Origin of the sequence: Pseudomonas sp. SR18 (assembly GCF_023701505.1) — a bacterium.
Classification (GTDB): domain Bacteria; phylum Pseudomonadota; class Gammaproteobacteria; order Pseudomonadales; family Pseudomonadaceae; genus Aquipseudomonas; species Aquipseudomonas cyclaminis.
This window is the reverse complement of the sequence record NZ_JAMQAU010000012.1, coordinates 1-56,556: the sequence shown is the minus strand read 5'-3', so window position 1 is coordinate 56,556 and position 56,556 is coordinate 1. Positions and strand designations below refer to the sequence as shown.

The 56,556-nt window shown below is 61.8% G+C and carries 50 protein-coding genes and 1 riboswitch (1 of these 51 only partly in view); of the genes, 39 read left to right on the top strand and 11 right to left on the bottom strand.

Features of this window, described 5'->3' with window-relative positions:
• From waaF to NDJ82_RS18005, 18 genes are all read left to right on the top strand, one after another.
• Positions 1-666, top strand: partial view of a lipopolysaccharide heptosyltransferase II gene (gene waaF, locus NDJ82_RS18090; RefSeq protein WP_158879081.1) — the 3' portion only. 369 nt of this gene lie to the left of the window's left edge; only the last 666 of its 1,035 coding nucleotides appear in the window; its start codon lies off the left edge, out of view; it ends in the stop codon at positions 664-666.
• Position 667: 1 nt separating this feature from the next.
• The gene (gene waaC / locus NDJ82_RS18085; protein WP_099583729.1) at positions 668-1,729 is read left to right on the top strand and encodes a lipopolysaccharide heptosyltransferase I; all 1,062 of its coding nucleotides are present in this window, start codon (positions 668-670) and stop codon (positions 1,727-1,729) included.
• On the top strand, positions 1,729-2,853 hold the full coding sequence (locus NDJ82_RS18080) for a glycosyltransferase family 4 protein (protein WP_158879082.1): 1,125 nt from the start codon (positions 1,729-1,731) through the stop codon (positions 2,851-2,853). Before waaC ends, NDJ82_RS18080 begins: the two co-directional genes overlap by 1 nt.
• Positions 2,850-3,656, top strand: a complete 807-nt coding sequence (gene rfaP, locus NDJ82_RS18075; protein ID WP_250926008.1) for a lipopolysaccharide core heptose(I) kinase RfaP — start codon at positions 2,850-2,852, stop codon at positions 3,654-3,656. The genes NDJ82_RS18080 and rfaP overlap by 4 nt, the downstream gene beginning before the upstream one ends.
• Entirely contained in the window at positions 3,656-4,390 is a 735-nt protein-coding gene (locus NDJ82_RS18070; protein WP_099583726.1) for a lipopolysaccharide kinase InaA family protein, read from the top strand. The genes rfaP and NDJ82_RS18070 overlap by 1 nt, the downstream gene beginning before the upstream one ends.
• Positions 4,387-5,139 (top strand): lipopolysaccharide kinase InaA family protein, encoded by a 753-nt coding sequence (locus NDJ82_RS18065; protein WP_158879085.1) that lies wholly within the window; start codon positions 4,387-4,389, stop codon positions 5,137-5,139. The genes NDJ82_RS18070 and NDJ82_RS18065 overlap by 4 nt, the downstream gene beginning before the upstream one ends.
• The gene (locus NDJ82_RS18060; RefSeq protein WP_250926007.1) at positions 5,139-6,596 is read left to right on the top strand and encodes a lipopolysaccharide kinase InaA family protein; all 1,458 of its coding nucleotides are present in this window, start codon (positions 5,139-5,141) and stop codon (positions 6,594-6,596) included. Before NDJ82_RS18065 ends, NDJ82_RS18060 begins: the two co-directional genes overlap by 1 nt.
• Before the next feature lie 72 nt (positions 6,597-6,668).
• A complete protein-coding gene (locus NDJ82_RS18055) occupies positions 6,669-7,547 on the top strand; it encodes a DUF3800 domain-containing protein (RefSeq protein ID WP_250926006.1) in 879 nt (292 codons plus the stop codon).
• A 310-nt stretch (positions 7,548-7,857) separates the two neighbouring features.
• Positions 7,858-8,844, top strand: a complete 987-nt coding sequence (locus NDJ82_RS18050) for a sugar ABC transporter substrate-binding protein (protein WP_250926005.1) — start codon at positions 7,858-7,860, stop codon at positions 8,842-8,844.
• Entirely contained in the window at positions 8,844-10,367 is a 1,524-nt protein-coding gene (locus NDJ82_RS18045) for a sugar ABC transporter ATP-binding protein (protein WP_250926004.1), read from the top strand. The genes NDJ82_RS18050 and NDJ82_RS18045 overlap by 1 nt, the downstream gene beginning before the upstream one ends.
• Positions 10,360-11,310, top strand: coding sequence for an ABC transporter permease (locus tag NDJ82_RS18040; protein WP_250926003.1), 951 nt, complete (start codon positions 10,360-10,362; stop codon positions 11,308-11,310). Before NDJ82_RS18045 ends, NDJ82_RS18040 begins: the two co-directional genes overlap by 8 nt.
• Positions 11,307-12,233, top strand: a complete 927-nt coding sequence (locus tag NDJ82_RS18035) for an ABC transporter permease (protein ID WP_158879091.1) — start codon at positions 11,307-11,309, stop codon at positions 12,231-12,233. The genes NDJ82_RS18040 and NDJ82_RS18035 overlap by 4 nt, the downstream gene beginning before the upstream one ends.
• Before the next feature lie 166 nt (positions 12,234-12,399).
• A complete protein-coding gene (locus tag NDJ82_RS18030; protein WP_099583718.1) occupies positions 12,400-14,157 on the top strand; it encodes a carbamoyltransferase family protein in 1,758 nt (585 codons plus the stop codon).
• Positions 14,141-15,271 carry a glycosyltransferase gene (locus NDJ82_RS18025; protein WP_158879092.1) on the top strand — a complete coding sequence of 377 codons (1,131 nt, stop codon included), beginning with the start codon at positions 14,141-14,143 and terminating at the stop codon, positions 15,269-15,271. Before NDJ82_RS18030 ends, NDJ82_RS18025 begins: the two co-directional genes overlap by 17 nt.
• A complete protein-coding gene (locus NDJ82_RS18020; RefSeq protein ID WP_112193095.1) occupies positions 15,271-16,167 on the top strand; it encodes an antimicrobial resistance protein Mig-14 in 897 nt (298 codons plus the stop codon). Before NDJ82_RS18025 ends, NDJ82_RS18020 begins: the two co-directional genes overlap by 1 nt.
• Positions 16,164-17,561 carry a PIG-L deacetylase family protein gene (locus NDJ82_RS18015; protein WP_250926002.1) on the top strand — a complete coding sequence of 466 codons (1,398 nt, stop codon included), beginning with the start codon at positions 16,164-16,166 and terminating at the stop codon, positions 17,559-17,561. Before NDJ82_RS18020 ends, NDJ82_RS18015 begins: the two co-directional genes overlap by 4 nt.
• Positions 17,562-17,572: 11 nt before the next feature.
• Positions 17,573-18,529 carry a glycosyltransferase family protein gene (locus tag NDJ82_RS18010; protein WP_158879095.1) on the top strand — a complete coding sequence of 319 codons (957 nt, stop codon included), beginning with the start codon at positions 17,573-17,575 and terminating at the stop codon, positions 18,527-18,529.
• A gap of 47 nt (positions 18,530-18,576) precedes the next feature.
• Positions 18,577-19,674 (top strand): glycosyltransferase, encoded by a 1,098-nt coding sequence (locus NDJ82_RS18005; RefSeq protein WP_250926001.1) that lies wholly within the window; start codon positions 18,577-18,579, stop codon positions 19,672-19,674.
• On the opposite strand, the gene NDJ82_RS18000 is transcribed toward NDJ82_RS18005, so the two are convergent.
• On the bottom strand, positions 19,663-20,229 hold the full coding sequence (locus tag NDJ82_RS18000; RefSeq protein ID WP_177411505.1) for a BUD32 family EKC/KEOPS complex subunit: 567 nt from the start codon (positions 20,227-20,229) through the stop codon (positions 19,663-19,665). The genes NDJ82_RS18005 and NDJ82_RS18000 overlap by 12 nt on opposite strands.
• A 148-nt stretch (positions 20,230-20,377) precedes the next feature.
• Here NDJ82_RS18000 and NDJ82_RS17995 point away from each other — a divergent pair, with 148 nt between their 5' ends.
• The 6 genes from NDJ82_RS17995 (at position 20,378) to pgnE (ending at position 27,289) form a co-directional block, all read left to right on the top strand.
• Positions 20,378-21,556: an O-antigen ligase family protein gene (locus tag NDJ82_RS17995; protein WP_099583711.1), complete on the top strand. Its 1,179-nt coding sequence runs from the start codon at positions 20,378-20,380 to the stop codon at positions 21,554-21,556.
• 9 nt (positions 21,557-21,565) lie between these two features.
• A complete protein-coding gene (msbA, locus tag NDJ82_RS17990; RefSeq protein WP_099583710.1) occupies positions 21,566-23,374 on the top strand; it encodes a lipid A export permease/ATP-binding protein MsbA in 1,809 nt (602 codons plus the stop codon).
• Positions 23,375-23,527: 153 nt separating this feature from the next.
• Positions 23,528-24,232 (top strand): sulfotransferase family 2 domain-containing protein, encoded by a 705-nt coding sequence (locus tag NDJ82_RS17985; RefSeq protein WP_250926000.1) that lies wholly within the window; start codon positions 23,528-23,530, stop codon positions 24,230-24,232.
• A complete protein-coding gene (gene cysC, locus NDJ82_RS17980; protein ID WP_250925999.1) occupies positions 24,225-24,833 on the top strand; it encodes an adenylyl-sulfate kinase in 609 nt (202 codons plus the stop codon). Before NDJ82_RS17985 ends, cysC begins: the two co-directional genes overlap by 8 nt.
• A 103-nt stretch (positions 24,834-24,936) precedes the next feature.
• On the top strand, positions 24,937-26,361 hold the full coding sequence (hldE, locus tag NDJ82_RS17975; RefSeq protein WP_112193101.1) for a bifunctional D-glycero-beta-D-manno-heptose-7-phosphate kinase/D-glycero-beta-D-manno-heptose 1-phosphate adenylyltransferase HldE: 1,425 nt from the start codon (positions 24,937-24,939) through the stop codon (positions 26,359-26,361).
• The gene (pgnE, locus tag NDJ82_RS17970; protein WP_099583706.1) at positions 26,354-27,289 is read left to right on the top strand and encodes a UDP-N-acetylglucosamine epimerase PgnE; all 936 of its coding nucleotides are present in this window, start codon (positions 26,354-26,356) and stop codon (positions 27,287-27,289) included. Before hldE ends, pgnE begins: the two co-directional genes overlap by 8 nt.
• Before the next feature lie 56 nt (positions 27,290-27,345).
• Here the strand turns inward: pgnE and NDJ82_RS17965 are convergent, their stop codons facing one another.
• The 4 genes from NDJ82_RS17965 to NDJ82_RS17950 all read right to left on the bottom strand — a co-directional run bounded on the left by NDJ82_RS17965 (position 27,346) and on the right by NDJ82_RS17950 (position 30,766).
• A complete protein-coding gene (locus NDJ82_RS17965) occupies positions 27,346-28,305 on the bottom strand; it encodes a metal ABC transporter ATPase (protein WP_099583705.1) in 960 nt (319 codons plus the stop codon).
• 41 nt (positions 28,306-28,346) lie between these two features.
• Positions 28,347-29,159 (bottom strand): aldo/keto reductase, encoded by an 813-nt coding sequence (locus tag NDJ82_RS17960; RefSeq protein ID WP_250925998.1) that lies wholly within the window; start codon positions 29,157-29,159, stop codon positions 28,347-28,349.
• The gene (locus tag NDJ82_RS17955; RefSeq protein ID WP_250925997.1) at positions 29,156-30,331 is read right to left on the bottom strand and encodes an NAD(P)/FAD-dependent oxidoreductase; all 1,176 of its coding nucleotides are present in this window, start codon (positions 30,329-30,331) and stop codon (positions 29,156-29,158) included. Before NDJ82_RS17955 ends, NDJ82_RS17960 begins: the two co-directional genes overlap by 4 nt.
• Before the next feature lie 99 nt (positions 30,332-30,430).
• A complete protein-coding gene (locus NDJ82_RS17950) occupies positions 30,431-30,766 on the bottom strand; it encodes a DMT family transporter (protein ID WP_003236297.1) in 336 nt (111 codons plus the stop codon).
• A gap of 97 nt (positions 30,767-30,863) precedes the next feature.
• Here NDJ82_RS17950 and NDJ82_RS17945 point away from each other — a divergent pair, with 97 nt between their 5' ends.
• Together NDJ82_RS17945 and waaA are read left to right on the top strand one after the other, a co-directional pair.
• The gene (locus NDJ82_RS17945) at positions 30,864-31,754 is read left to right on the top strand and encodes a LysR family transcriptional regulator (protein WP_112193106.1); all 891 of its coding nucleotides are present in this window, start codon (positions 30,864-30,866) and stop codon (positions 31,752-31,754) included.
• A 23-nt stretch (positions 31,755-31,777) separates the two neighbouring features.
• On the top strand, positions 31,778-33,055 hold the full coding sequence (waaA, locus tag NDJ82_RS17940; protein ID WP_250925996.1) for a lipid IV(A) 3-deoxy-D-manno-octulosonic acid transferase: 1,278 nt from the start codon (positions 31,778-31,780) through the stop codon (positions 33,053-33,055).
• Positions 33,056-33,077: 22 nt separating this feature from the next.
• Here the strand turns inward: waaA and NDJ82_RS17935 are convergent, their stop codons facing one another.
• Positions 33,078-34,517 carry a TolC family outer membrane protein gene (locus tag NDJ82_RS17935; protein ID WP_099583700.1) on the bottom strand — a complete coding sequence of 480 codons (1,440 nt, stop codon included), beginning with the start codon at positions 34,515-34,517 and terminating at the stop codon, positions 33,078-33,080.
• Positions 34,518-34,713: 196 nt separating this feature from the next.
• Positions 34,714-34,819: riboswitch (TPP riboswitch) on the top strand.
• Positions 34,820-34,966: 147 nt separating this feature from the next.
• Between NDJ82_RS17935 and thiC the strand changes: the two genes are divergently transcribed.
• Together thiC and cytX are read left to right on the top strand one after the other, a co-directional pair.
• Entirely contained in the window at positions 34,967-36,856 is a 1,890-nt protein-coding gene (thiC, locus tag NDJ82_RS17930) for a phosphomethylpyrimidine synthase ThiC (RefSeq protein ID WP_099583699.1), read from the top strand.
• A gap of 145 nt (positions 36,857-37,001) precedes the next feature.
• Positions 37,002-38,291, top strand: coding sequence for a putative hydroxymethylpyrimidine transporter CytX (cytX, locus tag NDJ82_RS17925; RefSeq protein ID WP_250925995.1), 1,290 nt, complete (start codon positions 37,002-37,004; stop codon positions 38,289-38,291).
• On the opposite strand, the gene NDJ82_RS17920 is transcribed toward cytX, so the two are convergent.
• Positions 38,260-38,997, bottom strand: a complete 738-nt coding sequence (locus tag NDJ82_RS17920; protein ID WP_250925994.1) for an RsiV family protein — start codon at positions 38,995-38,997, stop codon at positions 38,260-38,262. The genes cytX and NDJ82_RS17920 overlap by 32 nt on opposite strands.
• Positions 38,998-39,189: 192 nt before the next feature.
• Here NDJ82_RS17920 and NDJ82_RS17915 point away from each other — a divergent pair, with 192 nt between their 5' ends.
• The 8 genes from NDJ82_RS17915 (at position 39,190) to NDJ82_RS17880 (ending at position 47,998) form a co-directional block, all read left to right on the top strand.
• Positions 39,190-39,807 (top strand): NUDIX domain-containing protein, encoded by a 618-nt coding sequence (locus NDJ82_RS17915; RefSeq protein ID WP_250925993.1) that lies wholly within the window; start codon positions 39,190-39,192, stop codon positions 39,805-39,807.
• Positions 39,798-40,247 (top strand): DUF1249 domain-containing protein, encoded by a 450-nt coding sequence (locus NDJ82_RS17910; RefSeq protein ID WP_003171323.1) that lies wholly within the window; start codon positions 39,798-39,800, stop codon positions 40,245-40,247. The genes NDJ82_RS17915 and NDJ82_RS17910 overlap by 10 nt, the downstream gene beginning before the upstream one ends.
• A gap of 98 nt (positions 40,248-40,345) precedes the next feature.
• Positions 40,346-41,161, top strand: coding sequence for a 3',5'-cyclic-AMP phosphodiesterase (gene cpdA / locus NDJ82_RS17905; protein ID WP_191946928.1), 816 nt, complete (start codon positions 40,346-40,348; stop codon positions 41,159-41,161).
• A gap of 49 nt (positions 41,162-41,210) precedes the next feature.
• Entirely contained in the window at positions 41,211-41,819 is a 609-nt protein-coding gene (locus tag NDJ82_RS17900) for a YqiA/YcfP family alpha/beta fold hydrolase (protein ID WP_099583694.1), read from the top strand.
• A 54-nt stretch (positions 41,820-41,873) separates the two neighbouring features.
• Entirely contained in the window at positions 41,874-43,778 is a 1,905-nt protein-coding gene (gene parE / locus NDJ82_RS17895; protein ID WP_099583693.1) for a DNA topoisomerase IV subunit B, read from the top strand.
• Entirely contained in the window at positions 43,778-44,773 is a 996-nt protein-coding gene (locus tag NDJ82_RS17890; protein WP_250925992.1) for an esterase-like activity of phytase family protein, read from the top strand. The genes parE and NDJ82_RS17890 overlap by 1 nt, the downstream gene beginning before the upstream one ends.
• 73 nt (positions 44,774-44,846) lie before the next feature.
• On the top strand, positions 44,847-47,111 hold the full coding sequence (parC, locus tag NDJ82_RS17885; RefSeq protein WP_112193112.1) for a DNA topoisomerase IV subunit A: 2,265 nt from the start codon (positions 44,847-44,849) through the stop codon (positions 47,109-47,111).
• Between the two features lie 176 nt (positions 47,112-47,287).
• Positions 47,288-47,998, top strand: coding sequence for a PqiC family protein (locus NDJ82_RS17880; RefSeq protein ID WP_177411506.1), 711 nt, complete (start codon positions 47,288-47,290; stop codon positions 47,996-47,998).
• 170 nt (positions 47,999-48,168) lie between these two features.
• Here the strand turns inward: NDJ82_RS17880 and NDJ82_RS17875 are convergent, their stop codons facing one another.
• On the bottom strand, positions 48,169-49,695 hold the full coding sequence (locus NDJ82_RS17875; protein WP_099583689.1) for an AhpA/YtjB family protein: 1,527 nt from the start codon (positions 49,693-49,695) through the stop codon (positions 48,169-48,171).
• A 133-nt stretch (positions 49,696-49,828) separates the two neighbouring features.
• Between NDJ82_RS17875 and serB the strand changes: the two genes are divergently transcribed.
• Complete coding sequence (gene serB, locus NDJ82_RS17870) at positions 49,829-51,043, top strand: phosphoserine phosphatase SerB (protein ID WP_099583688.1); 1,215 nt, start codon at positions 49,829-49,831, stop codon at positions 51,041-51,043.
• 55 nt (positions 51,044-51,098) lie between these two features.
• Here serB and asd read toward each other — a convergent pair whose 3' ends face one another.
• Genes asd through NDJ82_RS17855 form a run of 3 tightly spaced genes read right to left on the bottom strand, consistent with a single transcriptional unit; the run spans position 51,099 to position 54,383 of the window.
• Positions 51,099-51,959, bottom strand: a complete 861-nt coding sequence (gene asd, locus NDJ82_RS17865; protein WP_099583687.1) for an archaetidylserine decarboxylase — start codon at positions 51,957-51,959, stop codon at positions 51,099-51,101.
• Between the two features lie 15 nt (positions 51,960-51,974).
• Positions 51,975-52,790: a rhodanese-like domain-containing protein gene (locus NDJ82_RS17860; RefSeq protein ID WP_250925991.1), complete on the bottom strand. Its 816-nt coding sequence runs from the start codon at positions 52,788-52,790 to the stop codon at positions 51,975-51,977.
• A 57-nt stretch (positions 52,791-52,847) separates the two neighbouring features.
• Positions 52,848-54,383, bottom strand: coding sequence for an HDOD domain-containing protein (locus NDJ82_RS17855; RefSeq protein WP_099583888.1), 1,536 nt, complete (start codon positions 54,381-54,383; stop codon positions 52,848-52,850).
• Between the two features lie 167 nt (positions 54,384-54,550).
• Between NDJ82_RS17855 and motA the strand changes: the two genes are divergently transcribed.
• The gene (motA, locus tag NDJ82_RS17850; protein ID WP_099583685.1) at positions 54,551-55,402 is read left to right on the top strand and encodes a flagellar motor stator protein MotA; all 852 of its coding nucleotides are present in this window, start codon (positions 54,551-54,553) and stop codon (positions 55,400-55,402) included.
• A 3-nt stretch (positions 55,403-55,405) separates the two neighbouring features.
• Positions 55,406-56,422 (top strand): flagellar motor protein MotB, encoded by a 1,017-nt coding sequence (gene motB / locus NDJ82_RS17845; RefSeq protein ID WP_099583684.1) that lies wholly within the window; start codon positions 55,406-55,408, stop codon positions 56,420-56,422.
• Positions 56,423-56,556 lie beyond the last annotated feature (134 nt).

Below are 56,556 nucleotides of genomic sequence, written 5' to 3'. Positions count from 1 at the left end.
AAAGCGCGCTACCCGCTGATGATCGAACGCTTCATGGCGTTGGCGTATGAGCCTGGCGCGGAGCTGCCCAAGCCGTACCCGCGCCCGAGCCTGCAGATCGACCCGGTAACCCGCGACGCGGCCCTGGCCAAGTTCGGCCTGACCCTGGATCGCCCGGTGTTGGCGCTGTGCCCAGGCGCGGAGTTTGGCGAGTCCAAGCGCTGGCCGGCGGAGCACTACGCCAAAGTCGCCGAGATGAAGATTCGCGAAGGCTGGCAGGTGTGGTTGTTCGGTTCGAAAAAAGATCACCCGGTGGGTGAAGAGATTCGCCAGCGCCTGATTCCCGGCCTGCGCGAAGAGTCGGTCAACCTCAGTGGCGACACGTCGCTGGCCGAGGCGATTGACCTGCTGTCCTGCGCAGATTCGGTGGTGTCCAACGACTCCGGCCTGATGCATGTGGCGGCGGCGCTGAACCGCCCGTTGGTGGCGGTGTACGGTTCGACTTCCCCAGGGTTTACTCCACCGTTGGCGGACAAGGTCGAAGTGGTGCGCCTGGGCCTGGAATGCAGCCCGTGCTTTGACCGGACCTGCCGCTTCGGCCACTACAACTGCATGCGCCAGTTGCTGCCACAGCCGGTGAACGAAGCTTTGCAGCGGTTGCAGGGCACTGCGGTCGAGGTTCACTGAGTTGCGGGTACTGGTAATCAAGACCTCATCCCTGGGCGACGTGATTCATGCGTTGCCGGCACTCACCGACGCGGCGCGGGCGATCCCCGGCATTCGATTCGACTGGGTAGTGGAAGAAGGCTTTGCCGAGATCCCCACCTGGCACCCGGCGGTGGACAAAGTGATCCCGGTGGCCATCCGCCGCTGGCGCAAGAACCTCTGGCAGACCCTCAAGAGCGGTGAGTGGCGGCGTTTCAAGCAGCAGATCCAGTCGACCAAATACGACCTGGTGATCGACGCCCAAGGCCTGCTCAAAAGTGCCTGGCTGACCCGCTATGTGCGTGCGCCGGTAGCGGGCTTCGACAAGCACTCTGCCCGTGAACCCATCGCGGCGCGCTTCTATTCGCGGCGTCTGGCCGTAGCCCGTGGGCAACACGCGGTTGAGCGCCTGCGCCAGTTGTTCGCCGTGGCACTGGGCTATGACCTGCCCAAAGGCCTGGGCGACTACGGCTTGAGCACCGAAAAACTGCTCGGCCTGCCGCCGAAAAAACCCTTCGTGCTGCTGCTGCACGGCACCACCTGGGACACCAAGCACTGGCCCGAAGCCTATTGGCGCGAGCTGGCCGAGCGCATGGGCCGCCTGGGTGTGGACGTGAAGTTGCCTTGGGGCAACGCCGCCGAAAAAGCCCGCGCCGAGCGTCTGGCCCAAGGCCTGAACAACGCCGAAGTGCTGCCCAAGCTCAATCTGGCTGGCGTCGCCCGTGTCTTGGCCGGCGCCCGTGCCTGCGTGGCGGTGGACACGGGTCTCGGCCACCTGGCTGCCGCGTTGGACGTGCCGACCATTTCCCTGTTCGGCCCCACCAACCCCGGCCTGACTGGCGCCTACGGCAAGGGCCAGATTCACCTCGGCAGCGACTGGTCGTGCGCGCCGTGCCTGCAAAAGCAATGTACTTATCAACCCACGGCCGACGACCTGCGTCGGTTCGACATCAAGCGCGAGTCGCCCCTGTGCTTCACGCGCCTGAACCCTGAGCGTGTGGCAAGCCGGCTGAGCACGTTGTTATTGGCTGAGGAGCTGCACTGATGCAACTGGCTTTTGTTCTGTACAAATACTTCCCCTTCGGTGGCCTGCAGCGCGACTTCATGCGCATCGCCCTGGAGTGCCAGCAGCGCGGCCATCAGATTCGGGTCTACACGCTGATCTGGGAAGGCGACATCCCGCCCGGCTTTGAAGTGCTGGTGGCGCCGGTCAAGGCGTTCTTCAACCATAAGCGCAACGAGAAGCTCAGTGCTTGGATGGAGGCCGATCTGGCCAAGCGCCCCGTGGACCGCCTGATCGGTTTCAACAAGATGCCCGGCCTGGACGTTTACTACGCCGCCGACGGCTGCTTCGAAGACAAGGCGCAAAACCTGCGTCATTCGCTGTACCGCAGCTTTGGCCGTTACAAGCACTTCGCCGAGTACGAGCGTGCGGTGTTTGCCAAGGATGCCAAGACGCAAGTCCTGATGATCTCCGAAGTGCAGCAGCCGCTGTTCATCAAGCATTACGACACCCCGCTGGAGCGCTTCCATCTGCTGCCGCCGGGGATTGCCCAGGACCGTCGCGCGCCGCCGAATGCGGCCGAAATCCGCGCAGGGTTTCGCCAGGAATTCAACCTTGGCGATGACGACCTGTTGCTGGTGCAGATCGGCTCCGGCTTCAAGACCAAGGGCGTCGACCGCAGCCTCAAGGCCTTGGCCGCGTTGCCGCCTGAGCTGAAGAAACGCACGCGCCTGTTTGTCATCGGTCAGGACGACCCCAAAGTCTTCCAGCTGCAAAGCGCTACCTTGGGGCTGGGCGACAATGTGCAGTTCCTCAAGGGCCGCAGCGATATTCCGCGCTTCCTGCTGGGCGCTGACCTGCTGATCCATCCGGCGTACAACGAAAACACCGGCACCGTGTTGCTCGAAGCCGTGGTGGCCGGGTTGCCGGTGCTGGTTTCTGCCGTGTGTGGCTATGCCCACTACATCGCCGAAGCCGACAGTGGCCTGGTGCTGGATGAGCCGTTCGAGCAGGCTCAGCTCAACCAGTACCTGGCGCGCATGTTGACCGATTCTGCACAGCGCGCGGCCTGGGGCCGCAATGGGTTGGCCTTCGCCGAGACGGCCGACCTCTATAGCATGCCGCAGCACGCTGCGGATGTGATTCTGGCGGAGCCAAAACGATGAAGTTGATTCTTGCCGAACCGTTCAAGACGTTATGGGCCGGGCGTGATGCCTTCGCCGAAGTCGAGAAGCTCGAAGGCCAGGTATTCCGTGAACTGGCTGCGCGTCGCACGTTGCGCACGGTGGTGGATGGCCGGCCGTATTTCGTGAAAATCCACCGGGGCATCGGTTGGGCGGAAATCTTCAAGAACCTGATCACCGCCAAACTGCCGGTACTGGGCGCGGGCCTGGAATGGGATGCCATCCACCGCTTGCAGGAGATCGGCGTACCGACCATGACCGGTGTGGCCTTCGGCGAAAAAGGCAGTAACCCGGCGGACCAGCACTCGTTCATCATCACCGAAGAACTGGCGCCGACCCTCAGCCTCGAAGACGTGACCCTCAACTGGGTCGCCGAGCCGCCAACACCGGCCTTGCGCCATGCGCTCACCGCCGAGCTGGCGCGCATGGTCGGCGACATGCACCGGGGCGGCGTGAACCATCGCGACTGCTACCTGTGCCACTTCCTGCTGGACACGTCCAAGCCGATCGACCCACGCGACATCAAGCTCTCGGTGATCGACCTGCACCGCGCCCAGATGCGTGCCCATCTGCCGCTGCGCTGGCGCGACAAGGACCTGTCCGCGCTGTACTACTCGGCGTTGGACATCGGCCTGACCCGGCGCGACAAGTTGCGCTTCCTCAAGGGCTATTTCCGCCAGCCGCTGCGCCAGGTCCTGACCGAGCAATCGGCGTCCCTGAGCCTGATGCAGCGCAAGGCCGACAAGCTTTACGCACGCAAGCAACGCTACGGGGATGCGATCTGATGGCGGGTTGGAACCTGGAACCTGCCTATGCCGCCCTGGCGGATGATTTTGGAAGCCTCGAAGCGGTGTTCGCCCTGCAAGGTGAGCGGCTGACCCGCGACCCGTTGTCGGAAGTGATCCGGGTCGAGCGCGGTGGCGTCAATTACTACGTCAAGCGCTACACCGGTGCCGGCAAGGGCCTGCGGCGTTATCTGGGCAAGCCGCGGGTCAAGTCCGAATGGCAGAACCTCAAGCGCTTCGCCAAGTGGGGCATTCCCACCGCCGATGTGGTCGCGTGGGGCCTGGAGCGCAATGGCCTGGCCTACGACCGTGGCGCGATGATCACGCGTGAGCTGCCCAATACCGAAGACCTTTCGGTGCTGGCCGAGCGCCAAGATGCGCGCCTGCGCGACCCCAAATGGGTCGATGTCGTCAGCCGCCAGCTCGCCGAGTACACGCGCACGATGCACGACCAGCGCTTTACCCATAACGATTTGAAATGGCGCAACCTGCTGATCGACGACCAGCAAACCCTGTACCTGATCGACTGCCCCAACGGCGATTTCTGGCGCGGTTTCTGGCTCAAGTACCGCATCACCAAAGACCTGGCCTGCCTGGACAAGGTGGCCAAGTATCACCTGTCGGCCACCCAGCGCCTGCGTTTCTACATGCAGTACCGTGGGTGTCGGCACCTGAGCGATTCGGACAAGCGGCGGATCCGCCACGTAGTGAAGTTTTTCGAGGGACGCGAATGAGTGATTTCCTGGCGGCTGAAGACCGTGCCTTGCTGGAGCGCCACGGCCTCGCGACATTCGACGCGCTGTGGGCCAAGCAACTGGACGCGGTGGATGAGCCCAACACCAACCGTGGCGGCTGGAGCAGCGTGTTTCGCCTGGAGCTCGATGGCCACGGGTATTACCTCAAGCGCCAGAGCAACTACCTTACGCGCAGCTTGCACCGACCGTTGGGCGAGCCGAGTTTCTCCCGCGAATTTCGCAATATCAGCCGTTACCGCGCGCTGGGTATCCCGGCGTTGCAGGCGGCGTTTTACGGCGAGCGCAAAGTCGCCGGTGAACACCGTGCAATGCTGCTGACCCGTGCCCTCGACGGCTGGAATGACCTGGATTCATTGCTGGAGCAGTGGCTGCAACTGAGCGACGCCCAGCACCACGCGATCCTGCTGGCGTGCGGCCAACTGGCGCGCCGGTTGCACAGCGTCGGCCAGGTGCATGGCTGCTTTTACCCCAAGCATATTTTCCTGCAGGCGACCGGCGACGGTTACGCCGCGCAGTTGATCGACCTGGAGAAAACCCGCCCGCTGCTGTTCGGCTGGCGTGATCGGGTCAAGGACCTGGAGCCGTTGCTGCGCCGTGCACCGCAGTGGTCGGACGCGCAGGTGCGCCAACTGTTGGCGGCTTACCTCGATCAGCCTGAAGACAGCGCACTGGTCGCGACCTGGCTGCAACGCCTGACGGCCCGGCGTAGCCACAAGGAGAACCGCTGATGCGCCTGTCCGAGCTGAAAAGCGCCGGCCGCACACCGAGCCTGCCCCTGACTCTTGACCTCGCGGATGCGGCAGGCCCCGGCCAGTTGCAACTGCTGAGCCTGTTGCGCGTGTTGCCTGGCGAACGTTACGTGGGCGCAGCCGTGTGGCGCGGGCGCCCGGTGCTGGCCAAGTTATTGGTGGGCGGCAAGGCCGCTCGGCACTTTCAGCGTGAACTGGCTGGCGTACGCCTGTTGGCCCAACAGGGCCTGACTACACCGTTGTTGCTCGCCGATGGCCTGCAGGAAGGCGAGGGCGGCTGGCTGTTGTTCGAATTTATCGAAGGCGCCGAAAGCCTGGCCGATGCCTGGCATGCCGTTGAAGGCCTGCCACCATTGGCCGACGAACAAACCGCCGTGCTTGCCGAAGCGCTGGGCGCGATTGCGCAAATGCATGCCAAAGGGTTGTGGCAGGAAGATCTGCACTTGGACAACCTGCTGCGTCAAAGCGGCAAGTTGTACCTGATCGACGGCGCCGGTATCCGCGTCGAAGAGGCCGGCAAGCCGTTGTCGCGTAACCGCGTGCTGGAGAACCTGGGCGTGTTTTTCGCCCAGTTGCCGAAAAGCCTTGAGCCGTTTACCGAAGAGCTGCTGGTGTATTACCTGCTGAGCAACGGCGAACACGCCTTGCCGCTACAAGCCCTGGAAAAACAGGTACGCAAGGTCAGCGCCTGGCGCTTGAAAGACTTTTTGAGCAAGGTGGGCCGCGAATGCACGCTATTCAGCGTGGAGCGAGGCGCCTTTGGCCTGCGTGCGATGCGTCGCGAAGAAGAGTCCGCGATGCTGCCGGTGCTGGAACAGGCCGATGCGCTGCTCGACCAGGGCCACCTGTACAAGACCGGTGGTGCTGCGAGCGTGGCCAAGGTAGAAGTGGCCGGCCGCCCGCTGGTGATCAAGCGCTACAACATCAAGGGTTTCGCCCACTGGCTCAAGCGCTTCTGGCGCCCGAGCCGCGCCTGGCATTCCTGGCGCGAAGGCAACCGCCTGGCGTTCCTCGGGATCGCTACGCCAAAGCCAATGGCGGTGTTGGAAAAACGCTTTTTATGGCTGCGCAGCCGTGCCTACCTGATCACCGAATACTTGCCGGGCCCGGACATCATCGAGCGCTTCGCGCCTTACATCGAGCAAGGTGACGCACCGGAAAATGAGCTGGTGGCGCTGGATAAACTGTTTGCCGAACTGATCCGCGAACGCATCAGCCATGGCGATTTCAAGGGCCATAACCTGTTCTGGCACGAAGACCGCTGGGCCCTCATCGACCTCGATGCCATGCGCCAACACAACTCCGCCGCCAGCTTCGCCCCGGCCTTCGCCAGGGATCGCGCGCGGTTTATGCGTAACTGGCCGCAGGAAAGCGCGCTGTACAAACTGATTGATCAGCGACTGCCCAAAGAGATTCTGACTGGTGGCCCTCTGTAGCTGAGCGGGAGGGCACTATGCGCGTAGATGGACGCCTCCAAAAACGCGCATATATCCAGGATTTAACATCCCATGGCTGATGGAAAACCAACCTCCCCACAGTTTTTGCTCTTTGAAAGTGAAAGTGAAGCTGAGTGCGCTGCAGAAGTGGCGGCAGCGACACCACCCAACGGGCCGTTCAGTGATTTCATAGTGTATGTGGATGAAAGCGGCGATCACGGGATGCAGACACTCGATGTCAACTACCCCATGTTTGTTTTGGCTTTCTGTGTTTTCCATAAGAGGCACTACTGTGAAAAGGTCATCCCGGCGCTTCAGAAGTTCAAGTTCAATCATATGGGGCATGATCTTGTAGGCTTGCATGAACTGGAAATTCGCAAGGAAAAAGGCGCGTTCTCCAGCATGTTCGCCTCTCGCCAGCACAAACATCTTTTTCTTGAAGAGCTGACCAGCATCATCGAGTCGAGCAATTTCGTCTTGATCAATTGTGTGATTGATAAAGCCACTCTTCGCGAGCAGCAAGGTCCAATACACAACCCTTACCATCTGGCATTGGGCTTCTGTCTCGAAACACTCTACGAGTTTTTACAAGAGAAAAATCAGCAGAGTGCGTTGACGCATGTGATTTTCGAGCGTCGGGGTCGTAAAGAAGATAACGAGCTTGAATTGGAGTTTCGTCGGATGTGTGACGGAGCCAATCGTCTGGGCATCCGCTTGCCGTTTGATGTGGTGTTTGCGACCAAGCAGGTCAATTCGACAGGATTGCAGCTTGCGGACCTTGTTGCCCGACCCGTCGGCATGAGCGTTTTACGGCCGGGCCAGGAAAATCGAGCCTTTGACGTGCTTAAGCGCAAGTTTTACTGCAGCGGGGGGCGGAGCAGGGTGGGCGAGGGGTTTGAAAACTGGGGGCTTAAAATTTTCCCTGCCGCAGAAAGCGAAAAGCCCCGGTGAAACTCACCGAGGCTATAACGCCGACCGGGATCCCCCAGTCCATTTGCGGCAGATTCTATGCTTGCGATTTTTGAGTGTCAACGCGGGGTAGCTGAGTAGTCGCCAGGCCATGATCCTGTTCAGTCAACTGACACGCTCACTGTAGATAGCTGTTGCCTGAGCAACAGCTATCGGACATTTCCTAGCTGAGAGCGACAGTCTGCTTTCACTCAAATTTTTCAGCCTATTGGTTTTAAAGGATAAAAACCCTGGCACGGCCTCTGCAATGCCTCCTGGTGAACCCTTTCACCAGCCGCACGCGGAGCCTTGTATGCCTTTGAGTCTTTCCTCGCTTTCCCGTCTGATCTGCCTCGGCGCCGTTGTGCTGCTGGGTCACGCCGCCGTCGTCCAGGCTGGCGAAGGCGATGACGCCGTGCCGTCCCTGGCCGGTAAGCGCATTGCGGTGAGCATGACTGGCACCAGTCACTATTTCGATATCAAGGCGTTCCAGGCCCAGGTGGATGAGATCAAGCGCCTGGGCGGTACGCCGATCACTCTCGACGCCGGGCGCAATGACAAGAATCTGGTGACCCAGCTGCAAACCGTGGTCACCCAGAAGCCCGACGCGGTGATCCAGACCCTCGGCACCCTCAGCGTGATCGACCCGTGGCTCAAGCGCATCAGCAAGGCCGGGATACCGCTGTTCACCATCGATGCGCCGTCGCAGTACAGCCTCAACAACACCACGTCCGACAACGTCGCCACCGGCAAGGCCCTGGCTGATCAACTGATCAAGGACGCCGGCGGCAAGGGCAAGATCCTGGTGTTCAATGGTTTCTATGGTGTGCCGGTCTGTGCGATTCGTTATGACCAGTTGAAGCTGGCCCTCAAGGACTACACACAGCTGGAAATTATCCAGCCCGAGCTGCGTGATGTGATCCCCAACACCGTGCAGGACGCCTACTCCCAGGTGTCGGCGTTGCTCAACAAATACCCGCAGGGCAGTGTTTCGGCGATCTGGTCGGCCTGGGATATTCCGCAACTGGGCGCGAGCAAGGCGTTGATCGATGCCAGGCGCACCGAGATCAAGACCTATGGCGTCGACGGCACCCCCGAGGTCCTGGCGCTGCTCGGCCAGGCGAACTCGCCGGTGGGTGCGGTAGTCGCGCAGCAACCGGCGTTGATCGGCAAGACGGCCGTGCAGAATGTGGCGCGCTACCTGGCCGGGCAACGTGATCTGCCCAAGGAAACCCATGTCGCCACCTTGCTGACCACCGCCGGCAACCTGGCGCAGGTTCAACAGCTGCGGGGTGACTGATGGCCGCCTTGCACCTGCAACACCTGCGCAAGCGCTTTGGCGCTACCCAGGCGCTGGATGATGCGAGCCTCAAGGTCGAGCGCGGCAGCATCCATGGGCTGGTGGGCGAGAACGGCGCGGGCAAGTCGACCTTGATCAAGATCCTGGCCGGTATCCATACGGCCGACGCGGGGCAGGTGAGCATCGACGGCCAGGCCTATGCAACGCTGTCGCCGCGCAAGGTGGACGCATTGGGCGTGCAGTTCATCCATCAGGAGCGCCTGCTGCCCGCCAGTTTTACCGTGGGCGAAGCGCTGTATTTCGGGCATGAGTTGCGCCGGGGTCCGTTTGTGGATCGGCGGCGGCAGCAGCGTGAGGCGCAGCGTCTGTTGGCGGAATACTTTGACCTGCAACTGCCTCCCGGCGCCTTGGTGGGCGAATTGAACAGCGCCGAGCGCCAGGTGCTGCAAATCACCCGGGCACTGATTCGCCAACCGAAGATTCTGGTGTTCGACGAGCCCAGCGTGGCGCTGGTCAAGCGCGAGGTCGACCAGCTGCTGCGCATCGTCAAGCGCCTGCGCGACCAAGGGCTTTCGATCCTCTACATCTCTCATTACCTGCAGGAAATCGACAGCCTGTGCGACGACGTCACGGTGCTGCGTAATGGTCGGGATGTGGCGGTGGTGCAGCCACGGGACACGTCCAGCGCAGAGATTGCGCGGCTGATGGTCAACCGCGACGTGCAGGAGATGTACCCCAAGGCCAGGGTCGAGTTGGGCGCGCCGCTGTTGCAGGTGCGCGGGCTGAGTCTGGCGCGGCGTTATCGGCAGATTGACCTGCAGGTGCGGCGCGGTGAAATCGTTGGCCTCACCGGGCTGGTCGGCTCCGGCGCCAAGGAATTGTTCAAGACACTGTTCGGCGTCGAGCGGGCCGACAGCGGCAGTGTGCATCTGGACGGGCGCTTGCTGCGCCTGCGGTCACCCGGCCAGGCGATTGCCGACGGCATTGCGCTGGTGCCGGAGGAGCGGCGTAGCCAAGGCATCTCGCCGCTGCTGTCGGTGCTGGAAAACCTCACGCTGGCGGGGCTCGCGCGCTTCAGCCGCTGGGGCTTGCTGAACCGGGGCAACGAGCAGGCGGAAACTGCGCGCTTGATTGAGGAACTGGCGATCAAGACGCCGGGGCCTGACGCCGCCGTCAGCCAGTTGAGCGGCGGTAACCAGCAGAAGGTTGCCTTGGGTAAATGGCTCAGCCGTCGCTCGGCGGTGTACTTGCTGGACGAGCCCTGTGTGGGCGTGGATGTGGGCGCCAAGGTGGAAATCTATCGGCTGATTGGGCGCCTGGTGGAAGAGGGCGCAGCGGTGTTGGTGCTGTCATCGGACTTGCCGGAATTGCTGGGGATCAGTGATCGGATCCTGGTGCTGCATCGCGGCGAGATTGCCGGTGAGTTCCGTGCGGGGGAGGTCGACAGCGATCAGTTGCTCGCCTGTGCAACGGGCGCCGTGCCCACGGCAGCTGTGCGGGCGAGGGAGGTCGAGCATGCTTGAGGTCATACTGCGCCGGGGTTCGGCGGGCGTATTCCTGGTGATTCTGCTGGGGTTTGCCCTGGCGGCGCCGGGGTTTGTGTCGCCGGGCAACCTGGCCAATGTGTTCAGTCAATCGGCGATTCTCGGCGTGTTGGCCTTCGGGCTGACCTGCGTGATTATCGGCGGCGGCTCGAATGTGCTGGCCGGTGGGCTCGACCTGTCGCTGGCGGCCAATCTGGGGCTGTGCGCAGCGGTGTTCAGCCGCCTTAACAATGCCGGGCTGGAGCTGGGGCTCACCCTGCTGTTGACCTTGGGCTGTGGCCTGGCAGTCGGCCTGTTCAATGGCTTGGCCGTGGTGCTGCTGCGCCTGCCGCCGCTGCTGGCCACCCTGGCGAGCATGAATGTGCTGGCGGGGCTGGAGTTGGTGCTGACGGAAAATACCGTGGTTTCCACCGACTCACCGCTGCTGGACGTGCTCAGCGGCGGCAGTTGGCTGGCGGTGCCCGCCCTGGCCTGGGTGTTGCTGCTGACGGCGGGGTTGCTGACCTTGTTGGTCCAGCATTCGGCCTACGGCCTGCGCCTGCACGCGGTGGGTGAATATCCCCAGGCGGCGCAGGCGGCGGGCATTCGCGTGCGTGCTTATGGGGTGTCGAGTTATGCGCTGTCGGGCCTGTGCGCCGGCTTGGCTGCGTTGTGTTCGGCGGCGTTTTTCAGCGGCAGCACTACGGGCTCCGGCGACATGCTGCTGTCGGTGGTGGCGATTGCCTTTCTCGGCGTGGTGTTTTCCCGCCGGCTGGTGGCAAGTATTCCTGGGACGTTGTTGGCGGCGTTGCTGATCGGTTTTCTGATCAACGGCTTTCAGTTGCTCAACCTTTCGAACTTCTGGGTCAACGGTGTGCAAGGTGTGCTGATCCTGCTGGTGGTGGCCGCGTCCAGCGCATTGAATCGCGGAGCCGGCTCATGAACCCGCGCGCCTTGCTGCCGCTGACATTGCCGCTGGTATTTGCGGTGATCGTGCTGGTGTTTGCTGTTCAGGCACCGGGCTTCCTGAGCGGTGGCAACCTGAAAAGCCTGGTACTGAATAACTTTGTGCTGCTGGCCATTGTTGCCATCGGCATGACGTACGCGGTGGCGGCGGGCGGCATCGACCTGTCGGTGGGCACTGCGCTGGATTTCGCCAGTTTCAGTTTTGTGGTGCTGCTCAATGGCGGGCATGGCTGGGCAGTTGCCGCGACCGGTGCGTTGATTGCGGCGCTGTTGGTCGGCGTGCTGAATGCCGGGTTGATCGCCGGGCTGCGGATCAGTCCATTTCTTGCCACCTTGGGCACACTGTTTATCGGCACCAGCGCCCAGCAATTGCTCTCGGACGGCGGCCAGCCCATCTACATCAGCCAGGGGTTGAAGCCGGAACTGAGCGGCCTTGCGCCCTTGCTGATCGTGCTGGGGCTGGCGTTGTTCTACGGCTTGGCGTTGGCACGCGGACGCCTGGGTCGTGAACTCCTGGCCCAAGGCACCCAGCCGCTGCTGGCGTATTACTCAGGGTTGTCGGTGCAGCGGATTGTCAGCGTCGTGGCCCTGGCGACTGCCCTGGCCTGCGGGGTGGCGGGGGTGTTGCTCAGTTCGACGGTCAGCGCCTACGTGCCGTTGTCGGGCAATGCCTTTTTGCTCAATGCCATCGGCGCGGTCTTTATCGGCACCACCTTGAGCCGGCAGGGCCGGGCGAACATTCCAGGAACCCTGCTGGGCGTGCTGTTTATCAACGTCATCGCCAACGGCCTGCTGTTGATCGGCTGGAACTTCTACTGGCAGCAAGTGGCGACCGGCGTGCTGATCTTTATCGTGCTGAGCTTCAGTTTTGCCAGTCGGCGAATGTTGGAGCGCAACTAGCCGGCGCTCAGCAGGGTGGTCGACCTCCGCTAACCGCTCGTCGCTAACAGCTTCCTGCTGCTTTTACGCTATAATCCCGCCCTTTAGCTGTTTCCTGCCCAGGCAGGAAGCACACTTTTTTCAGGCGCCACCCGCCTGCATGCAGACTAAAAGAGGCTAGACCCCTGTGGCATTGACGATTCTTGGCCTGTCCGGCGCCCTTAGCCATGATCCTTCCGCAGCCTTGTATATCGACGGCAAGCTGATCGCGGCCGCCGAAGAAGAGCGTTTCGTACGCGACAAACATGCAAAGAACCGCATGCCCTACGAATCGGCGAAGTTCTGCCTGGAACAGGCCGGTATCAAGCCTTCCGATGTTGACGTGGTAGCGATTCCGTTCGCCCCGATCAGCCTGTTCGGCGAGGCGCGCTGGCACTATGCCAAGCGGTACTGGTACGCCCCGGACCGCGCACTTGACGCGATCCTGATGGGCAACCGTCGCTACAAGCGCTATCGCAACAAGATCGTCTGGTGCCTGGAGCAACTGGGCTTCGATCCGAAGAAAATCAAGATCGAACCGGTTGAACACCACCTGGCCCACGCTTCCAGCGCTTACCACTGCTCCGGTTTTCAAGAAAAAACCGCGATCCTGGGGATCGACGGCAAGGGTGAATACGCCACCACGTTCTTCGGCTACGGTGAAAACGGCAAGATCCACAAGATCAAGGAATTCTACGACCCGGATTCCCTCGGCGGCCTGTATGGCGCGATCACCGAGTTCCTCGGCTTCGAGATGCTCGACGGTGAGTTCAAGGTCATGGGCATGGCGCCGTACGGCGATGCCAGCAAATACGACTTCTCGCGCCTGGCCTCCTTTGAGAACGGCGAGTTGGTGATCAATACCGACTACGCCAACGTCATCGGCCTGCGCCGGTATAAAGAGAAGGGCAAGGGCTTCTACTTCTCGCCAAAACTGATCGAGTGGCTGGGTCCCAAGCGTGAAGGCGACATCGCTGACGAACCGTACATCCACTACGCCGCGAGCATGCAAGCGCTGTTCGAAAAACTGGCCTTGCAGATGATCGACCATTACCTGGGCGACATTCTCAAGGACACCGGCAAGCTGGCCTTCGCCGGCGGCTGTGCGCTGAACGTCAAGCTGAACCAGAAGATCATTGCCCGCGACGACGTGAAAGAGCTGTTTGTGCAGCCGGCGTCCGGCGATGCCGGTACGGCAGTTGGCGCCGCCGCCTACGTGTCCCACGCCCGCGGTGTGCCGGTGGAGAAGATGGAACACGTCTACCTCGGCCCGTCCTACAGCAACGAAGACGTAATTGCGGCGTGTGCCAAGCACGAGAGCAAGCCGGTCTGGCGCAAGATCGACAACATGCCCCAGCGCATTGCCAAGATCATGGTCGACGGCAACCCGGTAGCCTGGTTCCAGGGCCGCATGGAGTTTGGCCCGCGTGCGTTGGGCGGTCGTTCGATCATCGGTTGCCCAAGTGCTACCGGCGTGGCTGACCGTATCAACCACCAGATCAAGTTCCGCGAGCGCTGGAGGCCTTTCTGCCCGTCGATGCTCGACACCGTGGCCCCGCAGATGATCAAGGTCGATCACCCGGCGCCGTTCATGACCTTCACCTTTGAAGTCTCGGAAGAGTGGAAAACCCGCGTGCCGGAAGTAGTCCATGAAGATGGCACCTCCCGCGCCCAGGTGCTCAAGCGCGAGTACAACCCGCGCTACTACGACATGATGAAAGAGCTCGAAGTGCTGACCGGCAACGGCGTGTCCCTGAACACCTCGCTCAACCGTCGTGGCGAAGCGATGATCTGCTCGCCGAAGGACGCGCTGGACATGTTCTTCGGCTCCGACCTGCAATACCTGATCATGGAAGACATCCTGGTCGTCAAAGACGGCGTGGACCCTTATGACGCGCTCGGCTGATCGCCACGTCCTGCAGTTCTGCCACGGCTACTACGGGCCGTTCCTGGATTGCGCGCGGCAGTACGCGAGCCTGTTCGCTGGCTCCGGCTACAAGGTGACCACGGTGTTTCTCACCGGGGTCGCCGATCCGCAGGTGGCTGCCGAGTGTGCGTCGGACGAAGTGTTGTTCATGGAATTCAGCTCCAGGGCCGTTCGCGGCCTGAAGCTGGGTGCGATCCGTGAACTGCGCAAGATCGCCGCGTCGCGCAACTTCAGCTTTTGTATCGCGCACCGCTTCAAGCCGACCTACATCGCCTTGCTCGGTACGCGGCTGCCGGTGATCGGCGTGCATCACGCCTTTGGTGATTATCAGCGTCAAAGCCGCTCACTGTTCGCCGGGTTCTTCCGCAAGCGCCTGAGTTTGCTGGGGGTTTCCGACGCCGTGCGTGACGACCTGCGCCGCAGTCTGCCGGGCTGGCCCGCAGCGCGTATCCAGACCTTGTACAACCGTATCGACGTCGACGCGTTGCAGGCCATTCAGGTGCCGGCCGATGAGGCACGCGATGCCCTGGGCTTGTCGCCGGATGAATGGGTGGTCGGCAATGTCGGCCGCCTGCACGCGGACAAAGACCAGGCCACGCTGCTCAAGGGCTTTGCCCTGGCGTTGCCGCACTTGCCGGCCCAGAGCCGTTTGGCGATTCTCGGCAGTGGCCGCCTGGAGCAAAGCCTCAAGGACCTGGCGCACGAGCTGGGGGTTGCCCAGCAGGTGCTGTTTCTCGGCCAGGTGCCGGATGCACGCCGGTATTTCCGTGCGTTCGACGTGTTTGCCCTGAGCTCCGATCACGAACCGTTCGGCATGGTGCTGCTGGAAGCCATGGCGGCCGGTGTACCGTTGCTGGCCACGGCCTGTGGCGGTGCGAAGGAAGTGGTCGAAGGCGTTGGTATTCTGTTCCCCTTCGGCGACGCCGAACACCTCGCCCAGGGGTTGCGCCATTTGGCCGCGATGGATCACCACCAGCAACGGCAGTGCGCCGAGATGATGCTGGAACGCCTGCGCACGCATTTCTCGGATCAGGCGGTACGCGATACCTTCTGGCAATTGCCGCACGTTATTGAACTGACCGCGGGGGCCTGATGCTCAATCGATTCCAAGGCTGGCGCGAGCGAGGCTGGTCCGTCGTCGACGCGCCTGCCTATAGCGAAGCCTGGCAACGTTTTGGCGGCAGCGTCGCGACGCATCCCCAAGTGATCGAGCGCCTGGCCGGGCTGGCCGATATTCCGGTGCGCTACCTGGCCTGGGAGCAGGGCGGTGAAACGCAGGCGTGCATCGCCACCTGGGGCCGCGACCTGGCGTTGTCCAAGGACGTACTCAAGCAACAGGGCAAGAAAGGCCTGTTTGACTTGGGTAACGCCGAGTTGATCCTGCCCGCCGCCGCGAATGCCCAGGCGCCGTTGCGCCACCGCGCGCGCTACCTGTCGGCCCTGAACGAAGGCCGTTTCAGCGGCCTCAAGCCTCAGGCCGAACAGTTGGCCATGGCCCGCACCCCGGAAGAACTGTCGAAGAAATTCCGCTACAACCAGCGCCGCGAACTGCGTTTGCTCGAAGAGGCGGGTGGTGTCGTGCGCCCGGTCAGTGAGTTTTCCAGCCAGGAACTGGCCGCGATCTACTGCGATCTATTCCTGCGCCGCTGGGGGTTTGTCGCCACCGGTGCCGAGCGCATGGCTGAAGTGATCGAGCTGCTGCGCGAGTGGCTGATTGGCTCGGTGATTTTCCTCAACGATGCGCCCATCGCGGTCCAGTTGGTGTACCGGGTCGAGTCGCCCGAGTGGATCAGCGTGGAGTACGTCAACGGCGGTGTCGACCCTGAGACCCGTGCGTTCAGCCCGGGCAGCGTCCTGAGTTTCCTCAACACCCAGAGCGCCTGGGAGCAGGCCCGCGAAGTCGGCAAGCCGCTGCGCTTTTCCTTCGGGCGTGCCGACCGCGAGTACAAAGACCGTTGGTGTAACCCTGTGCCGGTGCTGACCGTATGACCCGCAAACAGCAATTGCTCAAGCGTCATCGGCGCAACAAGCGGGTTGCCCTGCTGATCGGCCTGTTGCTGCTGGTGGTGATCGGCGTCTGGGTCGCCTGGTGGTTGCCGTTGTTACTCGGCGTGCTGGCCTGGGTCGCCCATGAGGCCTGGTTTGCCGACCATCTGTTTTATGCTCCCGGCGAAGACTATCAATACCGGTTCTCGGCGGATGCCGAGGTGGCGGGAGTGCGCCTCGAAGGCGCGCAACTGCGGGTTGATTCGCCCCTGCAAGCCGATGCGACCCTGGTGTTGGCCATCAAGGTCAAGAGCAGTTGGCTGGGGCGTTTTCTGGATCCGGGGATTGAGATTTCGGGCGCTGACGGCGCTGATCGACAGGTTTTCGAGCGGGGTGTGAACGGGGTTCGTTATCTCAACCTCAGTGGCCTGGCGCCTGCCCTGGCGGCAGGTGAGCTGCGTCTGCGCGGGCATTTTTGCACCTTGCACGGCGCGCCCCGGTTGTGGGCCTGGGTCGATCCGGATTATTCAGAACAGCGGGTGATGGTCATCGCGCCCCATGCCGATGACGCCGAGCTCGCTGCTTTTGGCTTGTATAGCCAGGCTGAAAAACCATGGATCGTAACCCTCACGGCCGGTGAAATCGAAGCCGAGCATTATCAGCAAATGGGCCTGGACCCGGTCGACGCCTCGCGCATCAAAGGCCGCCTGCGCGCCTGGGACAGCATCGCCGTGCCGCTTTGGGCGGGTGTGCCGCAGGCCCATTGCGTGCAGTTGGGCTACTTCTGCCTGCAATTGCCGGCGATGCGCGCGACGCCTGATCAGCCAGTGGCTTCGCGCGAAGCGCAGCTGTCGGATATCCGCCTGTTTCGCCAGTTCAATCCGTTCCCGTTACCGGCGGATGTCGACGGCCTGCCGACCTGGAACAACCTGTTGGCCGATCTGCGCCAGTTGCTGCTGACGGCGCGTCCCGAAGTGATCGTGTTGCCGCATCCGGTGCTCGACCCGCACCCAGACCATATTTGCGCGCGGCAGGCGGTGGTCGAGGCGTTGCAAGGCTTGGAATGGCAACCGACCATTATCCTGGGCTACGCCAACCATCTGCATGACAACGACCGCTGGCCCATGGGTGACGCGGGCGCCGGGATTGCCTTGCCGCCGCTGTTCGACGACACGCTTGAGCTGCGCCCATGTAGCTTGCCGCTGTCGTTGGCGCAGCAGCGCGACAAAGCCATGGCGCTTGGCATGATGCATGACCTGCAACCCGCACCGCCGTTCAAGCGTCGGGTGCGCCGCTGGCTCCAGCGGGTGCTGGCGGGCCGTGCGCGGTCGCCTTATGGCGAGAACGAGTTTTTCCGCAAGGCCGTACGACGGCATGAGTTGTTCTGGCGTTTGTGAAAGGAAAGGTCATGAAAGTTTTGTTTCTGGTACAGAAAGAACAGCGCGCGATTCTGGATCGCTTGTACGAAGGCATTGCCGAGCACTGCGAGTGTGATACCCGCTGGCTGAGCAGCGATGAGCAGCGCAACCTGCGCGGTTACTTCAAGCGCGAAGTCGACGTGACCCGCTATGACCGCATCGTCTTCTTCCTGCGCTTCAAGCAGGAAATCCGCCAGGCCGGGTTTATCCGTACGATCCCGAACCTGGTGATCCTCGAACACGACGCCTACCAGAACTACATCCCCTGCAAATACACCGGCAAGTTCAGTGCGCACTACCGCCGCTTGCCATGGGCGCGGGTGATCAGCTCCGGCTACAGCGTGGCCGAGCGCTTGCGTGCCGAAGGCTTTGATGCGGTGTTCGTGCCCAAAGGCTACGACCAGGCGTTGTTGCAGCACCAGGGGCTGGAGCGCGACATCGAGCTGGCATTTGTCGGCAGCACCAACAGCGTGGCCTACAGCGGCCGCAAGGCGCTGCTTGATGAGTTGGCCCGCGTTGAGCCGCTGGTGGTCACGCGCACCAAATCGGGTGAGGAATACTGCGCGACGCTTAACCGGATTCGCTTTTTCGTCAGTGCCGATGTGGGCATGGGCGAGTACATGATCAAGAACTTCGAGGCCATGGCCTGTGGCTGTGTGCTGCTGGCGTTTGACCAAGGGGCTGCGGAAAACGAAGCCCTTGGGTTCAAGGACATGGTCAATGTGGTGTTCTACAAGGACATTCCACAGTTGCAGGAAAAGCTCTCGCAGCTGCGCGCCGACCCGCAACTGGCGGCAGAAATCGCGCGCAACGGGCAAGAGCTTGCCGTCAGCCAGTTCAGCTTTGCGCGCATCGGCCAGCGTATTGTCGAAGAGCTCCAGCCGCCCTTGCGGCCTCGTGCGCCGTTGAACTGGCTGGAGCGGTTGCGCCTGAAACTCGGTGTTTGATCCGCGAAGCACAAAGAGCCACACCTACGCCGCATAAGGTTTTTTCGATGAGCATTCTCAACATCATGTGGGCCGGTGGCTCTGCATATGCCTCGGTGCAGAAGGTGCATCAGCAGATACTGTCCCATACCGACAGCGGCGCTCCCGTTCACCACTGGCTGCTTCAAGGCAGTGCGGCCGGCAGCGATGGCCTGGCCGAGGGTGCTGTGGAGTGGGATCTGTCTTCCGCAAAGCTCAAGGGCCGGCACCTGTGGAAGTGGTTGATGCCGTGGATGCATGCACGCTTTCGCAAGGCCTTGCCCGACGATCTGCAGGTGGTGCTCCTTGACGGGATCGGCGTCGCCCGTGTGTTCTTGCCCGTGCTCAAGCACTTGCCGCATGTGCGCGCCGTGGTGATTTTCCATGGTGTCACGCGTTTGCGCGGTGCGGATCAACAGTTGTTCGACTCGTTTCCTGCGTCGCAACTCACGGTGACGGCAGTGTCGCAGACCCTCGCCGGTTCGCTGGAGCGTGACCTCAAGCGACCTGTGGTTGTGCTGCGCAGTGCTTTCGACCCTGTGGTTTTTCGTGCTGCGGTGCTTTCCCGTGAACAGGCTCGCTCCCGCCTGGGCCTGTCGTTAGAGGCCGCGCCGGCGATAGGTGCGGTCGGTCGACTGGTCGATGGCAAGGGGTTTGCCTGCTTGGTGGACGCCTTTGCCACTGCAACGGCTGATCAGCCGGATGCGCGCCTGGTGATTATCGGCGAAGGGCCCGCGAGACCTGGGCTTGAGGCGCGTATCGAGGCGCTTGGCGTGCGCGACAAAGTGTCCTTGCCGGGGCATCTGCCCGAGGCGGCGAGCCTTTATCGGGCGTTTGACTGGGTGGCCATTCCTTCGAAGGAAGAGGGCTTGGGGCTGATCGTGCAAGAGGCGGTGATGGCCGGCGTGCCCGTGTTGACCAGCGAGCTGGCGGTGTTCCGCGAGCAGTTGGGGGATTGCGGTTGGTACGCGCCTGCAGACGATGCCGCGTCCTGGAGTGACCTCCTGACGCGTGCGCTCGCGAGTTCCGCTGAGGAGGTCGTCGAGGCTCAGTCGCGGGCACTGGCACCGGAGCAAGCCTGGAGTGATTTCACTGAAACCACCCGGCGGCTGTTTTCATGCCGCTAGCAGGGCGTGCTCCAGTGCTTGCATTGGAAAGCGTTCGTTCAGGTTCTCACGCGCAATATAACGTGCGAAGTGTTGCAGGTTGCGCCGAGCCAGTTCCGGGTTCAACGGCGCGCGCAGGAAGCGCATATCGGCCACGTCGATCAGGCCCATTTCATTGTCGGGTGTGACGACAATATTGCCCAAATGTAACGAACGGAAGTAAATGCCCGCGTCATGCAGGCGACGAATAAGGGCCACCAGCGGGTCGAGGTTCGCTTGCCAATCAAAGCCTTCGCGGTTGGAGATCTGGCGCAGCGTCTCGCCCGGCAACGGACGGTACAGCACGGCAGTCATGCCGGGCGCCGTCAGTTGAAAGAACGCGAGTACGCTCAAGGTGGGGATACCACGCTGCTGCAGTTGCGCCACATTGTCGATAAACCGCTTGGAGTACGGGCGAAACAACGCAGAGGAGAACAGGCGTTTGCGGCGAAACAGTTTGAGGATATTCCCGTCGGTCAGCAGGTAGACTTTGGGGCCGTAGCTGTCCTTCTCCAGGATTTTGGCACCTTCAATCATCGCGGTTAAATCGGCCTGGGGGAGCCTTGAACATTGCATCGTCGGAAAGCCTTGTGGGAGTCGCGGGCACAGTGGTCGGTAATAATGCCGAAAGTTTTGGGTTTTAACCATGCCGGGTTGGCGGGTTGAACGTATTCAGGAGCGGGTGATGCAAGCAAGTCGTTGGGCGCAGGTATGGATGATTTTGGGGTTACTTTGGTTTTTGCTGGCAGTTGCCTTCGCGCCGACCAATAAGATTTATCAACAAGGCTTGACGCTGTTCCTGTGGTTGCCGGCAATGGTGTTTGCCTGGGCGGCGCGTGAGCGTCTCAAGGAGGTCTGGCACGAACAGCGCTGGATCTGCCTGATGATTGCCGCGCTTGCTGTCTGGGGCGCGATCAGCCTGTTGTGGACCAACGCCGAAGACCCGTCCCGCGAGGCCAAGCGCCTGCTGTATATCGGCGTGTTCCTGCTGTTTTTCCCGGTGTTTGCGTGTGGTCAACCCGAGCGCGTCATTCGCGTGATGCAATGGGGTGGCTTCGGGCTGGCATTGTCGTCGCTGCTTGCAATCATCAAGTTCTATGGCATTGAGCATAATAGCTGGACGGCGCGTCTGGCCGGCTTGGGCCAATTGTCCCACCCCATCCTGGGCGCCTACGTGATCGGCTTGGCGGCCGTCTGGCTGTTGCACTGGGTTCCCCGTGGGCGCTGGATGCAAGTGGGTTGGGTGCTGGCGGTTGGGTTCCTCGGGCTGTTCGTGGTGTTGAGCCAAAGCCGTGGCGCCGCGCTGGCGTTGCTGCTGACAGTGGTGGCGATGCCTGCCTGGTGCCGTGACCGGCGTACCGCCGTGATTGCCATTGGCGCAGTGGTGGCGGCCCTGGCGGTGTTCTTCGCCATGCAATCGCTGATGCTGGCCCGTGGTGTGTCCTACCGTCCGCAGATCTTCATGGCGGCCGTGCAAATGATCAGCGAGCGCCCTTGGACCGGCCTCGGGCTGGGCGGCGACTACAAGATATTTGCCGATAACCTCTTTTTTGACCACTCCCATAACCTGTTCACCCATGTGAGCATCGAGTTGGGCCTGCCGGGCCTGCTGCTGTGGTGCGGCCTGTGGTTCGGTGTGCTGTGGCAAGCCTGGAAGGCCCGCGACACCCTCTACGGCAAGGGCGTCATCGGCATGTGGGTGTTTTCGTTCCTGGCCATGCAGTTCGACGCCGCCAGCCTGACGGGCACGCCGCGTGCCGAGTGGTTCATTTCCTGGCTGCCGATTGCGCTGGCCAGTGTTTTGGTCTGGGCTCGGGCCAAACCCGACGCGTGTGATAAAGTTCGCGTCCTACCCAATCAGTGAGCTCGACACATGAGTGACGCACCGCCCAAAGCGGACCAGGAATCCAGCCTGAAAATCTATTTCCGGCTGCTGGGCTATGTGAAACCGTACCTCGGCATGTTCCTGCTGAGTATCGTGGGCTTCGTGATTTTTGCTTCGACCCAGCCAATGCTCGCCGGGATTCTCAAGTACTTCGTGGATGGCTTGAGCAATCCCGATGTGGTGTTTTTGCCCAAGGTCCCGTTTTTCAAGGACCTGAAGTTGCTGATGGCCGTGCCGCTGCTGATCATCCTGATCGCCGCGTGGCAAGGCCTCGGCTCTTTCCTGGGTAACTACTACCTGGCCAAGGTTTCCCTGGGGCTGGTGCATGACCTGCGGGTCCAGCTGTTCAACAAGCTGTTGGTGCTGCCTAATCGCTATTTCGATACCCATAACTCGGGGCACCTGATTTCCCGCATCACCTTCAACGTGACCATGGTCACCGGCGCGGCCACGGATGCGATCAAGGTCGTGATCCGCGAAGGCCTGACGGTGGTGTTCCTGTTCGGCTACCTGCTGTGGATGAACTGGAAACTGACCCTGGTAATGTTGGCAATCCTGCCGTTGATCGCAATCATGGTCGGCAGCACCAGCAAGAAATTCCGCAAGCAGAGCAAGAAGATCCAGGTGGCGATGGGCGACGTGACCCACGTCGCCTCCGAGACCATCCAGGGTTACCGCGTGGTGCGCAGCTTCGGCGGCGAAGACTACGAGCAGCGCCGCTTTGCCGCCGCCAGCCAGGGCAACACCGACAAGCAACTGAGCATGAACAAGACCGGCGCGGTCTACACGCCGATGCTGCAACTGGTGATCTACACGGCCATGGCCGCGCTGATGTTCCTGGTGCTGCTGTTGCGCGGTGAGGCGACGGCAGGTGATCTCGTGGCCTACATCACGGCGGCGGGCCTGCTGCCCAAGCCGATCCGCCAGCTGTCGGAAGTCAGCTCGACGATCCAGAAAGGTGTGGCCGGCGCAGAAAGCATCTTCGAACAACTGGATGAAGTGCCTGAAGTCGACGGCGGTACCGTGGAGCGTGATCGCGTCAGCGGTCGCCTGGACGTGCGCAACCTGAGCTTCACTTACCCAGGCACCGAGCGCGAAGTGCTCAAGAACATCAGCTTCAGCGCAGCGCCTGGGCAGATGATCGCCCTGGTCGGACGCTCAGGCAGCGGCAAGTCGACACTGGCCGCCCTGATTCCGCGTTTCTACCATCATGAAACCGGGGAAATCCTGCTGGACGAAGTCGAGATCGAAGACTATCGCCTGCGCAACCTGCGCCGCCATGTGGCCCAGGTTACCCAGCATGTGACCCTGTTCAACGATACCGTGGCCAATAACATCGCCTACGGCGACCTGGCCGACGCGCCGCGTGCCGACATCGAAAAAGCAGCGGCTGATGCCTACGCCATGGACTTCATCGCGGAGCTGCCCAAAGGCCTGGACACCGAAGTCGGTGAAAACGGCGTGCTGCTTTCCGGTGGCCAGCGCCAGCGCCTGGCGATTGCCCGGGCCCTGCTGAAAAATGCCCCGCTGCTGATCCTGGATGAAGCGACCTCGGCGCTGGATACCGAGTCCGAGCGGCATATCCAAGCCGCACTGGATAAGGTCATGAAAGGCCGCACCACCCTGGTGATCGCACACCGTTTGTCGACCATCGAAAAGGCCGACCTGATTCTGGTAATGGACCACGGCGAAATTGTCGAGCGCGGTACGCATGTCGAACTGCTGGCCAAGGGCGGCTATTACTCGCGCCTGCACGCCATGGGGCTGGACGAGCCGGTCGCGAACAACATCACCTGAACCAACGGGGCGTGCAATGCGCCCCGCTGTTTGTATCAAGACCCTTACAGGGCTTGACCAAAGCCAAATAATTCACTGCCTGTCGTTTGTTATGTTGGCCTTCTCGATTCGAATGACGAACGAGAGGGCTAACCTTCTTGCGTGGGTAATGGAATGTTGCAACGTCTGTTGTGGAAACTGCTTCCCAAACCCCAGAGGGTGTTCTTGCTGGGGCGGTTGTCGGTGGTGGATCGCCAGGCCGTCAATAAATCCCTGTCGGGGGTGACCACCCTTAATCCGGCTTTCGAACAGCACAACTGTGTGTTTATCCATGTGCCCAAGTGCGCCGGCAGCAGCGTGTGCTCGGCACTTCTCGATGGGCGCTGGCCGGGGCACCTGCCGTATTACTGGTATGAGCAACAGTTTCCCCAACACTGCGAGCGCAGTTTCAAATTCGCCTTCGTGCGTGACCCGCTGGAGCGGGCCTACTCGGCCTACAACTACCTGCGCAGTAACCACATGGGCGCCCGCGATCTGCAAGCCCAGGCGCTGGTCAGCCACTACCGCGACTTCGACCATTTTGTGGCCGGCTGGCTGCACCCGGACAACCTGCGCCGCCAACTGCATTTCGCACCGCAGACCGACTTTCTGGTCGATCACCTGGGCCAAATGGCCATGGATTTTCTCGGGCGCCAGGAATCCCTGGAGCAAGATTTCCAGCACCTGTGCGAGCGCCTTGGCGTGACCTCATCCCTGCCACATCTGAATGTTTCACTGGGGCGGCGAAGCGAGCCGGTGAGAGCGTTTTGCTCCGTGCGCACGCGCCGTTTGGTCAAGCGCGCCTATCAGCGTGATTACGAGGTGTTGGGTTATGAATAAGCAGTCGCTGGCCAGAGATGCCGCTGCCATCCGTCCCTTTGCCTTGTCGTTGTCGGCGACCGCACGGGCGGCGCTCAAGCATCAACAACCTTGCTGCCTGTGGTTGACGGGGTTGTCCGGGTCCGGCAAATCGACCCTGGCCAATGCCCTGGAGGTGCAACTCAATGAGCAGGGGCGGCACACTTTTGTGCTTGATGGCGACAATTTGCGCTCGGGCCTGTGCAATGACCTGGGCATGAGCGATGCGGCGCGCAAGGAAAATATCCGGCGTATCGGCGAAGTGGCGCGCTTGATGGTGGACGCGGGATTGATTGTGATTGTGTCAGCAATCTCGCCGTTCAGCGTCGACCGCGCGACCGCCAGGGCACTGTTCGGGCCGGGGCAGTTCTTTGAGGTTTACGTCAGCACGCCGTTCGACGTATGTTCACGGCGTGACCCCAAAGGTTTGTACCGTGCGGCGCTGGATGGGCGTATCAAAGCGTTCACCGGTCTGGACAGCCCCTATGAGGTCCCTCGGCAGGCCGACTGCGAAATCAACACCGATGAGGTCGAACTGGCCGAAGCGGTGGCGCGTATTCTGGCGATTTTGTATAAAAATTAACCAGTTTTGGCGCGTGATGCGGTGCGGATAAAGCTCTCGAACTAGGCGGCGCTCACCCTGTGCTAATATCGCGCCCCTGTTCATTTTGTATGTGGGTTGCTCCATGAAGTTGTCCATGCCGCGATTCGATCAAGCCCCTGTCTTGGTGGTCGGCGATGTCATGCTCGACCGTTACTGGCATGGTGGTACCTCACGGATTTCCCCTGAGGCGCCGGTACCGGTGGTCAAGGTCGAGCAAATCGAAGACCGTCCAGGTGGCGCTGCCAACGTTGCCCTCAATATTGCCGCCCTCGGCGCCCCGGCCTCCCTGGTGGGTGTGACCGGCGACGACGAAGCCGCCGACAGCCTGGCCAACAGCCTGCGCGGTGCCGGCGTGCGTGCGCTGTTCCAGCGCATTGCCCATCAGCCGACCATCGTCAAGCTGCGGGTCATGAGCCGTCACCAGCAATTGCTGCGTATCGATTTTGAAGAACCCTTCGCCACCGACGCTTTGGCCCTCAGCGGCCAGGTCGACGAATTGCTCGAAGGCGTCAAAGTGCTGGTCTTGTCCGACTACGGCAAAGGCGCACTGAAGAACCATCAGGTACTGATCCAGGCCGCCAAGGCCAAGGGTATTCCGGTCCTGGCCGATCCCAAGGGCAAGGACTTCTCGATTTATCGGGGCGCCAGCCTGATCACGCCGAACCTCAGCGAGTTCGAAGCCATCGTCGGCGGTTGCGCCGACGAGCACGAACTGGTCACCAAAGGCGCGGCGCTCATGGCCGATCTCGACCTCGGCGCCTTGCTGGTGACCCGTGGCGAGCACGGCATGACCCTGCTGCGTCCCGGCCACCCGGCGATGCACCTGCCGGCGCGGGCCCGTGAAGTGTTCGACGTCACCGGCGCCGGCGACACGGTGATTTCCACCCTGGCCGCCTCCATCGCGGCCGGCGAAGAACTGCCCCACGCCGTGGCCCTGGCCAACCTGGCGGCGGGCATCGTGGTCGGCAAGTTGGGTACCGCTGCGATCAGCGCACCTGAACTGCGCCGTGCCATCCAGCGCTCCGAGGGCTCGGAGCGCGGTGTGCTGACCATCGAGCAATTGCTGCTGGCAATTGACGATGCGCGTGCGCACAACGAAAGCATTGTGTTCACCAACGGCTGCTTCGACATCCTGCACGCCGGCCACGTGACTTACCTGGAGCAGGCCCGCGCCCAAGGCGACCGCCTGATCGTGGCGGTCAACGACGACGCCTCGGTCAGCCGCCTGAAAGGCCCTGGCCGTCCGATCAACAGCGTCGACCGGCGCATGGCCGTACTGGCCGGGTTGGGCGCAGTGGACTGGGTGATCAGCTTCCCTGAAGCGACCCCGGAAAACCTGCTGGCCCAGGTCAAGCCGGACGTGCTGGTCAAGGGCGGCGACTATTCCGTCGACCAGGTGGTCGGTGCCGATATCGTCAGCGCTTACGGTGGCACGGTCAAAGTACTGGGCCTGGTCGAGAACAGCTCGACCACGGCGATTGTCGAGAAGATTCGCAACAATGAGTAAGGCTGATCCGATGGTCCTGATCACGGGGGGCGCGGGCTTTATTGGCTCGCATCTCGTCGATGCCTTGCTTGCCAAAGGCTACGCAGTGCGTGTGCTGGACAACCTGTCCACAGGCAAACGCAGCAACCTGCCGCTGGGCAACCCGCGTGTCGAGTTGCTCGAAGGGGATGTCGCCGATGCCGCGCTGGTGGCGCGTGCCGCGGTTGGCGCGACGGCGGTGGTGCACCTGGCGGCGGTGGCGTCCGTGCAGGCCTCGGTGGATGATCCGGTGAGTACGCACCAGAGCAATTTCGTCGGCACCCTGAATGTCTGCGAAGCCATGCGCCAGGCTGGGGTCAAGCGTGTGGTGTTTGCGTCCAGCGCGGCGGTGTATGGCAACAACGGCGAGGGTGCTTCGATTGACGAAGAGACCACCAAGGCGCCGTTGACGCCCTACGCGTCCGACAAGCTGGCTGGCGAGCAGTACTTTGATTTCTATCGCCGCCAGCATGGTCTGGAGCCGGTGATCTTCCGCTTCTTCAATATCTTCGGTCCGCGTCAGGACCCGTCGTCGCCTTACTCCGGCGTGATCAGTATCTTCAGCGAGCGTGCCCAGCAGGGTTTGCCGATTGCCGTGTTTGGCGATGGCGAGCAGACCCGCGACTTCATGTACGTGGAAGACCTGGTGGATGTTTTGGTGCAGGCCATCGAAGCGCCGGACGCACCTTTGGGGGCCATTAACGTGGGTTGGAACCGTACCACCACCCTCAAGCAAGTGCTGCAGGCGCTGGAAGAGGCGGTGGGCAGTTTGCCGGCTGTGACCTACGGGCCTGCGCGGTCAGGGGATATCCGGCATTCGCGGGCGAATAACCAGCGGTTGTTGGCGAGTTTCAAATTGCCCGAGCCGACCCCGTTGAAAGTCGGCCTCCAGCGACTAATCAACGGCTAAATGCTATCAACTGTGGGAGGGGGCTTACCCCCTCCCACAGTTGGATTGCAGCTCACTCAGCCCTTGGCTTTCTTCTTCGGCACGATCTTGCGCAGCACTCGCCGCGCCAATCCCTTCAGCTTCGATTCTTTCTCCGGCTCCGCCAGGCCTTGCTGCCTGAGCCAATCCTTCCAGCGAATGCGCTCTTCACGCACCAGCCAGCCTTCCTGCTGGGCGAAGCTTTCTGCCAGGTACAAGCCCCGTGTGCTCGCCGGGTACAGCTGGTCTTTTTTTACGGTGTACAGCTCGGGAAGGGGCTGGCCGTCTTTGAGGGGCATCAGGTACAGGTCCGGACGTTTGCGGTCCAGGCGTGCTACCAACTGGTCGCCTTCCAGGCGCTCATCCACGTGGAACAGGCTCAGGGACTTGGCTTCCTTTGGCACTTCCAGGCGCAGGTCGTAAATCAATTGCAGCGACGCCGTGGGCAAATGCACATAGGCCCGTGGGCGTTCGATCAACTGGGTGGTGGCGCAACGCACCGGGCGCGCCGCGCCGGACAGCGGGCTGAGGCGAAACGGCAGCGCTTCGCGGTAATGCAGGGCGGCGGAGTAGGGGGCGGGTAGCCAAGTATCGTTGAAGCGCCCGCCGAGCCAGCCTTCGGGCGTTTCCAGCAAGCATTCTTCGGCAATTTCCTGGATGGCCGTATGCAGCGGCAGGTTCAGTTCATGGGCCGGGACATAGCCGGAGATCAGCTTGAGCACCACGTCACCACGGTCCTGTCGACGCTGGCGCACCAGCACCCAGTAATCGCGGTTTTGCCAGTGCAGTGTCAGGCGTACCGAGACGCCGAGGTTGGCCAGTTCCAGTGCGAAACGTTCCGGGTCTGCCACCTCCACCGGCTTGCGCCGTTGCAGGGTCTGGGCGAAGTTGAGCGGCATGCCCACGCTCTGGTAGCTCAGGCCTTCGGGGGTGGCTTCGACGTGCAGCGGCAGTGTTTTAAAGTTGCTGGGGTTTTTTCTTATGAGCGTTCGCGGCATGTCGGCTCCTTTTTGCGACGGGGTCGGCCGCGTGGGCGGCATCAGAGTTGACGAATGACCTTGGCAGCGGTCGCCACGTTATGGGCCAGGTGCAGCGGATTAATGGTCCCGACAATAGCACTGGCGACGCCGGTTTGCGCAAACAACAGCATGAAGCTCGCATGTATTGGATCCATTCCAGGCTCAAGGCAAACGTGGCCGCTGGCCAGCGCCTTTTTGACCAGAATGCCTTTGTCATGGGCCGCCGCATATTCAATGACGGCTTTCTCTGTCTGTTCGTTCAGATTGTAAGTGACCATCGCGCAATCACCTTGTTCCAAAGCCTTCACGCCGCCTTCGACGGTTTTGCCGGAGAAGCCGAAGCCGCGAATCTTGCCCTCTTTTTTCAGCTCCGCCAGGGTTTGGTAGACCTCGCAGTCGTTGAGGATGTGCAGGTCGTTGCCATCGGAGTGCACCAGCACCAGGTCGATAAAATCCGTTTCAAGTCGTTTCAAGCTGCGCTCAATGGACAGCCGGGTGTGGGCAGCACTGAAATCGTGCTGCGAGACGCCGTTTTCGAACTCTTCGCCGACCTTGCTGACGATCACCCAATCCTTGCGCTGGCCGCGTAACAGCGGCCCCAAGCGTTCTTCGCTGCGCCCATAGGCCGGTGCGGTGTCGATCAGGTTGATGCCCAACTGGCGGGCCTGGCGCAGGAGCATCCGCGCTTCATCGTCATCCGGAATCTGGAAGCCGTTGGGGTATTTCACACCCTGGTCGCGGCCCAGCTTGACGGTGCCCAGGCCCAGCGGCGAGACCAGAATGCCGGTGCTGCCCAAAGGGCGATGCAGGTCGTGCAAGTTGGGTAGGCTCATGGCAGCAGTTGCTCCCAGGCCGGTACGCCGAGGGCGGGTTTAGGCAGCTCAGGCAGTGGCTCGCAGGTGTTCGGGCGGATACCGTCACGTTCCAGGCTGTTGATCACCCGATCGGCGAAGTCTGGCGCCAACGCCAGTTTGGTTGGCCATCCCACCAGCAGGCGACCTTCTTCTGCGACAAAGGCGTTGTCGGGACGGCTCAGGCCTGATTGCAGCGGCTCGGCACGGTCCACGCGCAGAGTGGCCCAGCGGGTCTGGCTCATGTCGATCCAGGGCAGCAATTGTGCGAGTTCTTTCTGGGCGGTGGCGATTTGCTCTTCGGGCGTGCGCGCCACGCCATCGGCCTCGGCAATATCACCGCCCATGTACCACACCCAGTTGCCATCGGCAGCCGGATGGGTGGTCACGGTGATACGCGGCTTGGTGCCGCCGCCCAGGCAATGGGCGTACAGCGGCTTCAGGCCGGGGCCTTTGGCAATGATCATGTGCAACGGGCGCTTTTGCATGGCCGGGTTGCTCAGGCCCAGTGTTGCCAGGAGTTCAGCGGTGCCGCCGCCAGCACTCAGGACGATGCGCTGGGCGCGGATCTCGCGGCCATCGACCTTCAAACCCACCAGTTTGTTGCCTTCATAAAGCGGTTCGATCTGTTGCCCTGCAAGCAAGCCGTCACCGGCCAATTGCGCGAGGCGATTGATCAGGCTTGGCACATCCACCACCAACTCGGCCAGGCGATACACCTTGCCTTTGAAACGGCGGTCTTGCAGTGCCGCTGGCAGGTCGTCGCCCTTGACCTGATCGACACGGCCACGCACGGCCTTGCTGGCAAAAAAGCTGGTGAGGTTGCCGGCGATCGTGCCGGGGGACCACAGGTAATGGGCTTCGGACAGCAAGCGCACGCCGGACAGGTCCAGCTCGCCGTTGCCCGCCAGGGCTTCACGCCAGCGGCGCGGCATATCGGCTATCGCTTCGGAGGCGCCGGTAAGGGCGCCGTGCAGGGCGTATTTCGCACCGCCGTGAATGATCCCCTGGGACTTCAGACTTTGCCCGCCACCCAACGTGGCACTTTCCACCACCACCGTGGAAAACCCCTGGCGGCGCAGGCGCGCATTCAGCCAGAGGCCGGCAACTCCGGCGCCGACAATCAGAACGTCGGTGGACATAACGGATGGCATGGGCGACCTCATTTCTAAACAAGGCCGCAAGTATACATTCTCAAACCGTGCACACCGTAGGCGCTGTCGAGCTTTAGCGAGGCTGCGAATGTTGCGCGCTTAATGCCCGGCGGTTTTCGAGAACAACTGGATAACCACCACGCCCAGCACAATCAGGCCCATCCCCAGCATCGCCGGGACATCCAGCTTCTGCCCGTAGATAAACAGCGCCGCGATACTGACCATCACGATGCCCATCCCGGCCCACACGGCGTAGGCCACACCCACCGGCACCGTGCGCACCACCAGCGTCAGCATCCAGAAGGCCACGCCGTAGCCGACGATCACCAGCAGTAACGGGATCGGCGTGCTCCAGCCCTTGATGGCTTTCATCGAGACAGTAGCAATCACTTCCGAGCAAATGGCGATGGCCAGGTAATAGTAGGCAGGGTTCATGGCGTCAATCCTCGGTGTGCAGCGCATTGGATAAGGTCAGCATTCTAGAACTTTGCCAGATGGGGTAAAGTCATTACCTATCCGATTTGGAGATGGGTTGGCCATGCAGTGGAATCTGGAGCAGATGCGCCTGTTTGTCGACGTCGCCGAGCAGCGTTCGTTTTCGGCCGTGGCGCGTGGGCAGCGCAAGGCGCAATCGGCGGTGAGCAATGCAGTTGCGCTGCTGGAGGCAGACCTGGGCGTGAGCCTGTTTGAGCGTAGCAGTGGCCGCCAGCCGCGCCTGACGGAAGCCGGCAGCGTATTGCTGGAAGAGGCGCGCGAAGTGCTGCGTCAATGTGAGCGGCTCAACGGCCGGGCGTTGTCGCTGACCCGTGGTGAAGAAGCCTGCCTGCGCCTGGCTCAGGACGAGGCGATGCTGTTCCAGCCGGTGCTCGACAGCCTTGAGGCGCTGGCGGTGCAATACCCTTTGCTGGAAGTGCAGCTGTCCAGTGCCGCCCAAGGCGACGTGGCGCGCAAATTGGTGGAGCGCAAGGCAGACCTGGGCCTGCTGTTCTATCACGACCAGATTCCCGAGGCCCTTGAGCGGCGCGTGGTGGGCAGTGTGGAAATGGTCACGGTCTGCGGCGTGAACCACCCGCTGGCCAAGGACGGGTACGTGACGTGCCAGCGCCTGGCCCAGTACCGGCAACTGCTGATGTCGACGCAGACCAGTGTCTATCCCGGCAGCGAAGCCGCCAGCCCGCTGGTGTGGCGCGCCGACAGTTTCTACGTATTGGCCGAATGGCTGATGAGTGGCCTGGGCTGGGCCTGGCTGCCGCGGCACATCGTGCAATATCCGACTTATCAGCAACAAATGGTTGAGTTGGGCAGCGAGTGGACGCCGCCGGCCCTGGTGGTAGAGCTGGTATGGCGCCGCGATGAGCACCTCGGGCCCGCGGCACGTTTCCTCGCCGAACGTTTTGCCGAGTGCCTGCGGGCGATTGATTGAAAAAGTGGATAAACTCCGCCGCCATGAATAGAACTCTCTACAGCTGTCTGTTTTACCTGGCGCTGCCGTTGGTGGCTTTACGTCTGTGGCTGCGCGCCCGCAAGGCGCCGGCCTACGCCGAGCGCGTGGGCGAGCGCTTCTCCTATGGCTTGCCGGTGATGAAACCGGGCGGGATCTGGGTGCATGCCGTGTCAGTGGGCGAAAGCATTGCCGCCGCGCCGATGATCCGCGGGCTACTGCAGCGTTATCCAGAGCTGCCGATCACCGTCACCTGCATGACGCCCACCGGCTCCGAGCGGATCCAGGCGTTGTTCGCCAACGAGCCGCGCATCCAGCACTGCTATTTGCCCTACGACTTGCCGTGCGCGGCCAAGCGTTTTCTCGATCGCGTGCAGCCCAGGCTCGCGGTGATCATGGAAACCGAGCTGTGGCCCAACCATATCCACGCCTGCGCTCGGCGCGGCATTCCGGTGGCGTTGGCCAATGCGCGGCTGTCGGCCCGTTCGGCCAAGGGTTATGGACGTTTCGCCAAGCTGACGGCGCCGATGCTGGCGCAAATGAGTTTGTTCGCTGTGCAGACGCACACCGAGGCCCAGCGCTTCTTGAGCCTTGGCGCGCGGCCGGAGACTGTAGAGGTGACCGGTTCAATCAAGTTCGATCTGACCATCGACCCGCAACTGCTGGAGCGAGCGGCCGCATTGCGCGAGCAATGGGGCGCCAGCGAGCGTCCGGTGTGGATCGCCGCCAGTACTCACGAAGGTGAAGATGAAGTGGTGTTGGCCGCGCATCGTCAGTTGCTCGCCAGCTATCCCAATGCATTACTGATTCTGGTGCCGCGTCATCAAGAGCGTTTTGATCCGATGTTCGAGCTGTGCAAGCAGCAAGGGTTTGCCACGGTGCGCCGTTCCACCGGCGAGCCCGTCAGTGCACACACCTCGGTGCTGCTCGGCGATACCATGGGCGAGTTGCTGTTTCTCTACGCCCTGGCCGACAGCGCCTTCGTCGGCGGCAGCCTGGTGGCGACCGGCGGGCACAACCCTCTGGAGCCGGCGGCGCTGGCCAAGCCGGTGATCATGGGGCCGCATGTGTTCAACTTCCTCGAAATCACCGCGATGATGCGCGAAGCCGGGGCTTTGCGTGAGGTGGATGACGCGCAAGGGTTGGCCGAAGCCGTGCGGCAGCTGTTCGAGCTGCCGCAGGATGCGCGCCGGATGGCGCAGGCGGGGCTCAAGGTGATGCAGGCCAACCAAGGCGCGCTGAAGCGCCTGCTGGATGGGTTGGCCAGACTGATCACTCACTGACTCAACAATGATCCAAGTGTGTTCAATAACCCGGTCGGGCTTTGAGTTGTTCGGCGGCAGCCTTGGCCAGGTCCGGCGGCAGGAAGTCTTTATCCGGGTTGTAGTCCGCCTTCAGGTACCGCGTCAGGTCCTGCAAATCCCCTGGATTCAAGGTACCCGCCGCCTGCTTCAGGCGCAGGTTGTCGAGGATGTAGTCGTAGCGGCTGTTGTTGTAGTTGCGCACCGACGAGTAGAGCTGGCGCTGTGAGTCGAGCACGTCGACGATATTGCGCGTACCCACCTGGTAACCGATTTCCGTGGCTTCCACCGCGCTCTGGTTGGAGATGATCGACTGGCGGCGCGCCTGCACCTGTTCCACATCGGTGTTCACGGCGCGGTGCAGGTTGCGCGTATTTTCCACTACCTGGCGGCGCAGGCCTTCGCGCTGCTGCTCGGTCTGGCCCAGGCGCGAGTACGACTCACGCACTTGCGAGCTGGTCAGGCCGCCGCTGTACAGCGGGATGCTCAGGCGCAGGCCGATGGTGCGCTGCTCGACATCACCGCGATACGGCGTGCCGAAGGCATTTGGGTTGCTGAAGCCGAGGGCGTCGTTATCGCCTTTTTCGTACTGCGCTACCGCATCCAGGGTCGGCGCGTGGCCAGCCTTGCGCTGCTTGAGGGTTTCTTCGGCAGCGGTGACGGCGTAGTTGCTGGCCAGCAGGTTCAGGTTCTGGCGGCCGGCGGTTTCGACCCACGCCTTGGCGTCGTTCGGCAGCGGCGGCAACACCGGCAACGTGTGCACGATGCCCTGGATCGAGTTGTACTGGCGGTTGGTCAAGGTGATCAGCGCTTCAAAGGCGTCATCCACCTGGCGCTGGGCCAGGATGCGGTTGGCGCGAGCGGTATCGTAGCTGGCTTGGGATTGCAGCACGTCGGTCTTGTCCGACAGGCCCACATCGAAGCGCTCGTTGGACTGGTCCAGTTGGCGCTTGAAGGCGTTCTCTTCGGCCTTGGTGGAGGCCAGGTTGTCCTGGGCGCGCAGCACGGCGAAATAGCTCTCTGCGCTTTGCAGGATCAGGTTCTGTTCCGTGGCTGACAGTTGCAATGCGGCCTGCTCGTTGACGGCCTCGGCGGCTTGCAGCTGGAACCAGCGGTCGGCGCGGAACAGCGGCTGGCTCAGGGTTGCGCGCCAGGAATGGGCGTCGCGGTTGGCGGTGGCCGCTGGCGTGTCGATCTGGGTGCGCACGTTGTTGATATCGGCACCGGCCGACAAGTTCGGCAGCAACCCGGCGCGTGCCTGGGGCACCACTTCTTTTTGCGCGCCGTATTGGGCGCGGGCGGCAGCCAGGTCGGCGTTGTTATCCACCGCTTCCTGATAGACGCTGACCAGATCGGTTCTGGCAGACAAGGGCGCTTCTGCTGCCCAGACCATTGCGTTGGTCGCACAAGACACGGCAACAGCCAGTGAAAGTTTGCGCAGCATGAGGCGATCCCTAGTGTGAATATTACGGTGATAATTTAGCGCCCAAGGCTACGGCTGGCCATTCCTGGCGTCAAGCCTTGAGGCAGCACCCGAGTGTAGTGGTGCGACCCCGGCACAACAATCCTGCAATTGCGCCATTCATCACGCTGAATGCTCCACTGTTGGCAATTTGCCCACGGCATGGTCTAGACTGGCCGCGTTCTTGTCGGGGTGCCTTGTTGGAAGGCTGAGATCGGTAAATACCGGATCCCGTTGAACCTGATCAGGTTAGCGCCTGCGTAGGGAACAAGATTTCTCGTCACCCGGCGAGTCCTCTTGTGCTTCGTCCGGGATGCTGTTCGACAATCGAACAGTCCTCGTGCGCCAAGCACAGCACTGGTTTCAGTGCGTCCATCCGTCACAGGTTCGCTCCGACAAAAATCCACCGCCTGGATAAGTTGGAGCCCGTGATGACGACAAAACTAAAAAATACTGTGCATTTAAGTGAATCGGCCAAGGTCGACTCCGGCTCTGTGCAGCCGTTTACCCGCTCGCAAAAAATCTACGTGCAGGGCACTCGCCCGGACATTCGTGTGCCGATGCGTGAGATCAGCCTGGACGTGACCCCCACCGATTTCGGCGGTGAAATCAACGCCCCCGTGGTGGTCTATGACACCTCCGGGCCGTACACCGACCCCAATGTGATCATCGACGTGCGCAAAGGCTTGGGCGATGTGCGCTCGCCGTGGATTGAAGTGCGCGGCGACACCGAGCGCCTGTCCGGCCTGAGCTCGCACTTCGGCCAGCAACGGCTCAGCGACGCCGAACTGACCGCATTGCGCTTTGCCCACGTGAAGAACCCGCGCCGCGCCAAGGCCGGTGCCAACGTCACCCAGATGCACTACGCACGCAAAGGCATCATCACCGCCGAGATGGAATACGTCGCCATCCGCGAAAACATGAAGCTTGAAGAGGCCCGCGCCAGTGGCCTGCTGGACCAGCAACACGCTGGCCACAGCTTCGGCGCCAGCGTGCCGAAAATCATTACCCCCGAGTTTGTGCGCGAAGAAATCGCCCGTGGCCGCGCAATCATCCCGGCCAACATCAACCACACCGAGTTGGAGCCGATGATCATCGGTCGCAACTTCCTGGTGAAGATCAACGGCAACATCGGCAACAGCGCCCTGGGTTCGTCCATCGAAGAAGAAGTGGCGAAACTCACCTGGGGCATTCGCTGGGGGTCGGACACCGTGATGGACCTGTCCACCGGCAAGCACATCCACGAAACCCGCGAGTGGATCATCCGCAACTCGCCCGTGCCCATCGGCACCGTGCCGATCTACCAGGCCCTGGAAAAAGTCGGTGGCGCCGCCGAAGACCTGACCTGGGAGCTGTTCCGCGACACCCTGATCGAACAGGCCGAGCAGGGCGTCGACTACTTCACCATCCACGCCGGCGTTTTGCTGCGCTACGTGCCGCTGACTGCCAAGCGCGTCACCGGCATCGTGTCCCGTGGCGGTTCGATCATGGCCAAGTGGTGCCTGGCGCACCATAAAGAGAACTTCACCTACACGCATTTCGACGAAATCTGCGAAATCATGAAGGCCTATGACGTCAGCTTCTCCCTCGGCGACGGCCTGCGCCCTGGCTCGATTGCCGACGCCAATGACGCCGCGCAGTTCGGCGAACTGGAAACCCTCGGTGAACTGACCAAGACCGCCTGGAAGCACGACGTGCAAACCATGATCGAAGGCCCCGGCCACGTGCCGATGCAGTTGATCAAGGAGAACATGGACAAGCAGCTTGAATGCTGCGACGAGGCGCCGTTCTACACCCTCGGCCCGTTGACCACCGACATCGCGCCGGGTTACGACCACATCACCTCCGGCATCGGTGCGGCGATGATCGGCTGGTTCGGCTGCGCCATGCTGTGCTACGTCACGCCCAAGGAGCACCTGGGCCTGCCGAACAAGGATGACGTGAAGACCGGGATCATCACCTACAAGATCGCGGCCCACGCGGCAGACTTGGCAAAAGGTCATCCGGGCGCGCAGATCCGCGACAACGCCTTGAGCAAGGCGCGCTTCGAGTTCCGTTGGGAAGACCAGTTCAACCTCGGCCTGGACCCGGACACCGCACGTTCCTATCACGACGAAACCCTGCCGAAGGACTCGGCCAAGGTCGCGCATTTCTGCTCGATGTGCGGGCCGAAGTTCTGCTCGATGAAAATCACCCAGGAAGTGCGTGAATACGCGGCCAACCAGCGCATTGACGCTGTGGATGTGGATGTGGCCAAGGGGCTGGCGGAGCAGGCGGAGCGGTTCAAGCAGGAGGGGAGTCAGCTGTACAAGAAGGTCTGATCCGGGGTTGGCGGTAACTGTGCCGGCCTCATCGGGGGCAAGCCCCCTCCCACATTTGAAGTGTGAACACTTTCAAAACTGTGGGAGGGGGCTTGCCCCCGATTGCTATCTCCCAAACAACAAATGTTCTTCAGAGATAAAACCCTTGAGCATTCAACCCAGCACCTATTCCCCCGACATCGCGGTGCCTGCTGACAAAAGAGTCTTCGGCGCCCGCGACCTGTTCTCCCTGTGGTTCTCCCTTGGCATCGGCCTGATGGTCCTGCAAACCGGCGCGTTGCTCGCTCCGGGCCTGGGCCTTAGCGGTTCATTGTTGGCCATCTTTCTCGGCACCCTGGTCGGCGTGCTCTTGCTGGCCGCCGTCGGCGTGATCGGCAGCGATACCGGCCTGTCCGCCATGGCCGCGCTCAAGCTCAGCCTCGGCGCCAAGGGCGCAAGCCTGCCGGCGTTGTTGAACCTGCTGCAACTGATCGGCTGGGGCTCGTTCGAAATCATCGTGATGCGCGATGCCGCCAGCCTGCTGGGCACGCGGGCATTCAGCGAGGGCAGCCTGATGGCCAGTCCTGTGTTGTGGACGCTGTTTTTTGGCGGCCTGGCGACCTTGCTGGCAGTCAGCGGTCCATTGACCTTTGTGCGCCAGATCCTGCGCAAATGGGGCATCTGGCTGCTGCTCGCCGCCTGCGTGTGGCTGACCTGGAACCTGTTTGCCAAGGCCGACCTGGCCGCGTTATGGGCTCAGGCCGGTGACGGTTCGCTGCCATTTGCGGTGGGCTTTGATATTGCCATCGCCATGCCGCTGTCGTGGCTGCCGCTGATTGCCGATTACTCCCGTTTCGGCAAGCGCGCCAAAAGTGTCTTCGGCGGCACCGCGCTGGGATTCTTTATCGGTAATTTCTGGCTGATGAGCCTGGGCGTGGCCTATACCCTGGCGTTCGCGCCAAGCGGCGAAGTGAACGCGCTGCTCCTGGCGTTGGCGGGTGCGGGCCTGGGGATTCCGCTGTTGCTGATCCTGTTGGATGAGTCGGAAAACGCCTTTGCCGATATTCACTCGGCGGCGGTGTCCAGCGGGATTTTGTTGCGCTTGAAAGTCGAGCACCTGGCATTGGCTATCGGGGTGATCTGCACCTTGATCGCCTGTTTTGCGCCGTTGGCGCAGTACCAGAACTTCTTGCTGTTGATCGGCTCGGTGTTCGCGCCGTTGTTCGGTGTGGTGCTGGTGGATCATTTCATCCTGCGCCGTCGTGGCCAGGGTGTGGTCGCCAGCCTGCATTGGTCGGCGTTGCTGGCCTGGCTGGGTGGCATCGCCACTTACCACCTGTTGGCGAATCTGTACCCGGATGTCGGCGCAACCCTGCCGGCGCTGGTGCTGGCAGGGTTGCTGCAGTTCATCCTGGGTCGCGCCTTCAGCGGCGCGCAGGCACCAGCTCAGGCTTGAGGATGCCTTCCAGGCGCGAATAGGGAATCTGCAACTCGACATGGCCCAAGGCATACGGCGCGATGGTGGTGGTGGGGTACTTGAGGACCACGCCACCATAGGTCAGCGCCACGTTCGGGGTTTTCTGGAAGGGGTAGGTTTTCACGAACTCCGGTTCCAGGCTCAGGCGGGTGCTGATCAGCCAACTGTTGTGCGCCACCTGGGCGGCTTTCCAGAAGGCGTCTTCTTTGCCCGGCAGTAGCATATCGGTAAGCGACAGCGCTTTTTGCTGCTGGCGCGAATAGTTGATGAACGCACGGCCCGGCTCGCCATGGGTGGCGCCCTGATCCAGGTAGCTGGACAGTTCGATAATCACCAAGCCGTCATGCTGCTCCCGTACCTTGGCCTGCAAATACATGCTGTTGCTGGGCGCCGCGGTTTTCAGGAATTGCTCGCGATAGCTCTCAAGGCTGGTCGGCAGCGGGTTGGCGCCGGTCATTTCCAGCAGGCGCTGTTCAATCAAGGCGTCGAGCTTGGGGTCTTTGGCAAAGTGCACGGTGTCGATATTCACCAACGCGCAATCGGCGCTGGCACAGCCCGGCCGGGTTTGTTCGGTGGTGTCGCGGGTGGCTTCCAGCGGGGTGCGCCAGTCGGGTTGGAACAGGCTTTGGCAGGCGCCGAGGGTCAAGGCGATGCAGGCCACGGAGGCGATTTTTAAAAGCGACATGGATGTCCTTCGTCTATCGATAAGAGCGAAATTGTGCAGCTTCGACTACCTGCAAGGCAGTCAGTTCGCCACTAAGCTGATTAGAGTGAGTTTGACCGCCGCCGTCTATCCCGGCAACCGGAAAGGGGCTGCATCCTAGGGCGCGAGCGCGTTAGGATGGCGCGAATTGCTCAGGCATAACGAGGAAAGGATATGACGGACACCGCAAAATCGACGCCGAGCACCATCGAAATTGTTCAGCGCGACACTGCCTACAAGGGCTTCTACCGGCTTGATCGCGTGCAACTGCGCCACGAAAAGTTCGATGGCGGCATGAGTCGTGTAATCAACCGCGAAGTCTTCGTCCGTCACGACGCGGTGTGTGTCCTGCCGTACGACCCGCAGCGCGATGAAGTGGTATTGATCGAACAGTTCCGAGTAGGCGCCATGGGCCGCAGCAACAATCCTTGGCTGGTGGAAATGGTCGCGGGGCTGATCGACAAGGATGAAGAGCCAGAGGAGGTTGCACAGCGCGAAGCCGAGGAGGAAGCTGGGCTGACGTTCTCCGCGCTGTGGCCGATCACCAAGTATTTCCCGTCGCCCGGTGGCAGTACCGAGTTTGTGCATTTGTACCTGGGCCATTGCGACAGCGTCGGTGCCGGTGGTGTCCATGGACTGGAAGAAGAGGCAGAAGATATCCGCGTCACCGTCTGGGCCTTCGAAGATGCCCTGCAAGCGGTACGCGACGGTAAGATTTCCAACGCAGCCAGCATTATCGCCCTGCAATGGCTTGCGCTTAATCGCGCGGAAGTGAGGGGGTTATGGCAGTAAAGGCGCGGGAACGTTATCGAGTCGACCTGATCGGGCTGCAAGCCGCCTGCGAAGCCAACTATGCGCGGCTGATGCGCCTGTTGCCCGACATGCGCCACGCCCCCGAGGCGCGGCGTATCGGCGTTACCCATGGCGACCAGATGCTCGGCGTGCTGGCCCTGGAAGTCATCGTCAACTGCCCATACACCACCACCCTGCGCGTGCGCCAGGAGCACAGCCTGCCTTGGTTGCCGGTGCCGCAACTGGAAGTGCAGGTCTACCACGACGCCCGTATGGCGGAAGTGATCAGCGCCGAACATGCACGACGCTTTCGCAGCATCTATCCTTACCCCAACGTGTTCATGCACCAGCCCGATGAGAAAGCGCAGCTCAATGTGTTCCTCGGTGAGTGGTTGAGCCATTGCCTGGCCCTGGGCCATGAGTTTGAGGTTGTGCGGTAGATGTGAACTGCGTCTGCTTCCCCGGGTTTCCTCTTTGCGTTCTGCCCCAGCATAATCGCCCCAATTGTCCATTCCTGTGATTGCCTTGGGAGAGCGCCTTGCCGAGCGTATCCACCGTGAACCCCGATGCACCGGTATTGCTGGTGCAACTGTCCGACAGTCATTTGTTTGCCGAGGCCGACGGCACGCTGCTGGGCATGAATACCCGTGACAGCCTGCAAGGCGTCATCGAATTGGTGCGCGCGCAGCAGCCGCACATCGATTTGGTGTTGGCCACGGGGGACCTGTCACAGGACGGCACGCTGGAGTCGTACCAGCAGTTTCGTGACATGACCCGGCAGATCGACGCCCCGGCGCGCTGGATTCCCGGTAATCATGACGAACCGCAAATCATGGCCCACGCCGCCGTGCACAGCGATTTATTGGAGCCGGTGGTGGATGTGGGCAACTGGCGGGTCATCCTGCTGGACTCCGCCGTACCCGGTTCCGTGCCGGGTTACCTGCAAGACCAACAACTGCAACTACTGGCTCAGGCTCTGAGCGAAGCGCCAAACCGTCACCATCTGGTGTGCTTTCACCATCACCCGGTGTCCATCGGCTGTGCCTGGATGGAGCCCATCGGCCTGCGCAACCCCGAGGCGCTGTTTGCCGTGCTGGACCGCTTCCCCCAGGTCAAGGCCGTACTCTGGGGTCATGTGCATCAGGAAATCGACCGTGAGCGCAACGGCGTGCGCCTGCTGGCATCGCCGTCCACCTGTATCCAGTTCGCTCCGGGCAGCGAGGACTTCAAGGTCAGTGAGGACGCGCCAGGGTATCGTTGGCTGCGCTTGCATGCCGACGGACGGTTGGAAACTGGTGTAGAGCGGCTGGCCGGCTTCGCGTTTATGGTGGATTACGGTAGCAACGGCTACTGAGATTTACCTGTAAACTGCGCCCTTTTGGCGCAAGCACGGAGAGCCCGGTATGTCTGCTTCGATCCTGTATATCCACGGTTTCAACAGTGCGCCGGCGTCCAACAAGGCCAGTCAGCTCATCACCGTGATGGACAGCCTCGGCCTGGCCGACCAACTGCGTGTGCCGGCCCTGCATCACCACCCGCGTCAGGCCATTCCTCAGTTGGAGGAGGCCATTGTCCAACTGGGGCGGCCACTGCTGGTCGGCAGCTCACTCGGCGGCTACTATGCAACCCATCTTGCCGAGCGCCATGGCCTCAAGGCGCTGCTGGTCAACCCGGCGGTGAGCCCCCATCGGATGTTCGACGGTTACCTGGGCACCCAGAAGAACCTCTACACCGATGAAACCTGGGAATTGACCCACGACCACGTCACGGCGCTGGCCGAGCTGGAAGTGCCGGCGCCCCAGGACGCGGCGCGTTACCAGGTGTGGTTGCAGACCGGGGATGAAACCCTGGATTATCGCCTCGCCCAGCAGTATTACCGGGCCTGTGCCTTGCGCATCCAGGCCGGTGGCGACCATGGTTACCAAGGGTTCGCCCAGCAATTGCCGGCGCTGCTCAGCTTTGCCGGCATTGGCGCAGATCAGTATCAATCCTTCGATTTTTCGGCACTGTAATTGCCTTGGAAACCGCAGGTTACTTTTTAATCGAACGACTCACGACGAGACCCCATGGCCACTCCCAGCGCTAGCTCTTATAACGCCGACGCCATCGAAGTCCTCTCGGGCCTCGACCCGGTGCGCAAACGCCCCGGCATGTACACCGACACCAGTCGGCCGAACCACCTTGCCCAGGAAGTCATCGACAACAGCGTCGACGAAGCCTTGGCCGGGCACGCCAAGTCGGTGCACGTCATTCTCCACGCTGACCATTCCCTGGAAGTGTCCGACGATGGTCGCGGCATGCCGGTGGACATTCACCCGGAAGAGGGCGTGTCGGGCGTCGAGCTGATCCTCACCAAGCTGCACGCAGGCGGCAAGTTCTCCAACAAGAACTACCAGTTCTCCGGTGGCTTGCACGGTGTGGGTATTTCCGTGGTCAACGCCCTGTCGACGCTGGTGCGGGTCAAGGTCAAGCGCGATGGCAACGAGTACCAGATGACCTTCGCCGATGGCTACAAAGCCACCGACCTGGAAGTGATCGGCACCGTAGGCAAACGCAATACCGGCACCAGCGTGTACTTTGCGCCGGACCCGAAATACTTCGATTCGCCGAAGTTCTCCATCAGCCGCCTCAAGCATGTGCTCAAGGCCAAGGCCGTGTTGTGCCCGGGCCTGCTGGTGACCTTTGAAGACAAAGGCACCGGCGAGAAGGTCGAATGGCACTTTGAGGACGGCCTGCGCTCCTACCTGGAAGATTCCGTCAGCGACTTCGAACGCCTGCCAAACGAGCCGTTCTGCGGCAGCCTGGCCGGTAATAAAGAAGCGGTCGACTGGGCGCTGCTGTGGTTGCCCGAGGGCGGCGACAGTGTGCAGGAAAGCTACGTCAACCTGATCCCCACCGCCCAGGGCGGCACCCACGTCAACGGTTTGCGCCAGGGGCTGCTGGATGCCATGCGCGAATTCTGCGAATACCGCAGCCTGCTGCCGCGTGGTGTAAAGCTGGCGCCGGAAGACGTGTGGGAGCGCATCGCGTTCGTGCTGTCGATGAAGATGCAGGAGCCACAGTTCTCCGGGCAGACCAAAGAGCGTCTGTCGTCCCGTGAGGCGGCAGCATTTGTCTCCGGTGTGGTCAAGGACGCCTTTAGCCTGTGGCTCAACGAGCATCCTGAGCTGGGCCTGGCCCTGGCCGAACTGGCGATCAACAACGCTGGCCGTCGCCTCAAGGCCAGCAAGAAGGTCGAGCGCAAGCGCATCACCCAGGGCCCGGCATTGCCCGGCAAACTGGCCGATTGCGCCGGGCAGGATCCGATGCGTTCCGAGCTGTTCCTGGTGGAAGGTGATTCCGCCGGCGGTTCCGCCAAGCAAGCGCGGGACAAGGAATTCCAGGCGATCCTGCCGTTGCGCGGCAAGATCCTCAACACCTGGGAAGTCGACGGCAGTGAAGTCCTGGCCAGCCAGGAAGTGCACAACATCGCCGTGGCCATTGGTGTCGACCCAGGTTCGGCGGATATCGCCCAACTGCGCTACGGCAAGATCTGCATCCTCGCCGACGCCGACTCCGACGGCCTGCACATCGCTACATTGCTCTGTGCGCTGTTCGTACAGCACTTCCGCCCGCTGGTGGATGCCGGTCACGTCTACGTCGCCATGCCGCCGCTGTATCGCATTGACCTGGGCAAGGAGATTTTCTATGCCCTGGACGAAGCCGAGCGCGACGGCATCCTCGACCGCCTGGTTGCCGAGAAGAAGCGCGGCAAGCCACAGGTCACGCGATTCAAAGGCCTGGGCGAAATGAACCCGCCGCAATTGCGTGAAACCACCATGGATCCGAACACCCGACGCCTGGTGCAGTTGACCCTGGAAGACTACGCCGGCACTTCGGAAATGATGGACATGCTGCTGGCGAAGAAGCGTGCGCCGGATCGTAAGGCGTGGCTGGAATCCAAAGGCAACCTGGCCGAGGTGCTGGGCTGATGCGCACAGGCGTCGCCCTGGCGATCCTGATGTTGAGCGGGCTGGCGGCCACCCCGGTGGTGGCTGCGCCCGTGGCAGAGCTCAAGCTCGTGTCCGAGCACCCGGTGGACGGCATGCGCGGCGGCAACCTGTCGGGTCTGGCTATGTGCGGCAAGGAGTTGTGGACGGTTTCCGACCGTGACGACGACCAGATCTACCGCCTGGATATCAGCGCGCCGACCTGGCAGGCCGAAACGCTGAAAATCGCTGTCCCGCCCGTGCCGGAATCCGGCCTGCCGTGGGGGCTGCGTTCGCGCACCAAGGCTGCTTCGTTCATTCGCGGTGGCGACCTGGATTTTGAAGGAATCAGCTGCGATGCCGCCGGTAATCGCTACATCGTCAGTGAAGCCCATGCGGCGGTGCTGCAGGTGCCGGTCACGGGCGCGCCTGAATGGCTGAAGATTGCCCCAGGCATGGTGCGTGAAGCGCGGGCCAGTGGCATGTTGCTGCACTTCAATGCCTTGTTCGAAGGCTTGGCGGTGAACCCGCAAGGCAATCAGATCTGGTTGGCGGCGGAGCGCGAGCGGCGCGGCTTGATTTCCATCAAGCGCCCGCAAAGCCTGTGGGATTGTGACGGCGCGTGCGTGTTGTTGAGTGAGGCCGGCCAGGAAGTACAGCCGGTGAAGTTCACCGACGCCAAGGCTGTGTCCAAGGATTTCGCTGATCTTTCCCTGTTCAACGGCAAGCTGTTCACCCTGGAGCGCAACGCGTTCCAGATTTGCCGCCGCGATGCGGTCACGGCCAAGGTTGAGCTGTGCTGGTCGTTTGCCGACGAAACCCTGACGCCCGAGCGGCGTTACGCCCAGCCCTATGGCCTGGCTGAAGCCCTGGTGGTGGACGCTGAGGGCGCATGGCTGGGTATCGACAACAACTTCGGCCCCCGCGCCGATGGTGAAAAACGCCCGGTGGTCTATCGTTTTGCCGCCCCGGTCGGCGGCTGGAGTGCCCAGCCGTGAATGATCAAACACTTGAATTGACCCGGCGCAGCGGCATTTCCGCTGCGCCTTACCAAACAATGATGAGGCCCGCATGAGTGACATCCTCGCAGACAGCTTAGACGGCGTAGAGCGCCGGTCGCTGGCTGACTTCACCGAAAATGCCTACCTCAACTACTCCATGTACGTGATCATGGACCGTGCCTTGCCGCATATCGGCGACGGCCTCAAGCCTGTGCAGCGGCGCATCATCTACGCCATGAGCGAGCTGGGCCTGGATGCCGATTCCAAGCACAAGAAGTCGGCGCGTACCGTCGGTGACGTGCTGGGTAAGTTCCACCCCCACGGCGACTCGGCCTGCTATGAAGCCATGGTGCTGATGGCGCAGCCGTTCAGCTACCGCTACACGCTGGTAGATGGCCAGGGTAACTGGGGCGCGCCGGATGATCCCAAGTCCTTCGCCGCCATGCGTTACACCGAAGCGCGTTTGTCGCGTTACTCGGAAGTGCTGCTCAGCGAACTCGGCCAGGGCACTGCGGATTGGGGCCCGAACTTCGACGGCACTCTGGACGAGCCTCTGGTGTTGCCTGCACGTTTGCCGAATATCCTGCTCAATGGCACCACCGGTATTGCGGTTGGCATGGCCACCGACGTACCGCCGCACAACCTGCGGGAAGTCGCCACGGCTTGCGTGCGTTTGCTGGATGAGCCAAAAGCCACGGTCGAGCAGCTCTGCGAGCATATCCAGGGTCCGGATTACCCGACCGAAGCGGAAATCATCACGCCGCGTGCCGACCTGCTGAAGATGTACGAAACCGGCAAGGGCTCGGTGCGCATGCGCGCCGTCTACCACATCGAGGACGGCGACATTATTGTCACCGCGCTGCCGCACCAGGTGTCCGGCGCCAAGGTGCTGGAGCAGATCGCCGCGCTGATGCAGGCCAAACCGTCGAAACTGCCTCAGGTCGCCGACCTGCGTGATGAGTCCGACCACGAAAACCCATGCCGCATCGTGATCATTCCGACCAACAGCCGGGTCGATCACGAAGTGCTGATGCAGCACCTGTTCGCCAGCACGGACCTTGAGTCCAGCTACCGGGTCAACGTCAACATCATTGGCCTGGACGGCAAGCCACAGCTGAAAAACCTGCGCAACCTGCTGGTGGAGTGGCTGGAGTTCCGGGTACAGACCGTTCGTCGCCGCCTGCAATTCCGCCTGGACAAGGTCGAACGCCGCCTGCACCTGTTGGATGGCTTGCTGATCGCCTATCTCAACCTGGATGAAGTGATCCACATCATCCGTACCGCCGAGCACCCGAAAGCCGAGTTGATTGCGCGCTTCGAGCTGAGCGAGATCCAGGCTGACTACATCCTCGACACCCGCTTGCGTCAATTGGCGCGACTGGAAGAGATGAAGCTACGTGACGAACAGGACGCGTTGCTCAAGGAACAAGCCAAGCTGCAAGCCCTGCTGGGCAGCGAAGCCAAGCTGAAAAAGCTGGTGCGCAGCGAGCTGATCAAAGACGCCGAAACCTATGGCGATGACCGTCGTTCGCCAATCGTGCAGCGCGCTGAAGCCAAGGCGCTGACAGAAACCGAACTGCTGCCTAACGAGAAAATTACCGTCGTTCTGTCGGAAAAGGGTTGGGTTCGTTCAGCCAAAGGGCATGATATTGACGCCACTGGCCTGTCTTACAAAGCGGGTGATGGCTTTAAAACCGCCGCAGCCGGGCGTTCCAACCAGTTTGCGGTGTTTATCGACTCCACGGGGCGCAGCTATTCGGTGCCGGCGCACACCTTGCCGTCCGCGCGGGGGCAGGGCGAGCCGTTGACCGGGCGTCTGACGCCGCCGCCAGGGGCGAATTTTGAATGCGTGCTGCTGCCGGATGATGACTCGCTGTATGTCATCGCCTCCGACGCCGGTTACGGGTTTGTGGTCAAGGGTGAAGACCTGCAGGCCAAGAACAAGGCGGGCAAGGCGCTGTTGAGCCTGCCGAACAACGCCAAGGTGATCTTGCCGCGACCGGTGGATGACCGTGAGAGCAATTGGCTGGCGTCGGTGACTACCGAAGGGCGCTTGCTGGTGTTCAAGATCAGCGATCTGCCGCAGCTGGGCAAAGGCAAGGGCAACAAGATTATTGGTATTCCAGGGGAGCGGGTGGCCAGTCGCGAAGAGTACGTGACCGACATCGCAGTGATCCCGGAGGGCGCTACTTTGGTACTTCAGGCCGGTAAACGCACGCTGTCGCTGCGTCCCGATGACCTTGAGCACTACAAGGGCGAGCGTGGTCGGCGTGGTAATAAACTGCCGCGAGGTTTCCAGCGGGTAGACGCATTGCTGGTGGAAACGCCCGTTTAAGGCGTACTAGAGCCCTCGATCTACGATTTAAAGCGTAGATCGACGCTTTGGCGCTGGAGTCACGGCGCATATTCACGGATGATATGGCCTTTCCAGCGCCGGCGTGGCCGAGCGTGTTTAGGTTATTTTTAGTATTACATTGTGGTTCGCCTTGTGGCAGCCACCTGGATGGGATGATGACTGCTCCACGCCTTCCTCTATTTTTGATGCTCGCTGGCCTTTTGGGGCTGGCGGGTTGCAGCACACACCAACCGGTGTCGCTGTACCAGCTGGACAGCGGAAGTCCGGCGCAACCCGCACAAAGTGCGGGTATGGCGGTTCTGCTGGGCCCGGTGGTTGTCGCCGACTACCTGCAACGCGAAACCCTGCTGCAACGTCAGAACGACGGCAGCCTGCAAGGTTCCACCGATGGTCGTTGGGCGGGCAGTTTGTCGTCCGACATCAACCAGCTGATGCTGCGCCAGGTAGCCGGTCATCTGGACAGCCAACGTGTGGTCCTCTCACCTGCGCCCGCCGGTTTTTCGCCGGATGTGCAGGTTTTGCTGACCATTACGCGGCTGGATTCGGGGACTTCGCAACCGGCGATCCTCGATGCGCAGTGGCGCTTGATCGACCGTCGTGGCCAGGTGCGCGACAGCCGCATCGTGCATTTGCAGGAGCAGCACGCCGGTACTACCGCGTCGCAGGTCCAGGCCCAGGGCGTGTTGTTGCAGAACCTGGCGCAGCAGTTGTCGGTGGCCCTCAAGCCATTGGCCAACCAGCCGCCGATTGCCGAGGCGCCGCGCAAGCAAGCCCCGGCGGTGCAGGCCAGGCCAGCAGAACCGCAGAAGCCTAAAATGCCGATGGCTACGCCGATCCGTACGGATATGGAAGTGTTCAGGTTCTGATCTGAATCGCACAAATAAAAAGGCCCGCTCATTCAGCGGGCCTTTTTATTTGTGTGCGATTAAATGTGGGAGGGGGCTTGCCCCCGATGGCTGAGTATCAGTTGGCACATCATTAACTGAACCACCGCTATCGGGGCAAGCCCCCTCCCACATTAGCCCTGCAGTGTTCTTCAGGGCTTGCGGGTCTCGTGCATCCGCGCCAATTGGCGCTCCAGCATCGACGGGTACGGCTCCATCAGCCGCTCCACACAGCTTGCGCCTTCAGGGCTGGCAATCGGGCGGATGCGGGCGCGTTGGCGGATCAGCGTGTCCTCACTGATCTTGCGCTCCACCAGCAGCAGGTTGCGGCTGTGTTGCGACAGGGCCAGGGCGTCCTGGGCGATCTCGGTCAGCAGCAGGTCGATCTGGCTCATGCCGAACAGGTCGTCACCTACCGTCAAGCCAAGTTGCAGTTGCAGGGTGATGCCACTGTCCGCCACTTCGATCTGCAGGGCATGGCCCAGGGCGCGCAGCAACTCGCCGCAGCAGATGGCGTTGGTCAGGTAGTCTTCGCCGCTGTCTTCGCTGTGGAACAGCATCAGCGTACTGCCATCGTTCAGGGTGTGCAGTTCGCTCTGGTACAGCGAGGCGGCCTGGTCGAGGCAATCGCGATAACGTTCCAGCAATTCGGTCAGGCGTGCGCGGGGCAGGCGGCGCAGTTGGTCCTGGGCACCGAGTTGCACGGCCAGTACGGCGCTGTGCTGGGGCTCGGTGTTCCTTGCCGGTACCGGCTTGGGCGCGATGGCCGGGCTGCTGACCGAGGTGTCGCGCAGGTCGGCGAAGGGGTCTTCGTCGTCCAGCTCGTCTTCTTCGGCCTGGATTACCTTGCGTGTAGCGGGTTTGAGACCTGCCACCGGCGCGCTTTCATCGAAGCCTGGATCTCGCAGGTTGCGCACTTCAAACTCTGGCTCGTCGTCGTAATCGGTGTCGTCGAACTCAGGTTCCGGCTCAGCCTTGGGCGCTGGCTCCGGCGCGAAGCTGGCGTGCAATTGGCGGGCGAGGTCACCGATCTCATCCTGGCGGTCGGTGGCCGGGGTATGTTCGTCGATATCTCGCAGCCAGATGCGCAGTTGCATCAAGGGCGTGGAGATATGCCGGCCCAGGCGCAGGCTCAAGGCCAGTGCCAGTGCCAGCAGGATCGCGCTGAGGATGCCCATGCTTTGCAGGCTGATGGTCATCGGCTGCTGGAATTGCTGCATGTCCAGGCTGATGCGCAGTTGGCCGGCCTTCACATCCTGGAATGTAATGTTGCTCTGGTACAGACCTTCGGCTTCACCCAGCAGGCCGTTTTTCGGGCGCTGCCCGGCTTCGGCCATGATGCGGTTGTCCACGCTGTAGATCGCGGCGTGGGCCACCAGCGGGTTTTTGGTCAGGTTGTTGAGCAGCACGTTGAGGCTGAGGATGTCGTTGGACACCAACAGCTCAGTCGCCGAGGTGGCGGTCTGGGTGGTCAGGCTCTCGCCCAGGGCGTCGGCTTGCTCGTGCATGGCCTGTTTGAACTGCAAACCCATCACACAGGCATAGATCACCAGGGCCAGGGCGACCAGGATCACGTTATGGCTGGCGATGCGTAATGCGATCGGTACACGGCGGTGGCGCAGTGCCCGGAAGATCAGCAGGAAGAAGTTATCGGTTTTTACTGGCGTGGGCCGGTTCACTTGCGCTCGGCTCTCGGTCCGTGAAGTTGACGCGCAGTATAGCGACAGGCCCAAGACCGGCAAAGCGCTGGCTGTGCCCGATGGTCACTGAAAGTGGGTAGAATGCGGTTTTTTTCCAGCCTGGGGGTGCGCCTTGCGCGAAATTGTCCTGATTAACATCACTGGCGAAGACCGTCCGGGTCTTACCGCTGCCATTACCGGTGTGCTGGCCCAGGGTGGTGTGAACATTCTCGACATCGGCCAGGCGGTGATCCACGACACCCTGTCGTTCGGCATCCTGGTGGAAATCCCTAGCACCGAGCAGGCCTCGTCAGTGCTCAAGGACATCCTCTTTACCGCGTACAAGCTCGACCAACAGGTGCGTTTCACCCCGGTATCCGAAGAGGATTACCGGCACTGGGTGGCCGGCCAGGGCAAGAAGCGCCATATCGTCACGTTGCTGACCCGCAAGGTCACCGCCGAACAACTGCAGCGCGTCAGCTCGATCACGGCGCAGTACGGCCTTAATATCGACCATATCGACCGTCTGTCGGGCCGCATGCCCCTGGACACGCCTGCTGACCAGGGCAAGGGCTGCATCGAGTTCTCCGTGCGCGGCGAACCGGCCGATCCGCAGGCCTTGCGCGCCGAATTCCTCAGCGTGGCCCAGGAGCTGAATGTCGACATCGCCTTCCAGGAAGACTCGCTGTTCCGTCGCAACCGTCGCCTGGCGGTGTTCGACATGGACTCCACGCTGATCGAAGCGGAAGTCATCGACGAACTGGCCAAGGCCGCGGGCGTGGGTGAGCAGGTTTCGGCGATCACCGAGCGCGCCATGGCCGGCGAGCTGGACTTTCGCGCCAGTTTCAAAGAACGTCTGGCGCTGCTCAAAGGCCTGGATGTCAGCGTGCTGGACTCTATCGGTGCCTCGCTACGCCTGACTGAAGGCGCCGAAACCCTGTTCGCCGAACTCAAGCGCCTGGGCTACAAGACTGCAATCCTGTCCGGCGGCTTCACCTACTTCGCCAAGCAATTGCAGGCCAAGCTGGGCATCGACTATGTGTTCGCCAATGAGCTGGAAGTGGTGGATGGCAAGGTGACGGGCGTGGCGGTGGAGCCGATTGTCGACGCACAGCGCAAAGCGGATCTGCTGAAGGAGTTGGCCCACAAGGAAGGCTTGCGTCTTGAGCAGACCATTGCGGTCGGCGACGGCGCGAATGACTTGCCGATGCTGGCGATTGCCGGCTTGGGTGTAGCGTTCCGTGCCAAGCCGTTGGTCAAGCAATCGGCCAAGCAGGCGATTTCGACGTTGGGGTTGGATGGCGTGCTGTATCTGCTGGGCTTTCGCGACCGCGACGGTCAGCTGTAAATGAGTGTGGGAGGGGGATTGCCCCCTCCCACATTGGATCTTTACCGCTCTGGAATTACGCTTTCGGCAGTGCGATGCCTTGACCCATCTGCACAGGCGAACCCGCCAGCAGTTCTTCAGACCACTTAACTTGATCCGGCCCGAACAGCACAATCGCGGTCGAACCCAGTTTGAAGCGGCCTAGCTCCGCGCCTTTCTCCAGGTGAATCGGCGCACGTGCGGCTTCGTCGTAGCGGAAGGTTTTCAGCTCGCGCTTTGGTGGTGTTACCAGGCCAGCCCATACGGTTTCAATCGACGCGACGATCATCGCACCCACCAACACCACGGCCATCGGACCACGCTCGGTGTCGAAGATGCAGGCAACGCGCTCGTTACGCGCAAACAGCTCCGGCACATTTTCGGCGGTGGTCTGGTTGACCGAGAAGATGCGGCCCGGAATATAGACCATTTCCCGCAGGGTGCCGGCCAGTGGCATGTGCACGCGGTGGTAGTCCTTGGGTGACAGATAAACTGTCGCAAAATCCCCGCCCATGAACGGTGCTGCTACAGCCGCATCACCACCCAGCAACTCCAGCACGCTGAAGCTATGGCCTTTAGCCTGGAACACACGACCATGTTCAATCGGTCCGAGCTGGCTGACCGCACCGTCGGCCGGGCTGAGCACCGCGCCTGGAGTTGGGTCCAGTGGGCGCGCGCCATCCTTGAGGGCGCGGGTGAAGAAGGCGTTGAAGTGCTCGTAGGCGGTCACGTCTTCAACCAACGCTTGAGACATATCCACTTGGTAGCGCTTGGCGAACCAGGTAGTGAATGCATTCTTGAACCAACGCACGCGGCACTCGGCAATGCAGCCCGCCAGGCGCGACAGCAGGTGGTGCGGCAGCAAGTACTGGCTGAGGATAAACAACTGCTTTTTCATAACTGTCCTTAAACCTTAAATCTCAACGGGGGTGTCGGGGTGGTTGCCCCATTCGCCCCAGGAACCGGCATAACCTTTGACTCGCGGATAACCGAGCGCCTTGGCCACCAGGTAGGTGAAGCCAGAGCGGTGGTGAGTCTGGCAGTGGGTGATGATTTCTTTATCTTTCGTCAGCCCGAGGTTTTCAAGGATTTGCGGCATGTCGCGGCGGATACGCAGGTTGCGTGCCTTGTCCATGCCGGCGGTCCACTCGAAATTCACCGCGCCGGGGATGTGCCCGCCTTTGGCGGCAAGCACCTTTTCACCGGAGTACTCCAGCGGGCCGCGTGCGTCCCAGATGCCCAGGTCGGCCGCGCCGAGGCGGCTTTGCAGGTATTCGCGGGTCGCGGTGGGGCCGTCGTGCAACGTGAGGCTGACCGGGCCGCCGACCGGAGCTGGGGCATCAGTGGAAACAGGGTGCTTATCTTCCAGCCACGCCAGCAGGCCGCCATCGAGGTAGTGATATTTCTGGTGGCCGATCACGTCGAGCAGCCAGATAAAACGCCCGGCCCAGCCGCCGCCTTCGTCGTCGTACACCACGTAGGTGGCGTCGGGCGTGTGGCCCAGTTCGCCGAAGAGTTTTTCCAGGTCGGCTTTATTGGGCAGCAGGCCGGGTGCCGGCGGCTGGCCCAGTTGGGTGCGCTTGGGGTCAACGAAATGCGCGCCGGGGATATGCCCTTCGGCGTAGCGGGCGGCGCTGGTGAGGTCCACCAGAATCAGGTGCTCGGCATCCAGTCTGCCGAGCAGGTCGCTGGATTCGATCACCAGCGGCAAGCCAGAGAAGTCAGGCATGTGAGGTCTCCTGGGCACAAATGTTGGCGATAAAGGACGGCGATTGTAGCGCAAGCATCAGGCGCTGCGGTTGGTAAAGCTGTGCAGGGCTTTCTCGATGCATTGGGCGGTTTTGCCGAAGGCCTGCACGGTGGTTTCCGAGAACGGCCCGCCGCCCTGGTCGGCGACCATCACCATCACCACGCGGCCATTGCAGCTCATCGAGCGCAACAGCAGGTGTTCACCGGTGAACAGGCGGCGCAGGATCGGCGGCAGCAAGGCCGAGAACTGCGCGTGGTTGTCCGGCGTCAGGCGCACTTGGGCGGATTTTTCCAGCAGGCGTTGCAGCAGCGTGCTGTTGACCACGTCCAGGCTCAGGTTGGCCGCGTCTTTGGGCAGGCCGTCGGCCTGGTGTACGCGCAAGGTGCTCAGGGCGCGATCGGCCATGAACAACAGGACACGCTGCATGCCACTGGCCACCAGGGCTTCCTTGGCGCAGGTGGTCAAATGCATGGCGTTGGCAAAGCGGCTCGGCTCTACGAGCAGTTCGGTGCAGCGGTTGCGCCAAACGGCCAGGGCCTCGGCAGTCGGTGGCGGCGCCGGCAGCAGGCCGCGATGGATCTTCTGTACGTGCCACGGCCAGATCAGCGACAGCGCCGGGTGCCAGAGGTCGGGCATCAGGGCGGTGCGGGCGCTGGTCACGGCTTGTTGGTGAGAGTGTTGCTGCACCTCTGCCAAGGGCTGTTGCAGGTATAGGGCGGTGAGGTATTGCCAGCGTTGGGTGTGCGGGCAGGTCCAGGACTCCTGGGCCGACATCGCCAGGCCATTGGCCAGCAGCACGGTATTGGCCGGCTGGTTAAGCCAGCGACGCAGATTGGGTTCGGCGTCGAGCAATTGCTGGTGGCGCAACGGGTCGTCTTCGCGGGCGATATGCAGCGCCTTGACCAGCAAACGTTGTTCGCGCAGCAACAGGGTATAGCCCTGGGATACCCAGATCGGCAGGTGCCAGGCTTCGGTCAGGCCCAGGCACAGGTCCAGCAGGCGCACGCCGAACAGTTCCTGCTCGACCTTGCGTGCAGGCTCGCCTTTATGGATGACGCGCAGTTCCCACTCTTCAAGCAGTTTGGGGTAGGCAACGGCCATCGGCCACAGCGGCGACAGAAACAGCAGGCTGCCCCAGTGAATGTCCTGCCAGAGCCGCGCCAGACGGCTGCCGAACAAGCCGTTGGCCTGCTGCGACGCGTGCTGGCTCACCAGCAGCAGCTGGCGCAATGCCACGGGAATCTCTTGAGCGGGCAACGAGGGCAGGCGTGCGAGCAGTTCTTCGGCGCGCTTGAGGCCCAGGCGGTTAAGCGCCACTTCAAGGTTTTCCGCCGGTTCCGCCAGGCTGCCATGGGTGTGGCTGTTGGCCTCGCGCATCACGCTGAGCACCAGGGCGGGGCTGTTCTGCATCAGTTCGGCAATATCTCGCAACGAACTGCGGCTGTCGCGGATGGCTTTGCACACCCGGTCATGGCTGGCCTGAGGAACAGGCAGCAGTACGTCGTCCAGACGCTTGATCCAAGCGGCGAGAGAGGAAGGTCTTACAGATGGGACTGTCGTTTCATTAGCCATGATTGGGGCGCGATCATCACTTGCGGTCAACACGCCCGGAGCGGGCCGAACTGGCTTTTCGCCTTAACGGGCTATAGTCTGGCGCAGTTTTGCCGATAAGAGGAACAAGAGTTTTCCAGTTCCCCCAAATATGTCCATGAACCCGACGGCGCAAGTACTCATCTCCTATGGCTAAAATTATCGGCATCATCGTCGTCTTCGCGAGCGTGCTCGGCGGGTACGTCCTGTCCCACGGTAAAATTGCGGCACTGATCCAGCCTTTCGAAGTGCTGATCATTGGTGGTGCGGCACTGGGCGCCTTCCTGCAGGCCAACCCCGGCTACATGACCATGCACGTGGTCAAGAAATCGCTGGCCATGTTCGGTTCGCGCTTTACCCACACCTTCTACCTGGAAGTGCTGGGCCTGGTGTACGAGATCCTCAACAAGAGCCGCCGCGAAGGCATGATGGCCATCGAGGCCGACATCGAGGACGCCGCCGCCAGCCCGATTTTCGCCAAATACCCGGCCGTGCTCAAAGATGAGCGCATGACCGCCTATATCTGCGACTACCTGCGCATCATGTCCTCCGGCAACATGGCCCCCCACGAGCTGGAAGGCCTGTTCGACATGGAATTGTTCAGCCTTAAAGAAGAGCTGGAACACCCTTCCCACGCCGTGACCGGCATCGCCGACGGCATGCCTGGCTTCGGTATTGTTGCGGCGGTGCTCGGTATCGTGGTGACCATGGCATCCCTGGGCGAAGGTGACCAAGCGGCCATCGGCATGCACGTAGGTGCGGCGCTGGTGGGTACGTTCTTCGGTATTCTCGCGGCCTATGGTTTCTTCGGCCCGCTGGCCACCTCCCTGGCTCACGATGCCAAGGAAGAAATCAACCTGTACGAATCGATCAAGGCCAGCCTGGTAGCGTCCGCGTCCGGCATGCCGCCATCGCTGGCGGTCGAGTTCGGTCGCAAGGTGTTGTACCCGAAGCATCGCCCAAGCTTCGCCGAGCTGGAACAAGCGGTTCGCGGTCGCTAAGCCATGGAAAACAACCAGCCGATAATCATCAAGCGCGTCAAGCGCTTCGCTGCGGGGCACCATGGTGGCGCCTGGAAAATCGCCTTCGCCGACTTTGCGACGGCGATGATGGCGTTCTTCCTGGTGCTGTGGCTGATGTCTACCGCCACGCCCGAACAGAAGATCGCCATCGCCGGCTACTTCAAAGACCCGATTGGCTTCTCGGAAAGTGGTACGCCGTTTGTGATCGACCTGGGCGGCTCGCCGCAGTTGGCGCCTGAGCGCACCATCAACCCAGAGGTCAAGACCGAGGCCCCGCAGGAAAAAATCCCGATCGAGCGTGACACGGTCGAGAGCATGGCCGAGCAGGTCGAGCAGGAACGCCTGGAGTTGTTGCTGCAAGAGTTGCAGACCAAGGTGGATGAAAATCCGCAGCTGCTCAAATTCAAGGATCAGATCTCGTTCGAGATCACGCCCGAAGGCCTGCGCATCCAGATTACCGATGCCGCCAACCGGCCGATGTTCGATTCCGGCAGCGCGCGGCTCAAGCCTTACTTCGAAGACATCCTGCTGGCCATGGCTGACACCATCAAGGCGGTGCCGAACAAGATCAGCATCAGCGGCCACACCGACGCCAAGCCGTATGCCGGCCAGGGTGATTTCGGCAACTGGGAACTCTCGGCCAACCGCGCCAACGCCGCCCGCCGTGCGTTGGTGGCAGGTAGCTACCCCGATCCGCAAGTGGCGCGCGTGGTGGGTTTTGCCTCCTCGCAGCTATTCGAGCCCAAGGATCCGTTCAATCCGATCAACCGGCGTATCGACATCGTGGTGCTGACCAAAAAGGCCCAGCGTGCGATTGAAGGTGATCAGCCGCCCGTTGTGCCAACCCCAGGCGCGGGCGCACCCGGCGAAGTGCCGACTGACCCGAACGCCATCCCGCCGGGGCAGGAGCCGTTGCCGGCCCACGAACTGCGGCAGAAGCTGAATCTGTTTGATGATGGTGGGATGAAGGATCCTACGGTGCCTAAGGCGGGTTCCTAAGACAGTATGTCTAGTCCTGAAATAGGTTTACACCTGTTTGAGTCTCAAAACGCCTGATGCACCGCATCGGGCGTTTTGTATTTCAGGGATAAGTGCGGCCGCTCCCCGTTGTAGATCAGCACCGACTCATCCAC

What these genes read in the sequence shown, in the direction of transcription:
- NDJ82_RS18035 (WP_158879091.1), top strand. Translation starts at nt 11,307, where the DNA reads ATGAACCCGCGCGCCTTGCTGCCGCTGACATTGCCGCTGGTATTTGCG.
- NDJ82_RS18055 (WP_250926006.1), top strand. Translation starts at nt 6,669, where the DNA reads ATGGCTGATGGAAAACCAACCTCCCCACAGTTTTTGCTCTTTGAAAGT.
- pgnE (WP_099583706.1), top strand. Translation starts at nt 26,354, where the DNA reads ATGAGTAAGGCTGATCCGATGGTCCTGATCACGGGGGGCGCGGGCTTT.
- NDJ82_RS17920 (WP_250925994.1), bottom strand. Translation starts at nt 38,997, where the DNA reads ATGTCGCTTTTAAAAATCGCCTCCGTGGCCTGCATCGCCTTGACCCTC.
- NDJ82_RS18000 (WP_177411505.1), bottom strand. Translation starts at nt 20,229, where the DNA reads ATGATTGAAGGTGCCAAAATCCTGGAGAAGGACAGCTACGGCCCCAAA.
- NDJ82_RS17985 (WP_250926000.1), top strand. Translation starts at nt 23,528, where the DNA reads ATGTTGCAACGTCTGTTGTGGAAACTGCTTCCCAAACCCCAGAGGGTG.
- NDJ82_RS17995 (WP_099583711.1), top strand. Translation starts at nt 20,378, where the DNA reads ATGCAAGCAAGTCGTTGGGCGCAGGTATGGATGATTTTGGGGTTACTT.
- NDJ82_RS18020 (WP_112193095.1), top strand. Translation starts at nt 15,271, where the DNA reads ATGCTCAATCGATTCCAAGGCTGGCGCGAGCGAGGCTGGTCCGTCGTC.
- motA (WP_099583685.1), top strand. Translation starts at nt 54,551, where the DNA reads ATGGCTAAAATTATCGGCATCATCGTCGTCTTCGCGAGCGTGCTCGGC.
- NDJ82_RS17855 (WP_099583888.1), bottom strand. Translation starts at nt 54,383, where the DNA reads ATGGCTAATGAAACGACAGTCCCATCTGTAAGACCTTCCTCTCTCGCC.
- NDJ82_RS17955 (WP_250925997.1), bottom strand. Translation starts at nt 30,331, where the DNA reads ATGCCATCCGTTATGTCCACCGACGTTCTGATTGTCGGCGCCGGAGTT.
- NDJ82_RS17950 (WP_003236297.1), bottom strand. Translation starts at nt 30,766, where the DNA reads ATGAACCCTGCCTACTATTACCTGGCCATCGCCATTTGCTCGGAAGTG.
- NDJ82_RS17915 (WP_250925993.1), top strand. Translation starts at nt 39,190, where the DNA reads ATGACGGACACCGCAAAATCGACGCCGAGCACCATCGAAATTGTTCAG.
- msbA (WP_099583710.1), top strand. Translation starts at nt 21,566, where the DNA reads ATGAGTGACGCACCGCCCAAAGCGGACCAGGAATCCAGCCTGAAAATC.
- cysC (WP_250925999.1), top strand. Translation starts at nt 24,225, where the DNA reads ATGAATAAGCAGTCGCTGGCCAGAGATGCCGCTGCCATCCGTCCCTTT.
- NDJ82_RS17965 (WP_099583705.1), bottom strand. Translation starts at nt 28,305, where the DNA reads ATGCCGCGAACGCTCATAAGAAAAAACCCCAGCAACTTTAAAACACTG.
- NDJ82_RS17900 (WP_099583694.1), top strand. Translation starts at nt 41,211, where the DNA reads ATGTCTGCTTCGATCCTGTATATCCACGGTTTCAACAGTGCGCCGGCG.
- NDJ82_RS18045 (WP_250926004.1), top strand. Translation starts at nt 8,844, where the DNA reads ATGGCCGCCTTGCACCTGCAACACCTGCGCAAGCGCTTTGGCGCTACC.
- NDJ82_RS17890 (WP_250925992.1), top strand. Translation starts at nt 43,778, where the DNA reads ATGCGCACAGGCGTCGCCCTGGCGATCCTGATGTTGAGCGGGCTGGCG.
- NDJ82_RS18040 (WP_250926003.1), top strand. Translation starts at nt 10,360, where the DNA reads ATGCTTGAGGTCATACTGCGCCGGGGTTCGGCGGGCGTATTCCTGGTG.
- NDJ82_RS17860 (WP_250925991.1), bottom strand. Translation starts at nt 52,790, where the DNA reads ATGCCTGACTTCTCTGGCTTGCCGCTGGTGATCGAATCCAGCGACCTG.
- NDJ82_RS18080 (WP_158879082.1), top strand. Translation starts at nt 1,729, where the DNA reads ATGCAACTGGCTTTTGTTCTGTACAAATACTTCCCCTTCGGTGGCCTG.
- hldE (WP_112193101.1), top strand. Translation starts at nt 24,937, where the DNA reads ATGAAGTTGTCCATGCCGCGATTCGATCAAGCCCCTGTCTTGGTGGTC.
- motB (WP_099583684.1), top strand. Translation starts at nt 55,406, where the DNA reads ATGGAAAACAACCAGCCGATAATCATCAAGCGCGTCAAGCGCTTCGCT.
- NDJ82_RS17910 (WP_003171323.1), top strand. Translation starts at nt 39,798, where the DNA reads ATGGCAGTAAAGGCGCGGGAACGTTATCGAGTCGACCTGATCGGGCTG.
- thiC (WP_099583699.1), top strand. Translation starts at nt 34,967, where the DNA reads ATGACGACAAAACTAAAAAATACTGTGCATTTAAGTGAATCGGCCAAG.
- NDJ82_RS18050 (WP_250926005.1), top strand. Translation starts at nt 7,858, where the DNA reads ATGCCTTTGAGTCTTTCCTCGCTTTCCCGTCTGATCTGCCTCGGCGCC.
- NDJ82_RS18005 (WP_250926001.1), top strand. Translation starts at nt 18,577, where the DNA reads ATGAGCATTCTCAACATCATGTGGGCCGGTGGCTCTGCATATGCCTCG.
- parC (WP_112193112.1), top strand. Translation starts at nt 44,847, where the DNA reads ATGAGTGACATCCTCGCAGACAGCTTAGACGGCGTAGAGCGCCGGTCG.
- NDJ82_RS17960 (WP_250925998.1), bottom strand. Translation starts at nt 29,159, where the DNA reads ATGAGCCTACCCAACTTGCACGACCTGCATCGCCCTTTGGGCAGCACC.
- NDJ82_RS18060 (WP_250926007.1), top strand. Translation starts at nt 5,139, where the DNA reads ATGCGCCTGTCCGAGCTGAAAAGCGCCGGCCGCACACCGAGCCTGCCC.
- waaA (WP_250925996.1), top strand. Translation starts at nt 31,778, where the DNA reads ATGAATAGAACTCTCTACAGCTGTCTGTTTTACCTGGCGCTGCCGTTG.
- NDJ82_RS18015 (WP_250926002.1), top strand. Translation starts at nt 16,164, where the DNA reads ATGACCCGCAAACAGCAATTGCTCAAGCGTCATCGGCGCAACAAGCGG.
- NDJ82_RS18025 (WP_158879092.1), top strand. Translation starts at nt 14,141, where the DNA reads ATGACGCGCTCGGCTGATCGCCACGTCCTGCAGTTCTGCCACGGCTAC.
- NDJ82_RS18070 (WP_099583726.1), top strand. Translation starts at nt 3,656, where the DNA reads ATGGCGGGTTGGAACCTGGAACCTGCCTATGCCGCCCTGGCGGATGAT.
- NDJ82_RS18010 (WP_158879095.1), top strand. Translation starts at nt 17,573, where the DNA reads ATGAAAGTTTTGTTTCTGGTACAGAAAGAACAGCGCGCGATTCTGGAT.
- rfaP (WP_250926008.1), top strand. Translation starts at nt 2,850, where the DNA reads ATGAAGTTGATTCTTGCCGAACCGTTCAAGACGTTATGGGCCGGGCGT.
- NDJ82_RS17935 (WP_099583700.1), bottom strand. Translation starts at nt 34,517, where the DNA reads ATGCTGCGCAAACTTTCACTGGCTGTTGCCGTGTCTTGTGCGACCAAC.
- NDJ82_RS18065 (WP_158879085.1), top strand. Translation starts at nt 4,387, where the DNA reads ATGAGTGATTTCCTGGCGGCTGAAGACCGTGCCTTGCTGGAGCGCCAC.
- NDJ82_RS17880 (WP_177411506.1), top strand. Translation starts at nt 47,288, where the DNA reads ATGACTGCTCCACGCCTTCCTCTATTTTTGATGCTCGCTGGCCTTTTG.
- parE (WP_099583693.1), top strand. Translation starts at nt 41,874, where the DNA reads ATGGCCACTCCCAGCGCTAGCTCTTATAACGCCGACGCCATCGAAGTC.
- asd (WP_099583687.1), bottom strand. Translation starts at nt 51,959, where the DNA reads ATGAAAAAGCAGTTGTTTATCCTCAGCCAGTACTTGCTGCCGCACCAC.